Source organism: Streptomyces sp. NPDC046261, from assembly GCF_040646235.1.
Taxonomy (GTDB): Bacteria; Actinomycetota; Actinomycetes; order Streptomycetales; family Streptomycetaceae; genus Streptomyces.
Window position 1 is genome coordinate 1 of record NZ_JBEYZU010000005.1, and the last position, 57,671, is coordinate 57,671.

Here is a 57,671-nt window from a genome sequence, read left to right on the forward strand (position 1 = left end):
AGTGGCCGATGTCGGTGGGGGTGTGGTGGGGGTGGTTCTGGAGGTGGTGGTGCAGGCGTGCTGCCTGGTCCTGGAGGGCCTGGGGGGTCTTGGCGGTCAGGAGCCAGGGCGCCGGCAGCGCGGCGTCCGGCGCCGGGCCGGCATCGACAGCCGCGGACTCCTCGCTCTCCGCCGCTTCTTCGAGGATCAGGTGGGCGTTGGTACCGCTGATGCCGAAGGAGGACACGGCTGCGCGTCGCGGATGGTCGGTCTTCGGCCAGTCCTGGTCGTCGGTCAGCAGCTCGATGTCGCCCGCTTCCCAGTCGACCTTCGGCGAGGGCTCGTCCACGTGCAACGTCCGGGGCAGCTTCGCGTGGTGAAGCGCCATGACCATTTTGATGATGCCGGCGGCGCCCGCGGCGGCCTGGGTGTGGCCGATGTTGGACTTGATGGAGCCGAGGTAGGCGGGCGCCTCGGCGCTGCGGTCCTGACCGTAGGTGTTGAGGAGTGCGTGGGCTTCGATGGGGTCGCCGAGGGTGGTGCCGGTGCCGTGGGCTTCGATGGCGTCGACGTCGGTGGGTGCGAGGTTGGCGTCGGTCAGGGCGGCGCGGATGACGCGTTCCTGTGAGGGGCCGTGGGGTGCGGTGAGTCCGTTGCTGGCGCCGTCCTGGTTGACGGCGCTGCCGCGGATGACGGCCAGAACCGGGTGGTTGTTGGCGCGGGCCTGGGAGAGGGGTTCGAGGAGCAGCATGGCGCTGCCCTCGGCGAAGCCGGTGCCGTTGGCGGTGGCGGCGAACGCGCGGCACCGCCCGTCCGCCGACAAGCCGCGCCGGCGACTGAACTCCACCATCGTCTTCGGCGTCGCCATCACGGTGGCGCCACCGGCCAGGGCCATGCCGCACTCGCCGCGGCGCAGGGCCTGGACGGCGAGGTGGGTGGCCACGAGCGAGGAGGAGCAGGCGGTGTCGACCGTGATCGCCGGGCCCTCCAGGCCGAAGGTGTAGGCGATACGGCCCGAGGCGACACTGTTCTCGTTGCCGGTGAGAAGGTGCCCCTCGTACTCGACGGGAACCACGGGCGGCTCGTAGTGGTTGCGCATCACACCGGCGAACACGCCCGTGTCGCTGCCGCGCAGCGTGTCCGGGTCGATCCCGGCCCGCTCCATGGCCTCCCAGGCGTTCTCCAGCAGCAGGCGCTGCTGGGGGTCCATGGCGGCCGCCTCGACGGGGCTGATGCCGAAGAAGGCCGCGTCGAACCGGTCCGCCTCGTGCAGGAACCCGCCACCGGTCGCGTAGAGCTTCCCCGACGCGTACGGGTCGGGGTCCGGGTCGTAGAGCGCGTCCAGGTCCCAGCCGCGCCCGGTGGGGAACCCGGAGATCGCGTCGGTGCCCTCGGACACCAACCGCCACAGGTCTTCCGGCGAGTTCACACCGCCCGGATAACGGCAGGCCATGCCGATGATCGCGATCGGCTCCTGGTCGTCGACGGGGCCGCGCCGGGCCACGTCGGCACCGCGGTGCTCGCCCGTCGCCTCCGCGCGCAGCCTGTCGGCCAGCAGGGCGGGCGTGGGGAAGTTGAAGATCAGGGTGGGGGAGAGGGACAGCCCGGTCGCGGCGGTGAGCCGCTCCAGGAACTCCACCACGCCCACGGAGTCGAAGCCCAGGTCCTTGAACGTCCGTGTGGTGTCCACCGACGCGGGCCCGGCGTGGCCCAGGACGTCCGCCGCGGTGGACCGCACGAGGTCCACGAGCTCCTCCCGGCCGAGCGCCCGTACGCGCCCGCCGGGCCCGGCCACGGCCTCCTCCGGGGCAGCGGACGGCGCGCCCAGATGCGTACGCCGCCAGTCCGCCAGCGCGGGCAGGACCTCCCGCAGCGCCGGGTGCCGCTCCTCGTCCATGCCGAGCGCGTCGGCCAGCGCCGCCGCGTCCGCGCGCTCCACCGCCTGCCAGAACGGGCTCTCGGCCGCACCGATGCCGGCCGTGTCCTCCAGCCAGTGCCGCTGCCGCTGGAAGCGGTAGGTGGGCAGCGCGACCCTGCGGGCAGGACGCCCGCCCAGACCGGCACGCCAGTCGACGTCCACGCCCCGGACGTACAGCTGTGCCACGGACGTCAGCAGCCGGCGCCGGCCGCCCTCGCCGCGTCGCAGCGTTCCGACGACCGTCACCGGACCGGAGGGCTCCGCCCCCGCGCCGGCGGCCTCGTCCACGGTCGGCTGCAGGGCCGTCGTGAGCACAGGGTGGGCGCTGACCTCGACGAACGTCCGGTGACCGGCCGCCAGCAGGGCACGGGTGGCGTCCTCGAACCGTACGGGGCTGCGCAGATTGCCGTACCAGTAGTCCGCGGTCAGCTCCGCGGTGTCCAGGGCCTCACCGCTCACAGTGGAGTAGAAGGCGACCTCGCCGGAACGGGGCGTGACGCCGGCCAGGGCCGCCTGCAGTTCCTCACGCAGGACCTCGACATCGGCCGAGTGGGAGGCGTAGTCGACAGGGATCACACGGGCCCAGGAGCCCTCGGCCTCGCACTCGGCCACCAGCCGCTCGACGGCTTGCGCGGTGCCCGAGACCACGGTGGAGAACGGCCCGTTGACAGCCGCGACCTCCAGCCCGTCCCCGGCCGCGCGCAGCTTGTCGCGGACCCGCTCCACCGGCAGCGAAAGGGTGGCCATCGCACCGCTGCCCGCGAGCCGGGCCAGGGCCAGGCTGCGCAGGGCCACGATCTTCGCCGAGTCCTCCAGCGACAGCGCCCCGGCCACGTACGCGGCCGCGATCTCCCCCTGGGAGTGGCCGACCACGGCGTCCGGGCGCACCCCGAAGGAGCGCCAGACGTCGGTCAGCGCGATCATGACGGCCCACAGGGTGGGCTGCACGACGTCCACGCGCTCCAGCGGCGGCGCGCCCGGCACCTCGTGCAGCACGTCCGTCAACGACCAGTCCACGTACGGGCTCAGCGCCCGCTCGCAGGCGGCGATGCGGTCCCGGAACACGGGCGAGTCGGCCAGCAGCTCACGGGCCATGCCGGCCCACTGCGACCCCTGCCCGGGGTAGACGAACACCGTCCGGCCCGGGGCGCCGGCCGTGCCCCGCACCAGCGCGGCGTCGGTGTCGTCCGCCGCCACGGCCCCCAGCGCCCGCGTGAACTCCTCCCGAGCGGAGGCGATCACGACGGCGCGGTGCTCCCACGCGCCGCGCGTGGTGGCCAGCGAGAGCGCCACGTCGGCCGGGCGCGGCCCGGGGGCGTCGGCGAGGAACTCCCGCAGCTGCCCGGCCTGCGCGCACAGGGCCTCCGGGGTGCGCCCGGAGACCACCCACGGCACGACGCCGCCGGCGTCCTGTGCCGCGTCCACCGCGTACGCGTCGTCCTTCTCGTACTCCTCGTCGACGACCGACGGGGGTTCGCAGACGACCACATGGCAGTTGGTGCCGCCGATGCCGAACGAACTCACACCGGCGACGAAAGCACCGGCCGTGCTGTCCCATACGGCGGCGTCCGTCGTCGCGTCCGTCACCACGCGCAGGTTCAGTTCCGCGAGCGGGATGTCCGGGTGCGGCGTCGTGAAGTTGAGGCTGGGGGCAAGAGTGCGGTGCTTGATGCACAGGGCCGTCTTCACCAGGCCGACCACGCCGGCGGCCGCCTCCAGATGCCCCACATTGGTCTTGGCCGAGCCCACGAGCAACGGCGATCCGTCCGTGCGCGCGGCGCCGAGTACGGCGCCGAGCGCGGCGGCCTCGACGGGGTCGCCGACCTTGGTGCCGGTGCCGTGCAGTTCCACGTACCGCACCCGGTCCGGGCCGATGCCCGCCCGCTCGTAGGCGAGCCGCAGCACGTCTTCCTGCGCCGAGCGGTCCGGGACCGTCAGGCCCTCGCCGCCGCCGTCGTTGTTCACCGCGCTGCCGCGTATCACGCAGTAGACGGAATCGCCGTCGGCCAGGGCACGGGAGAGGGGCTTGAGCACCACGACCGCGCCGCCCTCGCCGCGGACGTAGCCGTTGGCCCGGGCGTCGAAGGTGTAGCAGCGGCCGTCGGGGGAGAGCGCGCCGAGTTTGGCCATGCCGAGCGCGGCGTCGGGCAGCAGGTTCAGGTGCACACCGCCGGCCAGCGCCAGCCGCGACTCGCCGCTGCGCAGGCTCTCGCACGCCAGGTGCACCGCCGCCAGCGACGACACCTGACCGGCGTCGACGGTCAGGCTCGGCCCGCGCAGGCCCAGGACGTAGGAGACACGGTTGGCGATGATGCCCCGCTGGACGCCGGTGACCGCGTGCGCGCTGCGCGTCGCGGTGCCGCTGCGGTCGAGGAGGGTGGCGTAGTCGTTCGACGCCGCGCCGACGAAGATGCCGGTGGGGCCGTCGCGCCACTCGGCGGCGACGATTCCCGCGTCCTCCAGCGCTTCCCAGCTCAGTTCCAGGGCGAGCCGCTGCTGCGGGTCCATGACGGCCGCCTCGCGGGGCGAGATGCCGAAGAACCCCGCGTCGAACTGGTCGACGTCGTCCAGGAAACCGCCCCAGCGCGTACGGTCCTTCTGCTCGTCGGAGAGTTCCGCGGCCGGCGCCACGTCCTGGGGCCAACGCCCCGGGGGCACCTCGCCGATGGCGCTCTCTCCCCGGCTGAGCAGGCGCCAGAACTCCGCGGGACCGGCCGCTCGCGGAAGCCGGCAGGCGAGGCCGACCACCGCGATGTGATCGTCCTGCGTCAGGTTCTCTTCCGGCGTGTTCGTTCCCGAGGTGTTCCGTTCCGAGGCAGAGTCGGAAAACACGTCGTGCAGGTCGGTCACTGCGCCCCTCATTCACCGTGGCGATGCGCGGGCGTCAACTGGTAACAGCCCAAGTCCGAATTGGAATATCAGCGCACGCGGCCCGATGGAGCCGCGGCTCGAATACACGTGAAACGGGACCCTGTCGCGTCCGCGAGTCCCCCGACTCCCCCTGTCAGTAACGCCTGGCGGTTTCCGTCGCGAGAGGACGTCATGCGGGGGTGCGACAAACAAGCCGTCAATCAGCTGTCCGCCCCCCGTGGCGTCGCGCCGCCGAACCGCGCGATTCAGACACTGTCATGAGGGGGCATGTCTTGGGCAAGGGTTGATCCAGAGTCAGCGATGAGATCGAGCCACCGTGTGTCCGGTGAGGGTGCGCGGAAAAATGCCCCATGAAGGAACGTTCCCCTCGGTGGCGCCGGCCCCCTACCTCCGGTGAGCGGCGGGAAAGGCCGTCGTGTCCCGTCAGGGCCGGGGGCGGGCCCGTCCCTCCGCCTTGGCGAAAAATCGATCACGAAGGTCTCAGTTGATCGAGCTCCCAGGTTGCCCAACGGCAGGAAAAACGCCAGGTCAACGCCCGGAGGCGGGATCGGATACGCACGGTTGTGCCCCCTGCGGCTGGCCTACACTGCTCGTGCGCCGCCAGGGTGCCCGGCGGCCGGACGGACGGTGTGCCACCACACAGCCCGAGGAACGTCATTGACCAGCGGACAGACCCACGGAGAACCCCATGACGACGAGTGAATCCACCGATGCCCTGCCGCGGCGGACGGGCCTCGTCGTCATCGTCGCGCTGGTGCCGCTGGTGCTGGACCTCGTCACCAAGCAGATCGCGCTCACGCACTTCACCGCCGACGAACCGGTGCGGGTGCTCGGCGGTCTGCTCCGGTTCAGCCTGGTGACCAACGCGGGCGCGGCCTTCTCCATCGGCGAGGGCGCGACGTGGCTGTTCAGCCTGGTCAAATTCGCCGTGATCTGCGGCATGCTGTGGTTCTCGCTGCGGATCCGCTCCCGCATCTGGGCGGTCACCTTCGGCCTGATAATGGGCGGCGCGGCCGGCAACCTGGTGGATCGCGTCTTCCGCGCGCCGGCCCCGCTGGAGGGCCGCGTCGTGGACTGGATCCAGCTGCCGAACTGGCCCGTCTTCAACGTCGCCGACATGGCCGTCGTCTGCGGCGGCGCCCTCGTGGTGTGGGCGTCCTTCCGCGGCATCAACATGGACGGCACCGTCGAGTCCTCCGGCTCCACCGAGCCCGCGCGCACGGACTGAACGTCCCCGCACCGCACGCGGCATGCCCCTCGAGGGCAGCCGACCTCCGGCCGTGACACGACGAGGTGTGCCGCCGGTCGCGCCCTGGCGCGCCTTTCCGTGACATCCCTCCGGCTTTCCGCGCCGCGCGTGCCGCGCATCCGACTACCGAGGAGTCCCCGTGACGCACACCCGTATTCCCTTCGGTGGGGAGGAGCTCGGGCCCCTGCTGGCCCGGCGCACCCACCGGGTCCGCTCCGACGCGATCCGCGACATCCTGGCCGCCGCGGCCGTGCCGGGGATGCTGTCCCTGGCGGGCGGCATCCCGGCGCCCGAGAGCTTCCCGGTGGAGCGGATCTCCGAAGTGACGGAACGGGTCATGGCCCGTTCCGGAACCAGCGCCTTGCAGTACGCGCCGACCGAGGGCCTGCGGCCGATGCGCGAGGCGCTCGCCCGGTACGCGAGCGCCACGGGCGCCGCCGTACCCGTGGACCGGGTCATGGTCACCAGCGGCAGCCAGCAGGGGCTGGACCTGGTCGCCCAGACGCTGCTGGACGAGGGCGACACGGTGGCGCTGGACGACCCCAGCTACCTGGGCGCGGTCCAGGTCTTCCAGCGCGCCGGAGCCCACCTGCTGGCCGTCCCCGGCGACCGCAACGGGATACGGACCGACATCCTCGAAGAGCGGCTCGCGGCGGGCGCCCGGTGCAAGCTCGTCTACGTCGTGCCGAACTTCCACAACCCCACCGGCGCGGTCCTCAGCGCCGGGCGCCGCGCGCACCTGGCCGCGCTCGCCGACCGCTACGGCTTCCTGATCGTGGAGGACGACCCGTACGCCGACCTGACGTTCACCGGCGAGCGCCTGCCCTCGGTGGACGTGCACAGCGACCGCGTGATCCGGCTGATGAGCCTGTCCAAGATGCTCTGCCCGGGCCTGCGCGTGGCCGGCCTCGTCGCCCCCGCCGCGCTGATCCCCGAACTGGTCGCCGCCAAACAGTGCGGCGACCTGCAGACCAACACCTTCGGCCAGTACGTCCTCGCCGACCTGCTGGGCGACGAGGACTTCCTGCCCCGGCACACCGAGCGGCTGCGCGGCCTGTACCGGGGCAAGGCCCAGGCGCTGGCGGCCCTGCTGCGCGAGCGTCTGCCCCAGCTGTCCTTCGGCGAGCCGCGCGGCGGCCTGTTCCTGTGGTGCGCGGTGGACGACGCCCGCGTCACCGCGGACGCCCTGTACGCCAAGGCGCTGGCCGAGCGCGTGACGTTCGTGCCCGGCGCCCACTTCTGCGTCGAGCGGGACGGCTCGCACCTGCTGCGGCTGTCCTACGCCACGCTCGACGACGCGCAACGACGGGAAGCCGTGGACCGGTTGTCCGTCGCCTTCGACAAGGTCCTGGCCGACGCCGGCTGACCTCGCCCGCCCGCAGTCGCACACACGAGAGAACGGGGACACCCATGACCACACCGCCCGCCGAGCGCTCCGCCGACGTCCTGGTCGGCGACCTCTTCCAGGTGATCGACAACCGCCGCTGGGCCGACCTCGCCTCGGTGTTCGCCGAGGACGCCGTCTACGAGCGGCCCGGGTACGAGCCGCTGGAGGGCCTGGCGCGCATCCGCCGGTTCTACGAGCACGAGCGCGTCATCGCCGCCGGCCGTCACCACGTGGAGCACGTGGCGGGCGGCGCCGAGGCGGTGGCCTGCTGGGGCCGCTTCCTGGGCAGCGACAAGGACGGCGGCGCCCTCGACGAGGCGTTCGCCGACACCTATGTGCTCCGGGACGGCAAGATCCTGCGCCGTAAGACGTTCTTCTTCCGGCCGGCCATCTGACACCGCGCGGCGCGGTCGTCCGGCGGGGCCGCTAGGCGGCCGTGCCGGACAACGCCGCCTTGTACGCCCGCAGGGACGGCGAGCCGTAGGCATCGGCGACCCGCAGCAGATGGCCGATCTCGTCCGAGAGGTCGTTCGCGGCGGGCCCGGCGAGGTTGACCGTCTGGGACCGCGGCGGCCGCCCGTCGCACCGGGCCTCCAGGGCGGCGGTGAGCCAGCAGGCCGTCACATGGGCGTTGACCAGATGCTCGGGGACGGCCTGCTCGGCGACGTGCCGGTGCACCGCGTCGAGAGCGTCCGGAGTGACGTAATCACGCAGCACGATCATCGCGTCCCGGATCTCGATCACCCGCCGGTACAGCCGCAGTTGCAGGGGCATCGCCGCGGCCCACAGACGGTTGCCCGGCTCGAGGACCACGTCGGGGCTGGCCGCGGTGAGGTCCCGCCACAGCGGGGCGAGCCTGCGGTAGGTGCGCCGGTACCGGCGGTGCGTACGCAGCTGGATCACGACCGGCGGCACGGCGCCGATCGCCATGAACCAGGCCTCCACACCGGCGACGGGGGAGAACCAGGGGCAGACGGCCGCCGAGCGCGTGTGCAGATAGACGAGCTTGAGCACCCACAACAGGGACGCCAGCAGGGTCCCGGTACCGAACAGCCGCAGCCCCAGGCGCAGCAGCCGGGGGGTGTCCTGCCGGCCGTAGCGCCAGCACACCACTCCGCAGGTGGTGTCCGCCACCAGATGGAAGACGAAGAAGAGCCACCAGTACGCGAGGGGGACGCCCGGCGTCGCCGCCGAACCGGCGATCTGGTTGCGGTCGTGGCCGGGCGCCCCCAGGTCCAGGAGCACCAGGGCGGCCATGACCGTCGCGGCGGTGCAGAAGAGCAGGGCGGTGTGACGGCGGCGGTCCGCGGCGCCGAAGATGAACCACAGCACCGCTGCCGCGTCGAGAATGCTGAACAAATGTTTGGTCAGGTCGATCCAGTGCTCGTCCGGCACCAGGTGCGCCAGCGCGGCGGTGACCGGTTCCAGGTGGAGCGACATCGCGAGCGCGATCATGCCGATGGCCAGCCACAGGGGCCGCTGGGACCGGTCGCGCAGGCCCTGCGGGGCACGGGCGATCGCCACGACCCACAGGGCGGCGATGCCCGTGGTCTCTAACCACGCGGGCATGACGCTCCCGTGGTGCGCAGGCCGCGCAGCCCCATGGCGGACTCCAGCCCGCCCAGCATCCCCGAGAGCCGGGCCGGCGCGGGCAGCCGGCCGGCGGCCTCCAGAATGAGGGTGGCGATCATCTCCGCTTCCTGTTCCTGCTCGTCGGAGTAGCGCAGCCGGGGCAGCACCTGCCGGATCGACTGCGGGTCGGCGATGTCGAGGTGCCGGTACAGCCGTTGCCCGTCACCCTGCGAGCGGTGGTCGCACACCATGTGGCCGATCTCGTGCATGATGATGTGCTCCTGGTGCAGGGGGCTGGTCTGCGCGTCGTAGAAGACATAGTCGCCGCGTTCGGTGACCAGCCACATGCCCGACGGCGTGCCCGGGACGGTCGGCGTCGGCAGCGGCAACAGGTGCAAGGGGCGGGCCCGTTCGGCCGCCAGCCGGGTGCAGAGCTCCTGGGCGGAGAAAGGTTCCGGCAGGGGGATGCCGCTGATCACCTTGCGGCATTGCCGACGCAGACGCCTCCAGTGCATCTCGGCCCGCTCCCCGTGGCTCGTCCGGACAGGAGGGCACACCACCTCGTACCCGCGTCGCATCATGCCACCGCCCTGGGCTCAGGTGGGCGGAGGGGACGTCGACTCCTTCGCACACTGCTCCAGATCGCGGAGCTGCCGGATCATGTCCGCGGCCATGCGCTTGCCTTCCGGCGACAACGCCGCGAGATTGCCGCGCAGATACAGCGCGCTCACCCCGGCCTCGGCCATGGACCGGTCCAGCTCACGGCTGGCCAGGAGCTCCTCGTCGATCATTCTCCGCGCGACGTCGTCGTCGGTGAAATAGGAGACGGGCACCTCGAAGTACCGGGCCATCGCCACCAGATGACGCAGGGTGGGGTTCGTGCGCTCGCCGCGGTGCAGCTGCCACAGATACGGGCCGGAGAACGTCTCGCCCGACTGGGCGGCGATGGCCGCGGCGAGCGCTTTGTAGGACGGTTTGCCGTCCTCGCTCAGCTCGGCACGCAAAGTGATCAGGTGGTCGAGCTTCTCCGCCACCGTCAGCTTGCGCCGGTCCTGTCCGTCCCTCTCGCCGTTCATGGGCTGCTGCCCCCCTTTTGCATGGCACCAGTGAATGCGCCGGTCGACCTCCGACGACTGTGGGGCCACCCACACTTTGCCAGATATCGGGCGCAACTGAAACTCGTTCGATGGGTGTTGGCTTGTTCATCCTGGCTGACGCGGGAGGGTGAGGTCACCCCATCAAGCGGACTCGGACGCTCCGAAACCCTGCCCGCAGCACCCGCGCACCCACCCCCATGTCCCGCGATCAGCCGACGACTTGACGTCGCCCGGCGCGCCGGCCGCACCGCCCCTCGTCATGGCTCCCGGAAGGCCGGCAGACCGGCACGGTAGACCGCCCGGACCGCACGGATCGCGCCGATGTCCCGCACGGGGTCGCCGGCCACCGCCAGGAGATCGGCGTCGTAGCCGGGGGCGACACGCCCCTTGCGGTCCGCAAGGCCACAGGACTGGGCCGCGAGTGAGGTGACCGAGACCAGCGCCTCGGTGTTGGTGGCCACCTGCGAGGCGAAATAGACCAGGTCGCCGGGGAGCACGTCATGAGGCTTGTGCGGGTTGATGCCGGCGTCGGTGCAGCAGACGACGCGCACGCCGTGCCGGTGCATGTACGCCTGGTTCTCCCAGTACGGCTCGATCGTCCGCAGCACCTCGGCGGGCATGCCCTCGCGGGGTTTGACGACCGTGCAGCCGACGAACGTGCCGGCGGCGGCCATGGCGTCGACGGTCGCGGGATCGAGCCGCACCCCGGACGGCGTCATGAACGTGCAGTGCTCGATGCCGTCGACACCGGCGGCCACGGCATCGGCTATGCCCGAGGCCGCGTGCGCGTGCGCGGTCACCGGCAGCCCCAGCCCGTGCGCGGCCCGCGTGACCGCCCGCAGCTCCGCCGGGCTGTACTGCGCCCCTCCCGGATCCGAGCCCCTGGTGGACATCCCCCCGGTCGCCATGATCTTGACGAGGTCCGTCCCCCGGCGGGCGCGGGCGGCGACGGCCGCCACCGCCTGCTCGGTGTCGTCGGCCTCACCACCGAGGTACCAGCAGTGCCCGCCGCCCCGGGTGATGGGCGGCCCGGCCGCGAGGATCTGCGGCCCCAGCGCCCCGGCGGCGTACTCCTCGCGCAGCCGCAGCGCGAGGTACCCGCGGTCGCCGAGGTCGCGCACCGTGGTGATCCCGGCCCGCAGGGCGCGCGCCGCGTGCTCCCGCATCCGGGCCAGCACGGTGGCGTCGTCGTCATGGACCATCTGCTGCTCGGTGGGGCCGGCGGGGTCGAAGACCAGGTGGCTGTGCGCGTCCACCAGCCCCGGAAGCAACGTCACGTCCCCCAGGTCCGTCACGGCCACGCCCTCCGGCGGGTTGGCGCCGCTGACATCGACGTCGGTGATCCGCCCGTCGTCGACCAGGACCATGACCGGGCCGCGGTGCGCGGTGACCCCGTCGAATAAACGGGCGGCGCGTATGGCCGAGCGGGAATCGTCCACGGACGTTGCTCCAAATGTCGTCGAGATGGCGGCAGGCCCGGCGGTGCGCCGCGCACGGCGTACAGGCAGGAAACCAGCAGGAAACGGCCCACGGCTATCAGATCGTTCCCCATGTGTCCACTGCGATGTACAGTTGAACAGCTGATCGGACAGGCGGGGGACTTGGGGGAGTCACCGGGTGGGGTACGGCGCGTCGGGAGATGATTCCGCGAGAGCCAGGACATGTCGTGCAACCCCATCGGAGAGTGATGAGTCGGCGATGCCCGCCTACGCAAGGAAGAGGTAAGCCCATGACTGGTAAGCATGTGCGGGCCGAAGCCGAAGAGCTCGTCATGAGACTCCCCGACCTTCCCCGCCCGTGGGACATCGAGGCGCTGTGCCGTTCCCTGGCGCAGTCGCGGGGCCGCCCCCTGACGCTGCATCCCATGGACCTGCCGGCCATGCCCTTCGGGCTGTGGTTCGACGACGGGTCCGGCGACCGCATCATCTACCGCTCGTCCGCCACCGGTTACTACCGTGACCACATCGTCCTGCACGAGATATGCCACATGCTGGCCGGCCACGGGAAACCGCCCGAGGAACTGCTGAGCGAGCCCGGCGCCGCGGACGCGACAGCCGCAGGAGAGCAGGGCGCGGGCGGCAAGGCGTGCAGCAACGCCGAGGAGGAGCTCGCCGAGACGTTCTCCACCATGGTCCTCAAGAAGGCCGGCCAGCTACGGCCGAAGAGCGTCAGCGCCGTCGAGCGCCGTGCCGAACAGCTGCTCGGAGCCGGCTTTGCATAATGTGCCGTCCTGGGTCGAGACCCTGCGCGGGGTCATCCTCTTCATCGTGTGGACCGTTCTGGTCCTGCGGATATCCGCTCTCTGGCGCTCACCCCAACGGCCCGTATGGGTCGTGCTGTTGGTCCTGGCGACCGGCTCGCTGATGATCCAGGCCCCGGTGGGGCGCTGGTTCGACGACACCACCGGCGTCGCCAAGGCCGGCGAACTGAGCGTCGCCCTGGTGGCGCTCACCGACTTCGCCGCCGTCTGGTGGTTCGCGGTAGCCCTGCACCGGGCCGGCCACGCCACCCCCGTATGGCTGCGCCGCGCCCCCGCGGTGAGCGCGGCCGTCATGGCCGCCCTCGCCCTGGCCTTCTTCGCCGTCACTCCCGCCCCCGACCGCTTCGGTGCCCAGGCCCACGGCTGGTGGGCCGGTTACGCCGTCGCCTGGATCACCTTCGGCCTGGTCACCGCGGTGGGGGCGGGCGCCCTCTTCTGGCGCCACGGCATCACCATGCGCAGCCCCGTGCTGCGCCTGAGCATGCTGGCGCTCGCCGTCGGCACCACCGCCGAGGTGCCCTATCTGGTGATCCGTGCCATCCGGTGGTTCACCGAGGCACCGCCCACGCTCGCCCTGGTCGGCTTCTGGTGCTCCTTCAGCCGCTTCGTCCTCGTCGCCCTCGGATGCTCGCTGGCCGCCCTCGAGCCGCTGCGGAAGGCGGCCCTGTACTGGTACCGCAGACAGCGTCTGTACGGCCTGTGGATGCTGCTGCGGCAGGCGACCCCCGAACTCGTCGTGATCACCCCGCGGTCCCGTACGGCGGACGTGCTGACGTTCACCAATGCCTGGGAACAGCTCCACCAGCGCGTCATCGACATCCGCGACAGCATCACCTTCCTGCACGACGGCTGGGCCTCGCCGCAACTGCTGCGGGAGGCGTCGCGGAAGGCCGCCGAGGCCGGTCACCGCGAACGCGAACGGCTGCTCGCCGCGGCGTGCTGGATCGAGGCCACCCGGCGCGACGCGCTGGCCGGATCGGCCAAGCTCCACCACGAGCTCGACAAGGACCTGCTGCCGGAAGTGCACGCCAGCGAGTCCACCGTGCACCGCGAGATCCGGCACCTGCTGCGACTGCACCGGGCCCTGCGCACCCGTACCGTGCACGCCTTCGCCGACAGCGTCCAGCACCGGCCCCCGGCCACCGCGACCTCATGAGGTTCGCTCGCTCCTTCGAGCGTGTCCCCCGTCGGGGAGCGGCGCGTGTCATTGGGCCTAACGGGGGTGTTTCCCCCTAAAATCGCGGGATGTACATAGCCAGCACGTTCCCCGGAAGGGTGTGATCCGGTGAACAGGTCCGAGGCCACCGACGAACAGTGGCAGGGACTGGCCGAGGTCGTCCCCTTGCGCGGACACCAGACATGGCCGTCCTGGCCCGACCACCGGGCCCTGCCCGAGGAGGAGCCCGAGCAGCACCAGCGGCGGCTCGTCGTGCTCCGCGTGCAGGTCTTCGCGGACGCGCGTGAGGTCGCCGAGTACCTGATCGCCCGGATCCCGGTGCTGCTGGACCTCACGAGCGCCGACTCCGACGTCGCCAAGCGGATCCTGGACTTCTCCAGCGGCGTCGTCTTCGGGCTGGGCAGCGGTATGCACCGTGTCGACACCAATGTCTTCCTGCTCGCGCCCGAAGGGACGGAGGTGGCCTCGGCGTACCCCGATCGTAGGAAGAATGATCAGCTGAAACGGTTTGGCTGAGCCGTCGCCGCATACGGTCCCGGCATGGACGCAGCCACCCAGCTTCAGCGCCCGGCCGTCACCGAACTGCGGCTTTCCGCCTTCAAATCGCACCGCAACGCCGTCTTCCCGCTCGGTCCGCTGACCTTGTTCCGGGGGCCGAGCGGCAGCGGCAAGTCCAGCGCCCTCCAGGCGTACGAGGCCCTCGCGCGGCTCGCGGGAGGCGACACCCTCGACGAGGCGCTCGCCCCCGTGGCGGGCGGCGCCGGCGCGTGCGTACCGCAGGGCGCCAGGCCCGACGGGCAGGGGCGGCGCGGCTTCCGCATCGGCTGCACGGTGGAGGGGCCGGCGGGGCCGGTCCGGCTGGACGTGGCCGTGCAGGCGGAGCCCGAAGTGCGCGTCGTCGGCGAACGGCTGACCGGTTCCGGGCGGACGCTGCTCTCCACCGCCCTGCGCGATCCGGGCCTGCCCAGGGTCGAGGCGGCCTGGCACACGGCGGGATCGGTGCCCGTCACCAGGGCCCCGCTGCCCGACGACCGGCTGGGCACCGCGCTGCTGCCGCTGCGCGTCGCGGGCAAGACGGCCGGACAGCGGATGGTCCTGGACGCGGCCGAACAGGTCGTGGTCGCCCTGCGCTCCGTCTTCCCCTGCGACCCGCGGCCGGAGCTGATGCGCGCCCCGGTGGCCGCACGTGACGGGCTGCTGCGCGGCGCGTGCGACAACGTTGCCGCGGTGCTGGCCCGCACCCGCAACGAATGCGTCACGCGTCACGCGGCCCTGGTCACGGCGGCCGGCGCCGGGTGCCGGGGCGAGGTCGAGGGGGTCACGGTGCAGGGCCTGGACGGCGGCTTCGTACGGGCGGTGCTGGCGCGGCGGTCGGGGTCGGCGACGCCCCTGGAACGGCTGGGGGACGGGGAGCTGCGGTATATGGCGCTGAGCCTGGTGCTGCTGACGGGGCCGGGGGTGCTGGCGATGGACCAGGCCGCCGAGGTGCTGCCGGCGCGGCAGGTGCTGACCGTCCTGGCGGACGGCCTCGACCGGTGCCTCGATCCGCGGCAGTCGCGGGAACTGCTGGGGCTGGCGGCGCGGATGTGCGAGCGGGGGCACATCAGGCTGGTGGGAACGGTGCGGGGTGCGACGGGGGAGGTGGCGGAGGAGGTGCCAGGGGCGTCGGTGGTAGACCTGGGGACGTGAGCGGACATCACCGGCATCAACTTCCCGAGCAGCCCCTCGATCTCCAGGCGCTCCAGCGGCGCCTGGCCGCGTTCGCGGCGGCGCGCGACTGGCAGCCCTTCCACACCCCCAAGAACCTGGCCTCGGCGCTGAGCGTCGAGGCGTCCGAACTGGTGGAGATCTTCCAGTGGCTGACGCCCGAGCAGTCGGCGCGGGTGATGGAGGCGCCCGAGACGGCGCACCGGGTCCAGGACGAGGTCGCGGACGTCCTGGCGTACCTGCTGCAGTTCTGCGAGGTGCTGGGGATCGACGCTCTGGCGGCGCTGTCGGCGAAGATCGACCGAAATGAGCGGCGATTTCCGGCACCTGGCCGACCGGGCGGCGGGGCCATGGATCAGGGGGATGGTCACTCTCCGGAGTGATGGGGATATCCACACCGCATCTGGTATCCACAGATTTCTGAATTCCCCTGGCTTTTCCGGCGGTTAGTCATCACTCTGGGTAGTGAGAGCGGGCGGACGGGAAATATGGGGGAACGGTCATGGAGGCAGCGCGGCTGATCGAGGCCACGAGGCACGCCCTGGCGCAGGCCAGGACGGTTCAGGACATCGTCGTCGAGGCGTGGCAGGCGCAGGCCCTGGCGGAAGCCGTCGGCAGTCGTCTCGCGGTCCAGGGGCCCTTCGAGGCGCGCGCGGCGGCCCGGGGTCTGAGCGAGGCCGGCTGCCGGGCCTCCGGCGGGCTGCGCCGGACGGCGTCGCGCGCCGGAGGCTTACGGGCGGCGCAGCTCACCGAAGTGCGCGACGCCTGGACGGTGCTGACCTGCCTCGCCGAGCTCCTCGGCGAGGTGGGCATAGCCCTGGTGGGCGTGGCCTGCGCCTGCGAGGAGGATGCCCTGTACTGGCAGTGCATCGAAGGGATCGACGCCGCCGACGAGACGACGGACCGGATAGGCGGACTGCTCAGACGGCTCGCCCTGCGTGAGCGGGGAGGTGCCGCATGAGGAAGGCGCTGAGCGCGGGCGCGTGCGCGCCCGTCAGGTGGAGGTCAGTGGGTGCCGGCGCCGCCCTGGTCCCCGGTCCGTTCGGCCGGGCCGGGCTGCCGGGCCGGCGTCGGCCGCTCCGACGACTGAAGGTCGGCGTCGAGCTGCGTCAGATCGGCGTTGAGCGCCGCCATCAGCTCCTCCATCTGCTGCAGCAGGCCCTTGGGTGCGCCCTGCTGCTGGGAAGCGGCCTGGGTGGGCACTGCCTCGTCGGGCACGGCTTCCTGGGTCATGGTGGCCTCCTCGGCCCTCGCCCTCCCGATGGGGGCGGGCGGCGTTGCGATCGTCGCCTCCGGCAGCGGACACCGGTGCGCGGGCCGGGCGGTCCGGCTCCGCCCGAGCCAACGATCACCGGGCGTGCCGGACACTGGCGGATCCCGTGCCGGCCCGTGGGGGCCAGGGAATTTCACCCGGCAGGAGTGAGCCGGACCGTGCGGGTGCGGGTGCGTTGACCGGGTGTTCGAAAGGGCGGAGCCGAGGGGGCAGGATGGGGGATCGACGGCCGCCGAGGCGACCGCCGGCCCGAACGAGGACACCGCGAAGGACCCCGATGGCCCCCACTACACGCCCCGCCACACCCCTCGCCGAGGCCCTCGCGCGCGGGCCGCTCGTCCTGGACGGCGGGTTGTCCAATCAACTCCAGGCGCAGGGCTGTGACCTGTCCGACGAGCTGTGGTCGGCCCGGCTGCTCGCCGACGCGCCCGAACAGATCGAGGCGGCGCACACGGCGTATCTCCGGGCCGGGGCACGCGTGCTCATCACCTCCAGCTACCAGGCCACCTTCGAGGGCTTCGCCCGGCGTGGGCTCGGGCACCGGGAGGCGGCGGTGCTGCTGGGGCGGAGCGTGGAGCTGGCGCGCCGGGCGGCCGGGCGGGCGGAGCGGGAGGTCTGGGTGGCCGCGTCCGTCGGGCCCTACGGGGCGATGCTCGCGGACGGCAGCGAGTACCGGGGGCGGTATGGCCTGAGCGTGGCGGAGCTGGAGCGGTTCCACCGGCCGCGGATCGAGGTGTTGGCCGAAGCCGGGCCGGATGTGCTCGCGCTGGAGACCGTCCCGGACGTGGACGAGGCCCGGGCGCTGCTCGCGGCGGTGCGCGGCTGCGGGGTGCCGGTCTGGCTGTCGTACAGCGTGGCCGGCGGTTCCACCCGGGCCGGGCAGCCGCTCGTGGAGGCCTTCGCGGTGGCCGAGGGGAACGACCAGGTCGTCGCCGTGGGCGTCAACTGCTGCGAGCCGGCCGAGGCGGATCGGGCCGTGCGGATCGCGGCCCGGGTGACGGGCAAGCCGGTGGTGGTCTATCCGAACAGTGGGGAGGGGTGGGATGCGCGGGCACGGGACTGGCGGGGGCGGCCCACGTTCGACCCCGCGCGCGTCGGCGGCTGGCGGGAGGCCGGGGCCCGGCTCGTCGGCGGCTGCTGTCGCGTCGGGCCGGAGCGGATCGCCGAACTCGCCGCGTACCTGGAAAACCCATAGGAGACGGGCCGGTCATGCCGGGATAATCGGCCGTGTGTTCCTGACGATCAGTACCTCCGGCGCTCCCGGTCGCCCCGCGACCGACCTCGGATTCCTGCTGCACAAGCACCCGGACAAGGCGCAGCGGTTCTCCACCTCCCATGGCACCGCTCACGTCCTCTACCCCGAGGCGAGCGCGGAGCGCTGCACGGTGGCGCTGCTGCTCGAGGTCGACGCCGTGGCGCTGGTCCGGCGTGGCAAGGACAAGGGGCGCGGTGGCGCACCCGACTCGGCCCTGGCGCAGTACGTCAACGACCGGCCCTACGCGGCGTCCTCGCTGCTGGCCGTGGCCATCGCGGGCGTCTTCTCCAGCGCCGTCAAGGGCCAGTGCGCGGCCCGGCCCGAACTCCCCGATCAGAGCTGGCCGTTGCGCATCGAGGTGCCCGTCCTGCCGGCCCGGGGTGGTGCGGCCCTGGTGGAGCGGCTCTTCGCACCGCTGGGCTGGACGGTCACCGCCCGGCCGGTGGAGCTCGACGAGCGGTTCCCCGAGTGGGGCGCCTCGCGCTATGTCTCCCTGGTGCTGGAGGGCGAGCTGCGCCTGGCCGACGCCCTGCGCCATCTGTATGTGCTGCTGCCCGTGCTCGACGACGGCAAGCACTACTGGGTGGCGCCGGACGAGGTCGAGAAGCTGCTGCGCTCCGGCGAGGGCTGGCTGGAGAGCCACCCCGAACAGCGCCTCATCACCAACCGCTACCTCGCCGGCCGCTGGTCCCTCACCCGTGACGCGCTGGAGCGTCTCGCCCTCGCCCGCCTCGCCGAAGCCGACGACACCGAGGCGGAGGAGCTCGACAACGCGGTGGACGAGAAGGACGAGAAGGACGAGAAGGAGGGGGCCGAGGGGGACGCGCTGGGCGCGCGGCCGTCCGTGCCGCTGGCCGTGCGGCGCCGCGAGGCGATCATCGGCGCGCTGCGCCGGGCCGGGGCGGCGCGCGTGCTCGACCTGGGGTGCGGCCAGGGGCAGCTGGTGGGGGAGCTGCTCAAGGACGTGCGCTTCACCGAGATCGTGGGCGTGGACGTGTCGGTGCGCGCGCTGAAGGAGGCTTCGCGGCGGCTGCGCCTGGACCAGATGCCGGAGCGGCTGGCCGCCCGGGTGACCCTGACGCAGGGCTCGCTCGCCTACACCGACCGGCGGCTCGCCGGCTACGACGCGGCCGTGCTCAGCGAGGTCGTCGAGCATGTCGACCCGCCCCGGCTGCCCGCGCTCGAGCACGCGGTCTTCGGCGCGGCCCGCCCGGCCACGGTCGTCGTGACCACCCCCAACGTGGAGTACAACGTCCGCTGGGAATCCCTGCCCGCCGGGCAGGCGCGCCACGCGGACCACCGCTTCGAGTGGAGCCGCGAGGAGTTCCGCGCCTGGGCGGCGAAGGTGGCGGAGCGGCACGGCTACGCGGTGGAGTTCGAACCGATAGGCCCGGACGACCCCGAGGTGGGGCCGCCCACACAGATGGCCGTCTTCCACAAGAACCCCGCTGACGCCGCCACGCACCGCGCCGGTGCCCCGCGTACCGCGCCGGCCCACGATCAGCACAGCAGCCCGACCGAGACCCCGAAGGAGGCGGAGGCCGTATGACCACGACGAGCATCCCCCTCGGCGTACCCGACCTGTCCCTCGTGGTCCTCGTCGGCGCCACCGGCTCCGGCAAGTCCACCTTCGCCGCACGCCACTTCAAGCCCACCGAGACCGTCTCCTCCGACGTCTGCCGCGGCCTGGTCAGCGACGACGAGAACGACCAGCGCGCCAGCAAGGACGCCTTCGACGTCCTGCACTACATCGTCGGCAAGCGGCTCGCGGCCGGGCGGCTGACCGTCGTCGACGCCACCAATGTCCAGTCCGAGCCCCGCAAGCAGCTCGTGCGGCTGGCCCGCGAGCACGACGTGCTGCCCGTCGCGATCGTCCTCGACGTGCCCGAGAACGTCTGCGCCGAGCGCAACGCGGCCCGCCCCGACCGGTCCGGCCTCGCCCGCCGCGTCATCCAGCGCCACCAGCGCGAACTGCGCCGCTCCCTGCGCCAGCTGGAGCGTGAGGGCTTCCGCAAGGTGCACGTCCTGCGCGGCGCCGAACAGGTGGCGGCGGCCGAGGTGGTCCGGGAGCGGCGGTTCAACGACCTGCGGCACCTCACCGGCCCCTTCGACATCGTCGGTGACATCCACGGCTGCCGCTCCGAACTGGAGAGCCTGCTCACCGCCCTGGGCTACGCCCTCGTCCGTGACGGGACCGGACGCCCGGTGGACGCGGCACACCCCGAGGGGCGCACCGCCGTCTTCGTCGGCGACCTCGTCGACCGTGGGCCCGACAGCCCCGGCGTGCTGCGCCTGGTCATGGGCATGGTCGCCGCCGGGCACGCCCTGTGCGTCCCCGGCAACCACGAGAACAAGCTGGGCCGCTTCCTGGGAGGACGGCAGGTCAACGTCGCGCACGGCCTCGCCGAGACCGTCGAGCAGCTGGAGCGCGAGGCGGAGCGGGATCCGGAGTTCCGTGAGAAGGCGCGGGAGTTCATCGCGTCGCTCGTCAGCCATTACGTCCTCGACGGCGGCTCCCTGGTCGTCTGCCACGCGGGGCTGCCGGAGAAGTACCACGGCCGCACCTCCGGCCGGGTCCGTTCGCACGCGCTGTACGGCGACACGACCGGCGAGACCGACGAGTTCGGGCTGCCCGTGCGCTACCCCTGGGCGGAGGACTACCGGGGCCGCGCCGCCGTGGTCTACGGCCACACCCCCACCCCGACGGCGACCTGGCTCAACAACACCATCTGCCTGGACACCGGCGCCGTCTTCGGCGGCAGGCTGACCGCCCTGCGCTGGCCCGAGCGCGAGCTCGTGGACGTACCCGCCGAGCGGGTCTGGTACGAGCCCGTCAAGCCGCTGGTGGCCGAGGCGCCCGGCGGGGCCGACGGCCGCCCGCTCGACCTCGCCGACGTCACCGGGCGCCGCGTCGTGGAAACCCGCCACCTGGGCCGGGTGGCGGTCAAGGAGGAGAACGCCGCGGCGGCCCTGGAGGTCATGAGCCGCTTCGCCGTCGACCCCCACCAGCTCCTCCACCTCCCGCCCACCATGGCCCCCTGCGCCACCTCGAAGGAGGAGGGCTATCTGGAGCACCCGGCGGAGGCCTTCGCCGCCTACCGCGCGGCGGGGGTGCGCCAGGTGATCTGCCAGGAGAAGCACATGGGCTCGCGCGCCGTGGTCCTGCTGTGCCGGGACGCGGAGGTGGCGCGCGAGCGCTTCCGCACCGGGGAGGGCCTGCCGGGGGCGGTGTACACCCGTACGGGCCGGCCGTTCTTCGAGGACGCCGGCCTGGCCGGGCGCGTGCTCGGCCGGCTGGGCGACGCCGTCACGGGCGCCGGCCTGTGGGCGGACCTCGACACGGACTGGCTGCTGCTGGACGCCGAGCTGATGCCCTGGTCGCTCAAGGCGGCCGGGCTGCTGCGCCACCAGTACGCGGCCGTCGGCGCCGCCTCCCGCACGGCCTTTCCCGGGGCCCTCGCCGCCCTGGAGGCGGCCGCCGCGCGTGGCGTGGACGTCTCCGGCCTGCTCGGCCGCCAGCGCGAGCGCGCCGAGGACGCCGCCGCCTTCACCCGGGCCTACGGGCGCTACTGCTGGCCGGTGGACACCGCGGGGGACGGGCTGGAGGGCATCCGGCTGGCACCGTTCCAGATCCTGGCCGCCCAGGGCCGCAGCCTCGCCACGCTCCCGCACGACGAGCAGCTGGCGCTGATCGACCGGCTCGTGGAGGCGGACCGCCCCCAGGACGGCTCCGCAGGGCTGATCACCCCCACCCGCCGCCTGGTCGTCGACACCGAGGACGAGGACTCGCTCGCCGCGGGCACCCGGTGGTGGCTGGAGCTGACCGGGGCGGGCGGCGAGGGCATGGTCGTCAAGCCGCTCGCGGCGTACGTCCGCGGGGCGGACGGCAGGCTCGTGCAGCCCGGCGTGAAATGCCGCGGCCGGGAGTACCTGCGCATCATCTACGGCCCCGAGTACACCCGCCCGGAGAACCTCGAACGGCTGCGCATACGCCACCTCGGCCACAAGCGCTCCCTGGCCCTGCGCGAGTACGCGCTCGGGCTGGAGGCGCTGGACCGGCTGGCGGCCGGGGAGCCGCTGTGGCGGGTCCACGAGGCGGTTTTCGCGGTGCTCGCCCTGGAGTCCGAGCCGGTGGACCCGCGCCTGTAGCGGGCCCCGTCCGGCGCCGGCACCCGGCACGCGGCGGCACTCCGTGCCCCGCGTGCCGAGTGATCACGGCACGTTCAGGTCAGGATGGGAAGATGGGATTCCATGTCGATTCCGAGGCCGGGCGGCTGCGCCGCGTCATCCTGCACCGCCCCGACCTGGAGCTGAAGCGGCTCACACCGTCCAACAAGGACGCCCTGCTCTTCGACGACGTGCTCTGGGTGCGCCGCGCCCGCGCCGAGCACGACGGCTTCGCCGACGTGCTGCGCGAGCGCGGGGTGGAGGTGCACCTCTTCCAGGACCTGCTGGAGGAGAGCCTGCGCGACCCCGTCGCCCGGGCGCTCGTCCTGGACCGGGTCTTCGACGAGAAGGAGTACGGCCCGCTGGCCACCGACCACCTGCGGGCCGCCTTCGACGGGATGCCGGTGCCGGAGCTGACGTCCTGGCTCGTCGGCGGGATGACCAAGCGCGAGTTCCTCGCCCGGCACGCCGAGCCGGTCTCCGTCCGCTTCCACGTCATGGAGCAGGACGACTTCCTGCTCAACCCGCTGCCCAACCATCTCTTCACCCGGGACACCTCCGCCTGGATCTACGACGGGGTGTCCATCAACGCCATGCGCTGGCCCGCCCGTTGGCACGAGACGGTGCACTACGAGGCCGTCTACCGCCATCACCCGCTCTTCGCGCAGGGCGGCTTCCACATCTGGTGCGAGGGCCAGGCGGCCTACCCGTCGACGATCGAGGGCGGCGACCTGCTCGTCATCGGCGAGGGCGCGGTGCTCATCGGGATGAGCGAGCGCACCACGCCGCAGGCGGTGGAGATGCTGGCCCGCGGGCTGTTCGCGGCGGGGTCGGCTCGTACGATCGTGGCGCTGGACATGCCCAAGGGGCGGGCGTTCATGCACCTGGACACCGTGATGACCATGGTCGACGGCGATACGTTCACCCAGTACGCGGGGCTGGGCATGCTCCGCTCGTACACCATCGAGCCCGGCGTCGGCGAGCGCGAGCTGAAGGTCACCGACCACCCGCCGGAGCACATGCACCGGGCGATAGCCGCCGCCCTGGGCCTGGACTCCATCCGGGTGCTGACCGCCCGGCAGGACGTTCACGCCGCGGAGCGGGAACAGTGGGACGACGGGTGCAATGTGCTGGCCATAGAGCCGGGTGTGGTGGTTGCCTACGAGCGGAACGCGACAACCAACACGTTCCTGCGCAAGCACGGCATCGAGGTCATCACCATCCCCGGCAGCGAGCTGGGCCGCGGCAGGGGTGGTCCGCGGTGCATGAGCTGTCCGGTCGAGCGGGACCCGGTACCCGGTGCCTGACCCACGAGGACCTATCTGCATACTGATGCAAGTTGTCGTATAGACTTCCATTTTTGGCGCACTGTTGATGACCTAGGAGCCCATCCCATGGCGACACACCTCAAGGGCCGGCACTTCCTCAAGGAGACGGACCTCACCGCCGAGGAGTTCCACAGCCTGATCGAGCTGGCTGCCGAGCTCAAGGCCGCCAAGCGCGCGGGCACCGAGGAGCGCCGCCTCCAGGGTCGCAACATCGCGCTCATCTTCGAGAAGACCTCCACCCGCACCCGCTGCGCCTTCGAGGTCGCCGCCGCGGACCAGGGGGCCCACACGACCTACCTCGACCCGAACGGCTCCCAGATCGGCCACAAGGAGTCCGTCCGGGACACCGCGCGGGTGCTCGGCCGGATGTACGACGCCATTCAGTACCGCGGGCACGGCCAGTACATCGTCGAGGAGCTCGCCGCCTACGCCGACGTGCCCGTCTACAACGGCCTGACCGACGAGTGGCACCCCACGCAGATGCTCGCCGACGTGCTCACCATGACCGAGCACACCGCCAAGTCGCTCGAACACGTCACCTACGCCTACCTCGGCGACGCCCGCTACAACATGGGCAACTCCTACCTCGTCACCGGCGCGCTCCTGGGCATGGACGTGCGCATCGTGGCCCCCGAGGAGCTCTGGCCGACCCCCGAGGTCGTGGCCCGCGCCCGCCGGCTCGCCGAGACCAGCGGCGCCCGGATCACCCTCACCCAGGACGTCGCCGAGGGCGTGCGCGGCGCGGACTTCGTCGCCACCGACGTATGGGTGTCGATGGGCGAGGCCAAGGAGGTCTGGGACGCCCGGATCGCCCTGCTCGCCCCGTACGCCGTCACCATGGACGTGCTGCGGGCCACCGGCAACCCGGCCGTGAAGTTCCTGCACTGCCTGCCCGCCTTCCACGACCTGGGCACCACGGTCGGCCGCGAGATCTACGAGCGTCACGGGCTGACCTCGCTGGAGGTCACCGACGAGGTCTTCGAGTCGGTGCACTCCCTCGTCTTCGACGAGGCCGAGAACCGGATGCACACCATCAAGGCGGTCCTGGTGGCCACCCTGGCCGACTGAGACGCCGGCCGCACGCCCGCCCCACGAGTGCGCGAGAGGGCCTCCGTCCCTATCGCGCACTCGTGACGACGGTCACGGAGCAGTGATAACTTCACCGGGCAGGCACCAGCCCCCCGGCTGAAGGAGGCCGTGCTCCATGAGTCCGTTCACCGGCTCCGCGTCCCGCACCGAGGAATGGCGGCACCTGCGCCTGACCCTCGACTCCGGCGTCGCCACCGTCACCCTCGCCCGCCCCGACAAGCTCAACGCCCTCACCTTCGGCGCCTACGCCGACCTGCGCGACCTCCTGCCCGAACTCGCCCGCGACGGCTCGGTGCGCGCCCTCGTGCTCGGCGGCGAAGGGCGCGGCTTCTGCTCCGGCGGCGACGTCGACGAGATCATCGGCGCGACCCTGGCCATGGACACCGGCCGCCTCCTCGACTTCAACCGCATGACCGGCCAGACCGTACGGGCCCTGCGGGAGTGCCCCTTCCCCGTGATCGCCGCCGTGCACGGGGCCGCGGCCGGCGCCGGCGCCGTGCTCGCGCTCGCCGCCGACTTCCGCGTCGCCGACCCGACCGCCCGCTTCGCCTTTCTCTTCACCAAGGTCGGCCTCTCCGGCGGCGACATGGGCGCCGCCTACCTCCTGCCCCGCGTCGTCGGCCTCGGCCACGCCACCCGGCTGCTGATGCTCGGCGAGCCCGTCCGCGCCCCCGAGGCCGAACGCATCGGCCTCATCAGCCAGTTGGCCGACGAGGGCGGGGCCCACGCCGCCGCCCAGGCCCTCGCCCGCCGTCTCGCCGACGGCCCCGCCCTCGCCCTCGCCCAGACCAAGGCCCTGCTCACCGCCGAACTCGACATGCCGCTCGCCGCCGCCGTCGAACTGGACGCCGCCACCCAGGCCCTGCTGATGAACAGCGGCGACTACGCCGAGTTCCACGCCGCCTTCACCGAGAAGCGGCCCCCCAAGTGGCAGGGGCGATGACGGCGGCCACCCGGATCGCCGTCATCGGCGGCGGACCCGGCGGGCTCTACGCCGCCGCCCTCCTCAAGCGCCTCGCCCCCCGGCGCGAGGTCACCCTCTGGGAACGCAACGCCCCCGACGACACCTTCGGCTTCGGCGTCGTCCTCTCCGCGGAGACCCTCGGCGGCATCGAGAGCGCCGACCCCGACGTCTACGCCGCCCTCCGCCGCGAGTTCGTGCACTGGGACGACATCGACGTCGCCCACCGGGGCACCGTGCTGCGCTCCGGGGGCCACGGCTTCGCCGCCCTCGGCCGCCACCGGTTGCTGGCGGTCCTCCACGACCGCTGCCGCGCACTCGGCGTCACCCTGAAGTTCGCCACCGAGGCGCCGCCCGCCGCCGCACTGGCCCGCTCCCACGACCTCGTCATCGCCGCCGACGGCGTCAACAGCCGCACCCGCGACAGCCACCGCGACCACTTCCGCCCCACCCTCACCCGGCACCGCTGCCGTTACATCTGGCTCGCCGCCGACTTCGCCCTCGACGCCTTCCGCTTCGAGATCGCCGAGACCGAACACGGCCTCATGCAGCTCCACGCCTACCCCTTCGGCCCCCGGGCCAGCACCGTCATCATCGAAATGCGCGAGGAGGTGTGGCGCCGCGCCGGCCTCGACCGCGGCGACGACAAGACCGCGGCGGACCGGTGCGGCACGTACTTCACCGGCCTCCTCGGCGACCGCCCGCTGCGCTCCAACCGCTCCACGTGGACCGCCTTCCGCACGGTCGTCAACGAGCGCTGGTCCCACGGCCGTACGGTCCTGATCGGCGACGCCGCCCACACCGCCCACTTCTCCATCGGCTCCGGCACCAAACTCGCCGTCGAGGACGCCCTCGCCCTCGCCGGCCACCTCCAGGACGCGCCCACGGTGCGCCAGGCCCTTCAGGCGTACGAGGCCGAGCGGCGGCCGGTCGTCGAGTCCACCCAGCGCGCGGCCCGCGCCAGCCTCGAGTGGTTCGAGAACCTCGCGCTCCACGTCGGCGGGCCGCCGCGCCGCTTCGCCTTCGACCTCCTCACCCGCAGCCGCCGCGTCACCCACGACAACCTCCGCCTGCGCGACGCGGACTTCGTCGCCGCGGTCGAGGCCGAGGCCGGCATCCCGCCCGGCACGCCGCCGATGTTCACCCCCTTCCGGCTGCGCGGCCTGACCCTGCGCAACCGCGTCGTCGTCTCCCCGATGGACATGTACACCGCCGTCGAGGGCACGCCCGGCGACTTCCACCTCGTCCACCTCGGCGCCCGCGCCCTCGGCGGCGCGGGCCTGGTCATGACGGAAATGGTCTGCGTCAGCGCGCGGGGCCGCATCACCCCCGGCTGCGCGGGCCTGTACGCCCCCGGGCACGAAAGGGCCTGGCGCCGGATCACCGACTTCGTCCACGAGCGGGCCCCCGGCACCGCCATCGGCATCCAGCTCGGCCACTCCGGCCGCAAGGGCGCCACCCGCCTGATGTGGGACGGCATGGACGAGCCGCTCCCCGAGGGCGGCTGGCCGCTGGTGGCCCCCTCGCCGCTGCCCTACCGGCCCGGCGTCAGCCGGACGCCGCACGCCCTGACCGTCCCCGAACTGACCGCCATACGCGGCCAGTTCGCGCGCTCCGCCGAAGCCGCCGCCCGCGCCGGGTTCGACCTCCTCGAACTGCACTGCGCACACGGCTACCTCCTCTCCAGCTTCCTCTCCCCGCTCACCAACCACCGCCAGGACGCCTACGGCGGCGACCTCGCGGCCCGGCTGGCCTACCCCCTGGAAGTCTTCGACGCCGTGCGGGCCGTGTGGCCCGCCGAGCGGCCGATGACGGTCCGCGTCTCCGCCACCGACTGGGCGCCGGGCGGCACCACCGCCGAGGACGCCGTCGTCATGGCCCGCGCCTTCGCGGAGCACGGGGCCGACGCCATCGACGTCTCCACCGGCCAGGTCGTCCCCGACGAGCGCCCCGAGCGCGGACGCTCGTACCAGACGCCCTTCGCGGACCGCATCCGCCACGAGGCGGGCGTGCCGGTCATCGCCGTGGGCGCCATCTCCTCGTGGGACGACGTCAACTCCCTGATCCTGGCGGGCCGCACCGACCTGTGCGCGCTGGGACGCCCCCACCTGTACGACCCGAACTGGACCCTCCACGCGGCGGCGGACCAGGGATACACCGGTCCGGGCGCGCCCTGGCCCGTCCAGTACCGGGCCGGCAGCCGCAAGCCGCCGACGGGGCGGAGCGCGTGACGATCAAGCCCTGTCCGGCGCCCCGGGCCCCGGCGCGCGCGGCCTACGCCAGCCCCTGCGCCACGAACCGCGCCCCCGCGTCCCGCAACCGCGTGTGCAGCGCCGCGAAGACCCGGGCCGCCCGCCCGCCCGGCCACTCCGGTGGCAGCAGCGCGGCCGGCAGGCCCGGATCGGCGTACGGCAGCCGCCGCCAGGAGTCCAGCGCGAGGAGGTAGTCGCGGTAGGCCGCCTCCGCCGGCACCGGCTTGCGGCGCGACCAGCGCCGCAGCACGGCCTCGTGGGTCTCCAGGAACATCCGGTGCTGGCGGGCCAGGGCCTCCAGGTCCCACCACCGGGCCACCGCCTCGGCGGTCGGCTCGAAGCCCAGGTGGCTGCCGCGGAAGAGGTCGACGTAGTCGGCCAGTCCGAGCCGCTGCAGGGTATGGCGCGTCTCCTCGTGCACATGGGACGGGGCGATCCACACGCCGGGCGCGGCGGTGCCGAAGCCCAGCCGGGCCAGCCGGGAGCGCAGCAGGTGCCGCTTGTGCCGCTCCTGTTCGGGGACGGAGAAGACGGCCAGCAGCCAGCCGTGGCCCGGGCGCGCCGACGGACGGCCGTAGATGCGCCGGTCGCCGTCGTCCAGCAGCTGCCGGGCGGCGTCCGACAGCCCGTACCCCGCGGCGCCGTCGGGCGTGCGGTCGGCGACGAGCAGGCCGCGCCGCTTGAGCCGGGAGACGGCCGACCGTACCGAGGGCGAGTCCACGCCCACCGCGCCCAGCAGCCGGATCAGGGCCGCGATCGGCACCGGGCCGGCCGGGGCGTCGACGCTACCGCGTCCGTACGCGCCGTAGAAGGTGACGATGAGGGACCGGGGGGTATGGAGCGGTTGCTGGTCAGTCACGGGGAAACTGTAAAGCGCCCGCGCGCAGCCGGAATCGCTGCAGTTTGCCGGTGGGCGTGCGGGGCAGGCCGTCGTGGAACACGATCTCGCGAGGGCACTTGTAGGGAACGATCTCCTTTTTGGTGAACTCCCGCAGCCGCCGCACCGTTTCCCCGGTGCGCGGCACCCCGGCCCGCAGCACCACGTGCGCGACGACGATCTCCCCGCGCCGCTCGTCGGGGCGGCCCACCACGGCCGCCTCCAGGACGTCGGGGTGGCGCAGCAGGGCCTCCTCGACCTCGGGCCCGGCGATGTTGCAGCCGGCCGAGACGATCATGTCGTCGGCGCGGGCCACGTAGCGGAAGTGGCCGTCGGGCTCGCGAACGTAGGTGTCGCCGGTCAGGTTCCAGCCGTCGCGCACGTACGCGCGTTGCCGGTCGTCGGCGAGGTAGCGGCAGCCGGTGGGGCCGCGCACGGCCAGCAGCCCCGGCTCGCCGTCGGGCACGGCCTGGCCGTCCGCGCCCACGACGCGCGCCTCGTAACCGGGGACGGGTACGCCGGTCGTGCCGGGGCGGATGGCGTCGTCCGCCGCGGCGATGAAGATGTGCAGCATCTCGGTGGCGCCTATGCCGTTGATGACGCGCAGCCCTGTGGCACGCCGCCAGTCGTGCCACAGGGCCGCGGGCAGGTGCTCGCCCGCCGAGACGCATCTGCGGAGCGAGGAGGTGTCGTACGCGCCGAGCTCCCCGAGCATGGCGCGGTAGGCGGTCGGCGCGGTGAACAGCACGCTGACGCGGTGGCGTTGGACCTGGGCGAGCAGCCGCGCCGGGCCGCCCCAGTCGGCCAGCAGCGTCGAGGCGCCCGCGCGCAGGGGGAAGACGAGGAGTCCGCCGAGCCCGAAGGTGAAGCCGAGCGGGGGGCTGCCGGCGAAGAGGTCGTCCGGGTGCGGCCGCAGGACGCACGCCGAGAAGGTGTCGGCGACGGCGAGGACGTCGCGGTGGAAGTGCAGGCAGCCCTTGGGGCGTCCGGTGGTGCCGGACGTGAAGGCGATGAGCGCGACGTCGTCGGCGGAGGTGTCCAACGCCACATAGGATGTGGGTTTTTTCGCCGAACGCCGCAGAAGGTCGTCGGGAGCGTCCCCGCCGTACAGCGTAATCCGTAAGTGTGGCACTGCCGCCTTGATCAAATCGTCGGCCGATCGGGTGTCGCACAGGGCGTGCCGTACCCGGGCGATCGCGCAGACGGCGGCCAGTTCGGTGGGGCGTTGCGCGGCCAGCACGGTCACGGCCACCGCGCCGGCCTTCATCACCGCGAGCCAACAGGCCGCCAGCCACGGCGTGGTGGGGCCACGCAGCAGCACCCGGTTGCCCGGTACGACACCCAGATCGGTGGTGAGGGTGTGCGCGATCCGGTCGACGTTGGCCTTGAGCTCGCCGTACGACCACACGTTCCCGGCGCCGTCCCGCACCGCCGGCCGGGCGGAGCCCAGACGCTCGATGGTCGCGTCCAGCAACTCGGCGCCGCAGTTGAGCCGGTCCGGGTAGCGCAGCCCCGGTGACCCCGGCAGGTCGAAGCGGAGATCCGGCCACTGTCCGGGGGCCGGGAGATGGTCACGCGAGAAGGTGTCGGCATGCGCCGACCGGTTGAGCTCCATCGCGGATGCGCCCCCTCGCCGGGAGGAATGGGAGAGGAATGGGAGAGGAATGGGAGGTGAACGGGGGTCTTGCCAGCGACACGGATCCACTGTCAGCGTAGCGAGTTGGTGACGGCAGTCAACAGAGCGCAATAGCTGGGGCGCGGGAAGGCGGGCCAGGTGACCACACCGTTCACACTGGATGGGGAGCAGCGCAAGTGGTGTGCCGAACTGCGCGCGCTCGCCGCGCGCGAACTGCGCCCCCTGGCCCGCGAGGGAGCCCCCGGCCGTGTCGACCGGCCGCTCGTCCAGGCGCTCGGAGAGCTGGGGCTGCTGGCCCGGGTACTGCCGTACCAGGGCCCGGAAGACGGCGGCCGCGTACGCGCCCTGGACCTGTGTCTGCTGCGCGAGTCGCTGGCCCAGGAGTGCACGGAAGCGGAGACGGCACTGGCCCTCCAGGGCCTGGGCGCCTATCCCGTCCTGCGGTACGGCACCGGGCCGCAGCGCGCGCGGTGGCTGCCGGAGGTCGTCGCCGGCCGCGCGGTCGCCGCCTTCGCGCTCAGTGAGCCGGGCGCGGGATCCGACGCGGCGGCGCTGGAACTGCGGGCCGAGCGCACGACAGGCGGCTGGCGCCTCACCGGCGAGAAGTGCTGGATCTCCAACGCCCCCGAAGCCGACCTCTACACCGTCTTCGCCCGTACGGGACCGGCCCCCGGAGCCGCCGGCGTCACCGCCTTCCTGGTGCCCGGCGACAGCCCCGGCCTCGGCGGCCGGCCGCTGGACATGCTCGCGCCGCACCCGGTCGGCACGCTCACTTTCGACGCCGTCCCGGTCGGCCCCGGCGACGTGATCGGCGAGGTGGGTGCCGGCTTCCGCGTCGCGATGCGCACGCTCGACCTCTTCCGCCCGAGCGTCGGCGCGTTCGCGGTCGGCATGGCCCGGGCGGCCCTCGACGCGGCCCTGACCCACGCCGGCGAACGCCGGGCCTTCGGCGGCCCGTTGAAGGACCTGCAGGCCGTCTCCCACCAGCTCGCCGAGATGGCCACCCGCACCGAGGCCGCCGCCCTGCTCGTGTACGCCGCGGCCGCCGCGTACGACGCGGGGGAGGCGGGGGAGGCGGGGGAGGGGGGCATCGCCCGGCGCTCGGCGATGGCCAAGCTCTTCGCCACCGAGACCGCGCACTACGTCGTCGACGCCGCCGTACAGATCCACGGGGCCCGCGCCCTCGAGCGCGGCCACCTCCTCGAACACCTCTACCGCGAGGTCCGCGCCCCGCGCGTCTACGAAGGCGCCACCGAGGTCCAGCGCACGATCATCGCGAAGGAGCTCTACCGGACGGGCGGTCCGCCCCGTACCGGTGAGCCGCACAGCGTCCCCGACCCTTCCGCGCCGAGGAGTCCCCGCTCATGACGTTGCGCCGCGTCAACCCCGCCGGCCTCAGCCCGCCCACCGGCTTCAGCCACGCCGTGACCGTCACCGGCGGCCGCCTGGTCTTCCTCGCCGGCCAGACCGCGCTCGACGCCGGCGGCAGGATCGTGCCCGGCACCCTCCCCGAACAGTTCGAGCGGGCCCTGGGCAACCTCCTGGCCGCCCTCCGCGCCGCCGGCGGCGAACCCCGTGACCTGGCCCGGGTCACCGTCTACGCCACGGACGTCGGCGCGTACCGCTCGCACGCCCCCGAACTGGGCCGGATCTGGCGCCGGCTGGCGGGCCGCCACTACCCGGCGATGGCGGTCGTCGGCACCACCCGGCTCTGGGACGAGGAGGCCCTGGTGGAGCTGGACGGGGTGGCCGTGCTGCCCTGACCGGGCGGTCCGGTGTACGGTTCCGACGGCAATATCAGTGGTCGCGTGCGGGCAACGCAGAGGTAAAGGGTGGCGTTTCGATGGCGTCTCGTCGGAGTGCCGACACCGGCAAACTGACCTTCACCGAGCGGGCCCGGCGGGAGCAGATCGTCGAGTGCACCATCGATCTGATCTCCACGCGCGGCTACCCGGCCACGTCCCTGTCGGCGATCGCCGAGAAGGCGGGCATATCCAAGGCCGCCGTCCTCTACCACTTCTCCTCCAAGGACAACCTCACCCAGGCCACGCTGACCCATGTGCTGGAGCGGTTCGGCGCGTACGTGGCGGAGCGCGTGGAGCGCGAGACGGACCCGTGTGCAGCGGTCGTCGCCTACGTGCGCGCGATGATCGGCTACCAGCAGGCCCACCGCCGCCACGTCCGCGTGATCACCGAGATGCTGCTCGACGACCAGGGCGGCACCCGGCTCAAGACCCCCGGTTCCCACGACACCTACGACCGCTGGCAGTCCCTTTCCCGCCTCCTCGCGGCAGGACAGGAGGCCGGGCAGCTACGCGCCTTCGACACCCGGACCATGGCCCTCGCCGTGGGCGGGGCGATCGACGGCGTCATCTCGCACTGGCTCGCCCACCCCGACCTCGACCTCGACGCGGCCGCGGAGGAACTGGTGACGTTCACCCTCGCGGGAATCCGGCGCCGGGACTGACCCCCGTACGGCCCCGGCGCCCCGCCTCACGCCCGCGCGAAGGCCGGCGCCCGCTCGGGGCGCACCCCGACCCCGCCGAGGTACCCGGTCACACACGCCAGCAGCGGCATCCGCCGCATCAACCGCAGCGACATCGGCAGCCGGTCCGGGTCGAGACCGCCGTCGAGGGCGGGACGCAAAAGGGTTTCGTGCTCGCCCAGTTGAGCCCTCTGGATCAGGCGCGACGGCAGTTCGCGGCGCCTTTGCACCGCCGCGAGGTCCCGGGTACGGACGGCGCCGCGGCGCAGCGGCCCGGCCAGGACGCGGGCGGCGGCGACGGCGTCCTGCACCGCGAGGTTGACCCCGACCCCGCCGGTCGGCGACATGATGTGCGCGCTGTCCCCGATGCACAGCAGACCAGGCCGGTACCAGCGCCGCAGCCGGCCCATCGTCACCTCCAGCAGCTTCACGTCGTCCCATGACCGGATCGCGCCGGTCATCTCCTCGTCCCAGCCGAAGAGTTCGCCGATGTCGTCGCGGAACCACTGGATGCCGTGGGCGCGCAGCTCCGCGTCCGTACCCTTCTTGATCAGGTAGGAGGTCTGGTAGTAGTCGCCCCTGTCCATCGTGACGGCGAACCGCCGGCCCTGGGCGCGCATGAAGACCCGGCCGTCGTGCGAACCGTCGCGCCGCGCCGGCACACGGACGTTCCATACGTCCATGGGCACGTCGACGTACTCGGGGCGCAGGCCCGCCGCCTCGCGGACCAGCGAGTCCCGCCCGTCGCAGGCGACCGTGAGGTCGGCCGCGAGCTCACCCGTCGTCCCGTCCTCGTCGACATGGCGCACGCCCGTCACCCGGCCCCCTTCGGTCCGCAGACCGGTGACCGCGGTGCGCATGCGCAGGGTGAAGGAGGGCTCCTCGGCGGCGGCGCCCGCGAGCAGATCGAGGAAGTCCCACTGCGGGACCATGGCGATGTACTTGTGCCGGCCCGGTATGCGCCGCAGGTCGGAGACGGTGACGACGGTGTCGCCGAGGTGCATCCGCACCTCGTCCAGCCGGCGGGTCGGCAGCCGTGCGAACCGTGGCCCGAGGCCGAGTTCGTCGAGCAGCCGCAGCGTCGAGGGATGCACGGTGTCCCCGCGGAAGTCCCGCAGGAAGTCCTTGTGCTTCTCGAGGACGGTCACCTCGATGCCCGCTCTGGCGAGCAGCAGCCCCAGCATCATCCCGGCCGGGCCCCCGCCCACCACGCAGCACGTCGTACGTTCCACCGCTTCCGCTCCCGTCCGTCGACTGACCGAGCGGTTACTTGTCTGACCGCTCGGTCAGGGGAGTGTATGTGGGGGTGGTGGGGAAGGGCAACGTCCGCTTGGGGTGGGTCATTTCGCGGTCTGGATGAGGCGGGGCCGCAGCCAACGCCTTGGCTGCGTATGGAGGGTGATGACATATCAGCTCGATAGCCGATCCAGTCGACCCCCGAGGTCGGTGCATTAACTGCCCTTTACCTGCGGCACGGTGATAACGCTCGTGGCCCACTTGATGTCCAAATGCGGAATCGCGGAGTTATGGCATTGCGGTCCGGAGCCGGCACGGCGAGCCCGTCGGGGCGCATTCCGACCGGCCTGGCAAGGTGTGGAAACCGCGCGACCGCGCCACCGGCGCCAATAGCAAATCGGTGCGCGGGTGAAAAGGGGGGCTGAATGTAGCTCATATCTCACTGGTCCGGTTTGACTCCTATCCAATGAATCTTCAAGACTTCGCCTTCGACCAACCCGCACGCATGGGGAACTGCCTGCGGGACGCAAGAGGGGTAACCAAAAACAGAATGAAGAAGAGTCAGGCCCACTCCGCACGCGTGCGGAGAGCCATCACGCGCGGAATCGTGACCACCACCGCGCTGGCCGCGGTCGCCGGCATCGCCGCACCGGGTGCCGCCGTGGCCCAGCCGTCGGACGCGGTCGCCCCCGCGGTCCAGATCGGCACCAGCGAGGAGGAGCGCGTCGCGGCGGCGTCCAAGGTCGACCTCGACCCCACCGCGGAGGTCCTCCTCCTCAGCGACCACGACTTCATCCACGCGCTGTGGCAGAAGGCCAGGGACAAGGGCCAGGACCGGGAGGCCGTGCGGCTCGCCGCCGAGGCCGCCATGATGAGCAGTGCCGCCGAGGACCACGTGCGGTTCATTACCACCGGCATCGGCGAGGCCTTCGAGACCGACAAGCAGCGGATGCAGGAGCGGGCCGACGCCGACCGTGCCGCCCGCCTCGCCAAGTCCCAGGCGCTGATCGTGGTGGGCATACCGGGCAACCCGGACCTGCTGGGGCTCAGCGACGACAACTTCATCCGCGCCGTCATGAAGCACGACGCTTCCGGCCCGGAGGTCAAGAACGCGGCCGCCCGCGCGCTGGCGGGGGACGCCTCCGCCTGGCAGGAGTTCATCACCAACGGTGTCCGTGAGGCCCACCAGCGGGACGTCACCAACGAGCTCGCCGAGCTCGAGAAGAAGAACCGTGAGGAGGCCGAGCGCCGCAAGGAGCTGGCCGCCCGCAAGAACACCGCCGCCCTGTTCGGCATCACGCCCTCCGAGGCCATGCTCGCCCTCAGCGACGACAACTTCATCCGCGAGCTGCTGCGCCTGACCACCGGTGAGGCCCAGAAGACCGAGCTCTACGCCGCGGGCCAGAAGGCGGTGCTGAGCGCGGACACGGCGCAGTGGAAGCTGTTCATCCACACCGGTGCCGAGCAGGCGTACAAGCGCGACGACGAGGCCCGCCGCAAGAAGATCGCCGACACCAACCGCCGACGGGCACTGGCGATCCAGGCCGCGGCGGAGAAGACGGGGATGAACCCCCACCTGGTGGCCACGGCGAAGAAGGCGCTCGCCGGCAGCGACGAGGACGTCGCGAACTTCCTCAAGGAAGACAGCCAGTACCACGCCAAGCGTCAGTCCTTCACGCCCAGCGGCGGCAAGCAGGCCGGCTGGTACATCCGCCAGTCCAGCGTGGACGGCGGGGAGGCCTTCGTCGCTCCCGTCGACGCCAAGGGCAAGCAGACCGACCGCGAGGACGCCACCTGGGTTGTCGTGCAGGCGCTCGCCAACAAGCCCGGCTGCTACTCCTTCGAGTCGGCCCGCAAGCCCGGCTACTACCTGACGCAGAAGGACCTCCGGGCGCGGATGTCTGCCAACGACGCCAGTGCGCAGTTCGCCAAGGACGCCACCTGGTGCCCCCGCAAGGGCCTGACCGGTTCCGGGACGTCCTTCGAGTCGGCGAGCCAGCCCGGGCGGTGGCTGCGCCACTTCTGGGGCGATCTCTACGCGGCCGACAAGAGCGGCAAGGGCGGTCGTTTCAACACCGCCGAGAACTTCGCCCAGGACGCCACCTGGAAGCTCGCAACCCCCCTGGCGCGCTGACGCTCCCCGCCGACTCCCCATTCCTTAAGAAGAACGGAAACCCCCCGATGTCTCGGATCATCCGAGCCACGCTGGCCATCGGCGCCAGTGTCGCCGCGCTGGCAGGCAGCGTCACCACCGCCCACGCGGACGAGAGCACCCCCCAGGCGGCTGCCGTGCAGCTGCAGGCCGAGCACAGCGGTCAGTGCCTCACCATCGCGAACGGCAGTCTCCGCAACGGCGCCAATGCCGTGCAGTCGAAGTGCGTCGACGGCGCGGACAACCAGCTCTTCGAGCCGGCCTCCGCCGGCTCCGCCACCTTCGAGCTGCAGGCCAAGCACAGCGGCAAGTGCCTCGAAGTGGAGGACGCCGCCACCAAGGCCGGAACGAACGCCCAGCAGTGGTGGTGCCTCGGCAAGCCGCAGCAGCGCTGGAAGCTGGTCATGGTCGACGTCGCCAAGGAGCTGTACGAGATCCGTCCCACGCACACCCCTGAGCGCTGCCTGGACATCAGCGGCGCCAGCGCCAAGGACGGGGCGAACGCCCAGCAGTGGTACTGCAACGGCACCACCGCCCAGCGCTGGCGCCTCCAGCCGGCCAAGGCCGCCTGACGCACCCGGACGCCGCTGAGCCGATCGCCGCCCGGCGACCGGCTCCGCGCCCGCATGCGTACCACCGTGCCCACCGCACCGGGCACCCCTGACTTTCGAGAAGAAACGGATCACACGATGTCTCGGATCGTCCGAGCCACGCTGGCCATCGGTGCCAGCCTCGCCGTGCTGGCGGGCGGCGCGAGCGCCGCCTACGCCGACGGCGACAGCTCCGCCGCCGACGCCGCAGCCCGCGCCGCTGCTGCGGCCGCCAAGGCCGCTGACGAGGCCCGCGCCAAGGAGGCGGCACGTGCCGCGGCGGCTGCCGCCGCCGACGCCGCCGAGACCGCGCGCGCGAACGCCGCGGAGGCCAAGGCCCGCGCGGAGATGCCGGAAACGGTCGTCACGCTCAAGGCCGCGCACAGCGGCAAGTGCCTGGAGATCGACAAGGGCAAGAAGGACAACGGCGCGAAGGCCCAGCAGGGGGAGTGCAACAGCGGCGACGCCCAGAAGTGGCGCGTGGTCCCCGTCGCGAACTCCTCCTTCGAGCTGCGCTCCGTGCCCAGCGGCAAGTGCCTGGAGGTGGCGGACAGCGGCACCAAGGCCGGCGCCGTCGTCCAGCAGTGGTCGTGCGTGGCCAACGCCAAGCAGATGCGCTGGCAGATCGTTCTCGTCGACCCCGTCAGGAAGCTCCACCAGCTGCGTCCCACCCACACCGAGGACCGCTGCCTGGACATCGCCGACGCCAAGAAGGACAACGGCGCCAAGGCCCAGCAGTGGTCCTGCAACGAGACCGACGCCCAGCTGTGGCAGATCCAGCCGGTCAAGTGACCGCCCGTTCATCTCTCGCACCGACGCGAGGGATGAACGCCGTCGAGGGACAGCGTCGTGACGTACGGCGCTGTCCTTCTGCGAGTGGGACCGCTGGAGCGAAGTTTTCTTTTTTCAAGGGGGCGTGAAGTGAATCGTCAGTGGTGGGTCGCGCAGGCGTTGACGGTCGGCATGCTGGCCGGCGGAGGCACACTTGTGGCGGGGGCCCCGGCTTTCGCCGACGCGCCGGCGCCGGCCGTCGTACCCGCCGTCGTCCCGGCAGCCGTCCCGGCGGATCAGCCGACGGGTCAGTCGGCCGACGATGCCGCGGCTATGAAGGCCAAGGCGGCCGAGGACGCCCGCAATTGGGTTCTCAGCCTGGCGAAGTCGCGGCTGCCCGCCGAGGTGCGCGCGTCGGCGTGGAACGCCCTGCGCAGCACGCGTGGCGACGAGGCGATCGCGGAATGGCTGGCGCCCGGTGGCGGCTATGACGCCGCCAAGCGGCGAACCCGGGAGACTCGGGCCCGGAACAAGGCTTTTTGCGAGCGGACGGTGGCCACGCACACCAAGGAGTTCTCTCCCGAGGTGCGCGCCGCGGCCGAGCGAGCGCTCAAGGGCACGGCCGCCGACCAGGCGGCGTTCGTCAAGACCGGTTACGCCGAGGCGCAGAAGCGGGACCGGGCCTCCCGGGAAGCCGACGCGCAGCGCAAGCGGGACGTCACGCAGCAGGAACGGGACTTCGTGCGTGCTCGCGCGGATCACGACCCGGGTGAGCAGGTACGGGTCGCGGCCCAGTGGGCGTTGCGGCCTGCCGCGACGGACGCGGACATCGCGGAGTTCTTCGGCTACGGCTGGGTGTCCGCCGGAACGCTGGACGTGGAGAGCTACCGGCTGCGGGTGGCGGACGCCGAGACGCTGCGGCGCCACACCCTGTCCCTCCTGATCCAGCAGGCCGTGGCGGCCGAGGAGGCCGTGAAGGGCGCCGCCGACGCCGCGAAGGCCCGGGCCGAGGCCGAGAACGCCTGGAAGGCGGTGTCCGAGCACTCCGCCGCCGCGCAGCGGGCATGGCAGGCCGAACAGGCCGCCACCACGGCCCAGATGGAGAACTGGCAGAACGTCGCCAAGGCGGCCAGGGAGTCCTCGGACGAGCTGTGGAAGAACATCGCCCAGCAGGCCGAGGCCAACGAGGACACCTGGTCCATGGAGCAGGCGCAGTCGCTCGAGGCGGCGACGTACTGGAAGACGATGTTCGACCGGGCCCGGGACGGCGAGAGCCGCGTCAAGGGCTGATCGACCTCGTACGTACGGCCGGCCCGCCTGACCTGCGGGCCGGCCGCAAGCGAGCACCCTGCCCCCGGTACGTGGGGCAGGGGCATTTTTCTGTTCGATTTCAAGGGGGGTTCTTCCCGTGATGGGTAGATTCCGGCCGAGGGCCGGACGGCTACGTGGTGACGTAGCCGGAGTGATGAGAACGGTCGTGTCCACGGCGGTGGCCGTGGCGATCCTGGGTGGTACGACCGGGGAAGCCACCGCCGCCACCGCGACGCGTGCCGAGGCGGCGTCGAAGACCCAGATGCTGGCCACGCTGGACCGTCTGGCCGCCTCGCTGCCGAAGCCGGCCCCCGCGCCTGCCGCCGCCGCTCCGCGGACCGAGCTGGACAAGGTCAGCGCGGAGCGCGACCGGCAATTGGTCGAGGACTACGCGGAGTTCGACGACGAGGAGGAAGTCCGCGCGGCCGCCAAGAAGGCCCTGGAGAGCAGCGACCCGAACGCGATCCGGGAATTCCTGGAGAAGGGCGAGGCCGAGGCCCGCAAGCGGGCCGCGGAGAAGCGCGACGGCACCGACGCCAAGAATCGCCAGCAGATCGAGGCGATGCGCGGCAAGGGCGGTGCGTTCTTCAACGCCGAGGTCGAGCGCGTTCTGAAGGGCACGCCCAAGGACCGGGCCGACTTCCTCGCCTTCGGCGCCGAGATCGCCAAGCAGCGGGACAACAAGGACAAGGAAAACGCCGAGAAGCGCGTCGCGGAGCTCCGTAAGCGCGTGGAGATGCTGGCGGCTTCCGGCGGTCCGGAGGTGAAGAAGGCCGCCCAGGCGGCGCTGGCCACGAACGACAACGCCAAGATCGAGGAGTTCCTCGAGAAGGGCTACCAGGTCGCCGCGCAGAAGGACGCCGACGCCCGGGCCGCTCACGAGAAGGCCCTGAAGGAAGCGCAGGAGGCCGCGGAGAAGCTGCGGCAGCTGGCCGAGAAGGCCGCCCGCGCGGCCGAGGCCCGGACCAAGCTGATCGCCGCCCACGGTGACGCGGTCAAGGCGCTGAAGAACGCCTCCAACGCGATGACGTCGGCGGCCGCGCAGTCGCGTGAGGCCGACCGGATGCTCGCGGCCGACCGGGCCGGCAAGCGCCTGTCCGACTACGCCAACGTCAAGGCCGAGGTCGCCCGCCAGGTCGAGAACGCCAACGTGGCGGCCAAGCAGGCCAAGGTCGCGGCGGCTCAGGCCAAGGTGCAGGCCGATGTGCTGGTGGAGACCGGCCTGACGTACGGCACCCAGTGGTCCGAGGTCGCCTCAGGCATCGCCGCGGCGGCGGAGGCGGCCGTCAAGGCCGGCGAGACCGCCCAGCACGCGGTCGACGCCACCGAGGCCGACGCCAAGGGCCTGAACGCCAAGAACGCGGCCGAGCTGCACGAGCAGCAGGCCAAGAAGTGGCGGGCCAACGCCGAGGAGCACGCCAAGGCCGCCGCCAAGCTGGCCGAGGCTGCGGACAAGCAGGCCAAGATCGCCGCGGACGCGGCCACCCGTGCCAAGGCGGCACGCGTCGCCGCCGAGCAGGCGGAGAAGGAGGCCTGGGAGCACGCCCGCAAGACCCGCGAGGCCCGCGTCGAGGCCCAGCGCCAGGCGGCGATAGCCGCCGAACAGCGCAAGATCGCCGAACGCGAGCGCGACCTCGCCGCGGCGGCCCGGGCACGCGCCGAGCGCGAGCGCGACATCGCCGCTGCCGCGCGTGCGCGTGCGGAGGCCGAGGCCCGTACGGCGTCGGCGGCACGGGCGGAGGCGCTGGCGGCCGCGGCTACGGCGGCTTCGGCGCGAGCGGACGCGGCGGAGCAGGAAGGTATCGCCGCCAAGGCGGACGAGAACGCCCGCGGGATGGAGACGAAGGCTCGCGAGGCCTGGTACGCGGGCCGCGTGGCCCGCATGGACGAGCAAGCCAAGGTCGCCAAGGCCCAGGCCACCGCATCGATGGCGGCCGCCGCCAAGGGCACCGCGTATTCCGTTCAGGCGCAGACCGCCGCGGCTGCCGCGCGAGCGGATGCCGACACGGCCAGCGCTGCGGCCAATCAGGCGCAGGGCGCCGCTGACACCGCCAGTGGTGCCGCCGTACGCGCGCGTGCCGCCGCGACAGAGGCGGCCGGTGCGGCTGCTCGTGCCCGTGCCGCTGCTGCTGAGGCGACCGCGCACGCCGCACGTGCCAACGCCGCCGCCAACAAGGCCGAAGCCGCTGCCGCTGCCGCGAATGCCGCAGCGAACCGGGCTGAGGCCGAGGCCCGAGCCACTCACGCCGCCGCCCTGCGGGCCAACGCGAAGGCCGCCGAGGCCACGGCTCAGGAAGCCCGTGCCGGCATCGCCGCCCACGAGGCCGCCCGCCTGGCCGGCCTGGCCGCGATCGAGGCCAACAACGCCCTGCAGGCCGCCAACCGCACCAAGGAAGAAGCCGAAGGCGCCGTCCGCGAAGCTGCCATGGCCCGCCTCCAGGCCGGTATCGCTGTTCAGGCATCCAACGCCGCCAAGGGCACCGCGGCCGGCATTGCCGATCCGGCCAACACCGCGATCGCACTGACCGCACCGTTCACCGGCAAGGACGTCGACGCCGACTTCGCCGCTGCCGTGGCCACCGCCGCGCAGGAGATGGGCGAGGAGCAGGTCGCCTCCGCCGAGGCCAAGGCCGCAGAAGCGGTCAAGGCCGCCGAGGCCGCCGAAGCGGCCGCGAAGCGGGCCAACGCCCAGGTCGCACCGGCCTTCAAGGCCGCCGCCGACGCCGCACGCTCCTCCGCCAACGCCACGCGTTCCATGGCCGCAGCCATGAGGTCCGCAGCCGACGCCGCGGTCGACGCCGCCAAGGCCCGCGCCGCGGCAGCCCGCGCCAACCAGGCCGACGCCCAGGCCCAGGCCGACGCCAAGCTCGCCCGCCAGGCCGCCAACCAGGCCTACGCGGACGCGGCAGCAGCACGCCAGGCCGCCAACCAGGCCGAAGCCGAAGCGGCCCGCGCCCGCGGCGCCGCAGCAGAAGCCGACCAGCACGCCGCAGCAGCCAACAGCGCCGCCGACCTCGCCGAAAGCGAAGCCGCAACCGCCCAGGGCGCAGCCGCCCAGGCCGCGAAGGACGCCGAGGCCGCCGGAAAGCTTGCCGAATCCGCCGAATCCCACGCCAAATCCGCCAAGGAAGCGGCCAACAACGCCCTCAAGTACGCCAAGGAAGCCGAAGAGGTAGCCAAGAAGGCACAGGAGGAGTACGAGGAGCGGCAGCGCAAGGCCCGCGAAGAAGCTACCAAGCAGGCCCGCGGCAAGGGGGACCTCCCCGAGCTGAATGATGAGGAAAAGGCGGCACTCAGGAAGGCTGGAATATCGCCGGAGGAGTACGAAAAGCTTCGCAAGCTTGCGAACATGAGCCTCACCGACCTGCTCAAGGAGGTCGGTGGCACGGTTCTCGAAGAATTTTTCGATCTGGACAACGTCGAGAAATGCTTCAGTGAAGGCAACGTTGAATCTTGCTTCTGGGCTGTGATCAACAACCTTCCCTGGAGTAAGGCTTGGCGGGCCATCGAGAAATTGCCGGAGATCACCAAGGCGATCAATCGCCTTGCTGGCATCGGCAAGTTCCTGGAAGAGTCCGATAAGGCGAAGAAGTTCATCAAAAAGGCCGAGGACGCTCTTGAGAACGTTCCCGTCTGTAAGGTGAAGAGAAAGCCGAACAGTTTCACTCCGGAAACTCCGGTGCTGATGAGTGACGGCGCCCGCGCCCCGATCGGGGATATCCGGATCGGGCAGCAGGTGTTGGCGACCGATCCGGAGACCGGCAGGACTGCGGCTCGTGCCGTCACTGACGTCATCATGGGCGACAAGGATGATCTCGTCGAGATCATCGTCGACACCGACGGCGCGGCCGGGAACGCCATCGGCACGCTGACGGCCACTTCCGGGCACCCCTTCTGGGTGGACAATCGGCACCGCTGGCTGGGCGCCACGGAACTCAAGGCGGGTGACCGCCTCCGTACCCCGCAAGGTGAGCTCAAGGAGGTCGTCGGCACGCATGTTTCGCCCGGAACCCGCACCGTCTACAACCTCACTGTCGACGACCTGCACACGTACTATGTGCTGGCAGGGTCTGCGCCCGTCCTCGTTCATAATTCGGAGAATCCATGCGCGGAGATTCCTGGTAAGGGCCAGAACTTCACGGACGCTCGAAACAAGGGCCGGGAGGCAGCAGGGCTGGGGGATGACGCTGTTCCGTACATGAGTGAGGTCGGTCCGATGAAGGACAAACTCTACGTCGGAATGCAGAGCCCCGACGGGAGGAGCGGCTGGCGTATCGACTTCGATCCGAAGGATCCGGAGAAGGCTCTCCACATCAACTGGTGGAAGAACTTCGACAGGTCGAAGAAGCGTGCTGAGATGGGTCCGGATTCCCAACGCGGCTACTTCACGGTGCCAGGGCCGCGGGGCGGTGCCGCCGATGAGGGCGACTACAGGGATATCATTCGCCACTTCCCCTGGAACTAGAATGACTGGCATCTGAATGACTCATGGCTGACACGGAGGATGTAATGTATGTTGAATCCGACCACCTGACTGATTGGATCAACTCGGGAAGGGTGGTCAGGATGCCGGTCGAAGCAAGCAAGGAATTCGATGATTACCTGTGCACGCTTCCGTGGATCCCCTCGCGGATCGATTGGCGCGAGATTCCATATTCTGTGTTCAGCTATGAGGATGCCGGATGGTCGGGCGACCTGGCTGTGGAGTGGGCGCGTGCGCATCACTTCATGGAATTCGAGAATGCCTTCATCATGTACTCGGCATCCGAACCCGGGATCCTTTGCAGTAGCAGGGATGCGTTTTTCGAGCTGGACCACCTGACCATGGGGCGAGTCCACCCTGCATATATCTGCGCCGCCAGCGCAGGTAAGGACGGACCTGTGTTCTCGTTCAGTAGATTCGCCGAGTGGGACGGTTTCGCCGTCCTTACGACCCCGTCCCACTGAGCTAACAGCCTTGATGCCCCGTCAGCAGGATTCTGGCGGGGCATCAAGGCGTTTGGTCGAACCGCTGGGGCGGGACGACGGTTCGCAGGCGGATCATGACTGCTGGCTGTCGGCCGCCCCAAGGTCCGGTCAGATATCCCGGAACGTCTCGATCTGCGCCCCCACCGAGTTCAGCCGCTCCGCCAGGTCCTCGTACCCCCGGTTGATGACGTACACGTTGCGCAGCACCGACGTGCCCTCCGCCGCCATCATCGCCAGCAGCACGACCACCGCCGGGCGCAGCGCCGGCGGGCACATCATCTCCGCCGAGCGCCAGCGGGTCGGGCCTTCGACCAGGACCCGGTGCGGGTCGAGGAGCTTGACGTCGGCGCCGAGGCGGTTGAGGTCGGTGAGGTAGATGGCGCGGTTGTCGTAGACCCAGTCGTGGATGAGGGTCTGGCCCTGGGCGAAGGCCGCGATCGCCGCGAAGAACGGGACGTTGTCGATGTTCAGGCCCGGGAACGGCATCGGGTGGATCTTGTCGATCGGCGCCCGGAGCTTGGACGGGCGCACCGTCAGGTCGAGCAGCCGGGTGCGGCCGTTGTCCGCGCGGTACTCGGCGCTGCGCTCGTGGTCCAGGCCCATCTCCTCCAGGACGGCGAGCTCGATCTCCATGAACTCGATCGGCACCCGGCGGATCGTCAGTTCCGACTCCGTCACCACGGCGGCGGCGAGCAGGCTCATGGCCTCGACCGGGTCCTCGGACGGGGCGTAGTCGACGTCGCGGTCGATGGTGGCCACGCCATGCACGGTGAGCGTGGTGGTGCCGATGCCCTCGACGCGTACGCCGAGCTCCTCCAGGAAGAAGCACAGGTCCTGGACCATGTAGTTGGAGCTGGCGTTGCGGATGACGGTCACGCCGGGGTGGCGGGCGGCGGCCAGCAGGGCGTTCTCGGTGACCGTGTCGCCGCGCTCGGTCAGCACGATCGCCCGGGTGGGTGCGACCGAACGGTCGACCTGGGCGTGGTACGTGCCGTCGGTGGCCGTGATCTCCAGGCCGAAGTGGCGAAGGGCCGTCATGTGCGGCTGGACCGTACGGGTGCCGAGGTCGCAGCCGCCGGCGTACGGAATCTTGAAGTGGTCCATGCGGTGCAGCAGCGGGCCCAGGAACATGATGACGCTGCGCGTGCGGCGGGCGGCCTCGGTGTCCATCGCGGCCAGGTCGAGCTCGGCGGGCGGGACGATCTCGAGGTCGTTGCCGTCGTTGATCCAGCGGTGCCGGACGCCGATGCTGGCGAGCACCTCGAGGATCCGGTAGACCTCCTCGATCCGCGCGACGCGACGCAGCGTCGTGCGGCCGGCGTTGAGCAGCGTGGCGCACAGCAGGGCCACGCACGCGTTCTTGCTGGTCTTGACGTCGATGGAGCCCGACAGCCGGCGGCCGCCGACGACGCGCAGATGCATCGGACCCGCGTAGCCGAGGGAGACGATCTCGCTGTCGAGCGCCTCTCCGATGCGGGCGATCATATCAAGGCTGATGTTCTGATTTCCCCGCTCGATGCGGTTGACCGCGCTCTGACTCGTGCCGAGAGCATCCGCGAGCTGGGACTGGGTCCAGCCGCGGTGCTGCCGGGCGTCACGGATGAGCTTGCCGATGCGGCCGAGGTAGGCGTCTGTCATGAGACAGACGGTATCTCAGATATGAGATTACCGCCTCTCCCGCCATGGTTCCCCACTTCTTCTACTACTATGCGAACAACTTGGAGGTGTCATGAACGTGTCCCCACCGCTCGCGAAGATCCGGCGCCCCGCGCCGCTCGTCGCGGCCCCCTATCTCCTCGCCTCTGCCGCCTTCCTGACGGCCTTTCTGCCGCACCGTGACCAGCTGCCCGACCCCATGGCCACCCACTTCTCCGGCGCCGGTCACGCCGACGGCTACACCACCCTGGGCTCGTTCCCGTATGCCGCTCTCGCACTCCTGCTCGTGCCGGCCGCCACGTTCGCGGGACTCGCCTACGGCATGAGGCGGGGGCGTACGAGAGCACTGGTCGCTCTCGGCTACGGTCTCGCCGGGCTCCTCGGCTACCTCCTCCGCGCGCTCGTGCTCGACAACGCGCGGGCCGGCCGATCCGGTGACGCCGCCCGGTTCCCCCTCTGGCAACTGGGCGCCGCCCTCGCCATCGGCGCGGCGGCCGCCGGCCTCGGGTGGCTGCTCGCCGGTCGGGACGCCCCAGCCGCCCGGGAGCCGGCGGCGTCCGGCCCCGCCGCGCCCCGCCTCGTACTCCGCCACGGCGAGGCCGCGACCTGGACCCGGTCCGCCGGCTCCCGCCCCCTGCGCCTGACCGGACTCGCACTCGCCCTGACAGGCGTGGCTCTCGGTCTCCTCGTCGACCGGGGTACCGGCGTCGGCCTGTTCATCGGCGGGCTCGTGACCGGCGCCTTCTCCGGCGCGCGCGTCACCGTCGACCGCCACGGCCTGAGCGCGCACCTGCCCTGGCTGCCCCGCCCGAGGCTGCGCGTCCCCCTCGCCCGCGTCGAATCCGCCACCAGCCGGCACATCGACGCCCTCGCCGACCTCGGCGGCTGGGGCTACCGCGTCGTGCCCGGCCGCAGCGGGCTCGTCCTGCGCTCCGGTGAGGCCATCGTCGCCAGGCTGACCACCGGCAGCGAATTCGTCGTCACCGTCGACGACGCGGCCACGGCCGCCGCGCTCCTCGACGCCCTCGCCACCCGCGCCCGCGCCCGCGTCGGCGCCGGGGACGGGGCCGGGGACGGGGCCTGACGTGCTCATTCGCCTCGACCCCAACTCCCCCCTCCCGCTCGGCGACCAGATCGCCGCCGCCCTCCGCGGCGCCATCGCCGACGGCTCCGTCCACCCCGGCGAACGCCTCCCCGCCGCCCGCGCCCTGGCCGACTCCCTCGGCGTCAACGTCCACACCGTCCTCCGCGGCTACCAGCGCCTGCGCGAGGAGGGCCTGATCGAACTGCGCCGCGGCCGGGGCGCGGTGGTGGCCACGGGCGCGGCTCCCCCCGTACGGGCCCGGCTGGTCGAGGGGCTGCGCGACCTGATCGCGGACGCGCGGGCGCTGGGCATGTCGGACGACGAGGTAGTGGCTCTGGTGCGGACGGGGCTGGGCGGGAGCTGACGTTTCCGGGTCTTCCGACTCGCTCGGCTGCCCCGTCCACAGCAATCCGCCCCGGCCGCACCGGTCTTGCCCGCCCCCGCCACTCGTACAGGTGAACCACCCCGGCCGAAACGCGGAACCACCCCCCTGCGAAGATCGGCTCACCGGCGCCTACGAGTGGGGCGCCTGAACGGGGAGGCAGGGCAATGGCCGACAAGATCAGTTCCTTCGCCGACGACGCAGCGCGCACGCGCGTACTCGCGGCCTACGACCGGGCCATGGCCCACTGGCCGCAGCCACGCGAGGAGCGCGACGTCGAGACCCGCTTCGGGACCACGCGCGTGTACGCCTACGGGACCGGCGACGGCATTCCGGTCGTCCTGCTGCACGGGCAGAGCGCGACCCCGGCCGAGTGGGCGCCGCACGTGGCGGCGCTCGCCGAGGGCCGCACGGTGCTGGCCGTCGACCGGGTGGGGGAGCCGGGGTACAGCACGCAGACCGCCCCGATCACGACGCAGGACGACACGGCCGCCTGGCTGGAGGAGGTCCTCGCCGGGCTCGGTCTGGAGCGGGCGCACCTCGTGGGGCACTCGTACGGCGGCTGGGTGGCGCTCAACCAGGCCGTACGGTTCCCCGGCCGCCTCGCCTCCGTGACCGCCTACGACCCGCCGCGTGCCCTGGCCCCGCTGCGGCTGGGCTTCGTCCTCGGGGCCATCGCGGGCCTCCTGCCCGGCGGGGAGAACTTCCAGCGCCGGTGGATCACCCGGCTCGTCGGCGGGACCGGCGCGGCCGCGGAGGTCGAGGAGGCCCAGACGGAGCTCACCCTGGCGGCGATACGCGGCCACCGCGTGCGGCTGATGCCGCCGCCCTCGATGAGCGACGAGGAACTGCGCTCCCTCACCGTCCCCGTCCTGATCATGCTCGGCTCCGAGAGCGCGGTCCACGACGCCTACCGCGCCGAGGCCCGGGCGAGCGCCCTGATACCGGACGTACGGACCGAGGTGGTGCCGGGGGCCGGGCACGGCATTCCGGTGAAGTTGCTGAACAGCCGGGTGCCGGCGTTCGTGCGCGAAGTGGAGCAGGACCTCGCGGGGCAGGCCTGACGGCCTCACCGCACGCTCGGCCCATCTGGGCATGACCGTTTCGCAGCGATGTACTAGAGTTATCTCGACATCGAGATATCTGCCGAGAGGCGTACCGCTGTCGCGCCAGTAAGGCGTACCTAACTTAGGCACACCTTAGCGGATGCGCGCGGTGTCGGGGCGGCAGGATTGCCGCAGTACGCGAATTCATGCATGAAGGAGACTGTCGTGTCGGCGAACAGCTTCGACGCCCGCAGCACGCTGCAGGTGGGCGACGAGTCGTACGAGATCTTCAAGCTGGACAAGGTCGAGGGCTCCGCCCGCCTGCCCTACAGCCTGAAGGTGCTGCTGGAGAACCTGCTCCGCACGGAGGACGGCGCGAACATCACCGCCGACCACATCCGCGCGCTGGGCAACTGGGACTCCCAGGCCCAGCCCAGCCAGGAGATCCAGTTCACGCCGGCCCGCGTGATCATGCAGGACTTCACCGGTGTGCCCTGCGTCGTCGACCTCGCCACCATGCGTGAGGCCGTCAAGGAGCTCGGCGGCGACCCGGCGAAGATCAACCCGCTGGCCCCGGCCGAGCTGGTCATCGACCACTCCGTCATCGCCGACAAGTTCGGCACCAAGGAGGCCTTCGGCCAGAACGTCGAGCTGGAGTACGGCCGCAACAAGGAGCGCTACCAGTTCCTGCGCTGGGGCCAGACCGCGTTCGACGAGTTCAAGGTCGTCCCCCCGGGCACCGGCATCGTCCACCAGGTGAACATCGAGCACCTGGCCCGCACGGTCATGGTCCGCAACGGTCAGGCCTACCCCGACACCCTCGTCGGCACCGACTCGCACACCACCATGGTCAACGGCCTCGGCGTGCTCGGCTGGGGCGTCGGCGGCATCGAGGCCGAGGCCGCGATGCTCGGCCAGCCGGTCTCCATGCTCATCCCGCGCGTCGTCGGCTTCAAGCTGACCGGTGAGCTCCCGGCCGGCACCACCGCCACCGACCTCGTCCTCACGATCACCGAGATGCTGCGCAAGCACGGCGTCGTCGGCAAGTTCGTCGAGTTCTACGGCGAGGGCGTGGCGGCCACCAGCCTCGCCAACCGCGCCACCATCGGCAACATGTCGCCGGAGTTCGGCTCCACCGCCGCGATCTTCCCGATCGACGGCGAGACCCTGAACTACCTCAAGCTCACCGGCCGCTCCGAGCAGCAGGTCGCGCTCGTCGAGGCGTACGCCAAGGAGCAGGGCCTGTGGCTGGACCCGGCCGCCGAGCCGGACTTCTCCGAGAAGCTCGAGCTGGACCTGTCGACGGTCGTCCCGTCGATCGCCGGCCCGAAGCGCCCGCAGGACCGCATCATCCTCGCCGACGCCGCCACGCAGTTCGAGCGTGACGTCCTCAACTACGTCTCCACCGCCGACGAGGCGGGCGAGGAGTCCTTCCCGGCCTCCGACTCCCCGGCCGCGTCCAACGGCGTGCCGTCCAACCCGGTCACCGTCACCGCCCCCGACGGCTCGACCTACCAGATCGACCACGGCGCCGTCACCGTCGCCGCGATCACCTCCTGCACCAACACCTCGAACCCCTACGTCATGGTCGCCGCGGCGCTCGTGGCCAAGAAGGCGGTCGAGAAGGGCCTGACCCGCAAGCCGTGGGTCAAGACCACCCTCGCCCCGGGCTCCAAGGTCGTCACCGACTACTTCGACAAGGCGGGCCTGACCCCCTACCTCGACAAGGTCGGCTTCAACCTCGTCGGCTACGGCTGCACCACCTGCATCGGCAACTCCGGCCCGCTGCCGGAGGAGGTCTCCAAGGCCGTCAACGACCACGACCTGGCCGTCACCTCGGTGCTCTCCGGCAACCGCAACTTCGAGGGCCGGATCAACCCCGACGTCAAGATGAACTACCTGGCGTCCCCGCCGCTGGTCGTCGCCTACGCCCTCGCCGGCTCCATGAAGGTCGACATCACGCGCGACGCCCTGGGCACGGACCAGGACGGCAACCCGGTCTTCCTCAAGGACATCTGGCCGTCCGAGGCCGAGGTCAACGACGTCGTGGCCAACGCCATCGGCGAGGACATGTTCAACAAGTCCTACAGCGACGTCTTCGCGGGCGACGCCCAGTGGCAGGCGCTGCCGATCCCGACCGGCAACACCTTCGAGTGGGACACCGAGTCCACCTACGTCCGTAAGCCCCCGTACTTCGAGGGCATGCAGATGGAGCCGGCTCCGGTCAGCGACATCGCCGGTGCGCGGGTGCTCGCCAAGCTGGGCGACTCGGTCACCACCGACCACATCTCCCCGGCCGGTGCCATCAAGGCCGACACCCCGGCCGGCAAGTACCTCACCGAGCACGGTGTGGAGCGCCGTGACTTCAACAGCTACGGCTCCCGCCGCGGCAACCACGAGGTCATGATCCGCGGTACGTTCGCCAACATCCGCCTGCGCAACCAGATCGCGCCGGGCACCGAGGGCGGCTTCACCCGCGACTTCACGCAGGCCGACGCCCCCGTCTCCTTCATCTACGACGCCTCGCGCAACTACATCGAGCAGGGCATCCCGCTGGTCGTCCTGGCCGGCAAGGAGTACGGCTCCGGCTCGTCCCGCGACTGGGCCGCCAAGGGCACCGCGCTGCTCGGCGTCAAGGCCGTCATCGCCGAGTCCTACGAGCGCATCCACCGCTCGAACCTCATCGGCATGGGCGTCCTGCCCCTGCAGTTCCCCGAGGGCGCCTCGGCGGAGTCCCTGGGCCTGACCGGCGAGGAGACCTTCACCTTCACCGGTGTGACCGAGCTCAACGAGGGCCGCACGCCCCGCACGGTCAAGGTCACCACCGACACGGGCGTGGAGTTCGACGCGGTCGTCCGCATCGACACCCCCGGTGAGGCGGACTACTACCGCAACGGCGGCATCATGCAGTACGTGCTGCGCAACCTGATCCGCAAGTAAGCGGTTCCGGTACCGCGGTTGAGCGGTCGAGGGCCGCACCCCGTTCCGTACGGGGTGCGGCCCTCGCGCGTTTCCGGCGTCCCCAACACCCCGCTACCGGGCGCCCGTTCGGCCCTGCACCCTCGCGGGGCATCCCCCTACCCGACCGGGTGATGAGGGGTGTGGCGAGGTGTCGCGCGTTCCTCCCGTGGTTAGGCTCCCACGCGGGATGGACGAGGCTCACGGCGGTTCCGTTTGCCGCGGTGGTGCGCCATCCCCGAGGGAGGGGAGTGTCGATGGGGTCCGCAGTCAGCTTCGGGGAGCTCGGCCGGCTGTCCGGCGAGGAGCTTCCGCCGCGGATCGCTCTGTCGACCCTTCTGCTGCCGACGGGCACCGATCAACCCGTCTACCCGACGCTGGTGAGAACAGAGCACGGGACCACAGTCGCCTACGCCTGCCACTACCGGCAGAACGCGGGGAGCCCCGGCCTCCTCGTCGCGCTGGGGCTCGCCCCCAGCTCTCCCGGCTACACCACGACCTGTATTCCCGCGGCCGTCTCCAGCCGCTGACGGCCGCACCGCAACTCTTCATTCCGCACGCTCCGTACGACCACGGGCGTGCCAGGTACGACCAAGGACCCGTCCTCGAACCGCGCTGCCCCCTGGGCGGATCCGGTTCCGGGACGATCCGCCCGGACCGCCGGCCCGGCGAACCGGGTGGGAAACCGCGGAAACCAGAGAAGGGGAATGGAATGGACAACGCCATCAGCTTCGAGGAACTCGACAACGTTGCCGGTGAGGTTCTGCCCGAGCGCACCGTCATGGGCATCGTCGCCACTCCGCTCGGCTTCGCCGACCCCGGCCCGGGCGGCGCCGGCGCGGGCGCCGGCAGCAGCAGCTCCGCGTCGGCCTCCGGCGGGGGCGTCTTCGCCCCCGCTCCCCACGACCACGGCACCACGATGCTGTCGTCCTGCCAGGCCGTGGACCGGCAGGGCACCCCGGGGCTGTTCGGCTCGCTCGGCCTGCCGTCCACCAACCCGACCACCACCATGACCTGCATCCCCGCGGCCGTCGCGAGCCACTGATCGCCTAGCGGCGCACCGTACGCGCTCGGGGAAGGGCCGGAAGCCACGCGGCCTTCGGCCCTTCCCCGCCGCCGCGCGGGCCGTCCGCCAGCCACCTCACGGAGAGCCCATGTCACTGCCATCCGCCCAGCGCAGCGACGAAGCCGGCCGGACGGACGAGCCCGCGCTGGTGGCCGGCATGGAACTGGTCGGCACGTTCGAGGGCTCCGGCTACCGCGAGCCTCCCCACCTGGTCTGCCGCCCCGACGGGCAGATGGTCCGGCTCCCGCCCCTGCTCTACCAGGTCGTCCGGGCGTTGGACGGCCGGTCCCGGGAACACCCCGCGCGGGAACCGGTCATGGCACGGGTGTCGGCCGAACTCAGCCGTGAGACGGGCCGGCAGTTCACCACGGAACACGTCGCCTTCCTCATCGACAAGAAGCTCGCACCTCTCGGACTCACCACCCACAGCGACGGCTCACCGCCGCCCCCCACACCCCGAAACGACCCGTTCCTCGCCTTCCGGTTCCGGCTGGCGGTGGTGCCCGAGCACGTCACCTGGTTCCTGTCCGGCCTCTTCGCCTGGCTGTTCCGGCCCGTGCTCGTAGCCGGCGCCCTCGCCGTGTTCGTGGCCGGCGAGGCATGGCTGTGGACCACACAGAACACCGGTGCCGCACTGCAGTCGGTGCTCTCCACCCCGGCCGACGCGCTCCTCGTCGTCCTTCTGGCCATCGCCTCCTGCGCCTTCCACGAACTGGGCCACGGCGCGGCGTGCCGCTACGGAGGCGCCCGCCCCGGTGCGATGGGCTGCGGCATCTACCTGGTGTGGCCGGCCTTCTACACCGACATCACCAACTCCTACCGGCTGGGCCGCGCCGGGCGCCTGAGGGCCGACCTGGGCGGCGTCTACTTCAACGCGCTCTCCGTGCTGGGCCTGCTGGCCCTCTACGCGGCGACCGGCTCCCCGCTCCTGCTGGTCGCGATCCTCTCCGTCCACCTGGAGATGATCCAGCAACTGCTGCCCACCCTGCGGTTCGACGGCTACTACATCGTCGCCGACCTGATCGGCATCCCCGACCTCTTCAAGTACATCGCGCCCATCCTCAAGCGCACCGTACTCCGCCGCCCGCCGGACGACCGGCTCCGGGCCCTCAAGCGATGGCCGCAGATCGTCGTCGCCGGCTGGGTCGTCTTCCTGATCCCGGCGCTCCTCCTCCCGCTCGGCCTGCTGATCGTCAACCTGCCCCAACTGCTCCGCGCGGACTGGCAGAAGATCACCCTCCTGACGCAGACCGCCACCACCACCGGCAACCCCGTCCTCGGCACCCTCTCGGCCTGCCTGCAGTCCCTGCTGCTCATCCTCCCCATCGCCGGACTGACTTTGGCGCTGGCACCGGCGGTGCGGTCGCTGGCGCGGTTCGTTGGGAGAGCGGTGCGGCGGTAGGGCCGCCGGGCAAGCGGAAGGGCCGCACCGTGGGGTGCGGCCCTTCGGTACTGACGTCATGCGGACGGGTCAGAACCCGGGTCAGAACATCGTGCTGTACTGGTCCCAGCCGCCGCCGATCTTCGTACGGTTGTCGAAGGGGTCGGTGGCGTTGCCGTTGCCCTTGTAGAGCCACAGGACGCCGGACTTGTCGCGGGCGAGCAGGTCGCTGCGGTTGTCGGAGTTCATGTCACCGATGGATACGAGGGTGTCGTAGATGTCCCAGCCGGGGCCGACCTTGACGCGGCTGGCGAAGGGGTCCTTGTAGTCACCGGTGCCCTTGTAGAACCACAGGACGCCGGACTTGTCCTTGGCGACCATGTCGGCCTTGCCGTCACCGTTGAGGTCGCCGCGGCCGGCGATGTCGGTGTAGATGTCCCAGCCGGGGCCGACGCGGTAGCGGTCGCTGAGGGTGCCGTCCGGGTGGGCGAGGTAGATCCACAGCACGCCCGACTTGTCGCGGGCGAGGATGTCGGACTCCTTGGCGCCGCCGAGGTTGCCGGGGGAGAGGAGCCGGTCGTAGATGTCCCAGCCACCGCCGATCCTCACCGTCGGCTGACCGACGCCCTTGGTGAAGTACAACGCGCCGGACTTCGCCTGGCTGTAGAGGCCGTCGGGAAGACCGTTCTGGTCGTGATCGACACGCGCCGCCCCGGCCATGACCTGCCAACCGGTGATGACACGGTCGCTGCGGTCGGTGAGAGCGCCCTTGCCGTCGGAGTTGTACATGTAGACGTCGCCGGACCGATCGGCGACCGTCAGAGGAAAGAGGGGAGCGTCGGCCCGAGCCGGGGTGACGCCCGTCCGTGGTGCGGCCTGTGGCGGGGTGGCGGCCTCGGCGGTCTTCTGGACGTCCGGGGTGTCGGCGACAGCCGTGCCGGCGGCGCCGCCGATCAGTGCGGCGGCTATCGCCGCGGTGGCGAGGCGGGACAGGGCGCGTCCGCGCTTGCGGCCTGGAAGATTCCCCACGTAGTTCTCCTATGCCGATGAGAAAGACGCGGCGCCCCTGGTCGGGGACGCCGCGAGATTCCTGGATCATTGCACAGGATCTTCACAAGGAGGCGGGCCCACCCCCTTCGGAGGTGCGGCCCGTCCGGCTCAGAAGAAGTTGTTGTACTGACCCCAGCCGCTGCCGATGCGCACGCGGCTCTCGAAGGGGTCGCTCTGGTTGCCGTTGCCCTTGTAGAGCCACAGGACGCCGGCGGTGTCGCGGGCGAGCATGTCGCTGCGGCCGTCGCCGTTCACGTCACCGCTGGAGACCAGGGTGTCGAAGATGTTCCAGCCGCTGCCGACCTTGACGCGGCTCTCGAACGGCCTGGTGGGGTCGCCGGTGCCCTTGTAGAACCACAGGACGCCGCTCTTGTCCTTGGCGACGATGTCGGTCCTGCCGTCGCCGTTGAGGTCGCCGCGGCCGGCGATGTGGGTGAACATGTCCCAGCCGGAGCCGACGCGGTAGCGGTCGCCGAGGGTGCCGTCCGGACGGCCCTGGTAGATCCACAGGACGCCGGACTTGTCGCGGGCGAGGACGTCGGGCTCCTTGGTGCCACCGAGATTGCCCGGCGAGAGGAGGTGGTTGTAGATGGTCCAGCCGCCGCCGACGTAGACGGGCTCCTTCTCGCCGGTCTCGTCATTGGTGTCGGCGAAGAACAGCATGCCGTCGGTCAGCCGGATGTAGGCGTGGTCCGCGGTGCCGTTCTGGTCCTGGTCGGTCTGCATGGCGGCCGTGATGCCGGTCCACTCGTCGTCGACCTGCTTGCGGGCGGCGAAGCCGCCCACGCCGTTGGGCTGGTACTCGTAGAGCTCGCCGGACGCCTTGGAGGCCATGAGCGGGAAGCTGGGCGCGGCGGCGGTAGGCGCCGCCACGGCGGTGCCAGCGGTGGTGCCGACGATTGCGGCGGCTATCGCCGCGGTGGCGAGACGGGACAGGGCACGTCTGCCCTTACGGCCACGAACATTGGCCATGTGGCTCTCCTGTGGAGGTGAGAAGTGGCGCCAGCCCCTGGAGAGGGCCCGGCGGTACTCCGCGGATCATTCCAGAGGATCTTTGCACGCCCATTACCTTTTTTACTCAACCGGGGGGTGGATTCCCGGTGGACGGCACCGGCCCCCGCCTCGGGGAGGCGGGGGCCGGTGCCGTGCGGGCGGGGAACGGCGCGAGGCCGTCGCCGGGTCAGAACATCAGGACGTACTTGTCCCAGCCACGACCGATCTTCGAGCGGTTGTCGAAGGGGTCGGTGGCGTTGCCGTTGCCCTTGTAGAACCACAGGACGCCGGACTTGTCGCGGGCGAGCATGTCGCTGCGGCCGTCGGCGTCCATGTCGCCCACGCTCACGAGCTTGTTGTACGCGTCCCAGCCGCCGCCGACCCTGACGCGGCTCTCGAAGGGGTCCTTGTAATCGCCGGTGCCCTTGTAGAACCACAGCACGCCGGACTTGTCCTTGGCGACGATGTCGGCCTTGCCGTCGCCGTTGAGGTCGCCGCGGCCCGCGAGGTCCGTGTACTGGTCCCAGCCGCGGCCGACGCGGAAGCGGTCGCTGAGAGTGCCGTCGGGGTGGGCCAGGTACACCCACATCACGCCGGACTTGTCGACGGCGATTAGGTCGGACTCGCTCGCGCCGCCGAGGTCACCCGGGGACAGGAAGCGGGTGTAAATGTTCCAGCCGCCGCCCAGCATCTTGTTCCCGGCATCGCCGGTGTACTCGAGCTGGCCGTCGCGGTGCCGCACGTACCAGCCGTCCGACGCGCCGTTCCGGTCGTGGTCGACCTGCGTCGCCTCGGTGAAGTTGTCCCAGCCGCCGTCCAGGAACCAGTCGTCGCCGAAGCCGCCGTGGCCGTTCGATTCGTACTTGTAGACCAGGCCGAGGTCGTCTGCCGCGATGAGCGGGAAGCGGGGGGCGTCGGCCGTGCCGTTCGCCGCGGACCGCAGCGCGGAGCGCGGTGCGGCCTGGAGGGCAGCACCCTTCTCCAGCGCCTTCGCTGCGGGGCCGCCCGCCGGGCTGTCAGCGGCTGCCGTGCCGGTGGTGGTGCCGGCCAGTGCGACGGCTATCGCGGTGGTGGCGAGGCCGGACAGCACACGTCCGCGCGTACGGCCGGAAAGAATGCCCACGTACTGCTCCTGTGTGAAGGGTTGGGATGCAATGCCCCACACCGGGGCATTGCGATATCTCCATGATTCTTCCACAGAAGCTGTGCGTATCAATCGATATAACGGGATGCGCACATGCCTCGCGTATCCCGGTCTACCCGACCAGCTGGACCTCGGCGTGGGTGCCGGTGGCGTCCACGTCCGCGTAGTAGCTGACGTTGCCGTCGGCCCAGCGGATGAGGACGTCGTTGGGAGTGGTGGTGCCGGCGAAGGCGCCGACGGTGATCAGCTGGGCGTTCTTCCAGGCGGACTTGGCGGGGCGGATCCTGATCTCGTCGTGGAGGCCGGCCGTGTCGATGCCCGAGTAGACGGTGGCCTCGCCGTCGCTCCAGCGGACCATCAGGTCACCGGTCTGCTTGCCGGTGAACTCGCCGGCGCCGATCTGCTCGGCGTGGGTCCAGGTCGCGCTGGCCCGGCGCAGCTGGGTCTCCTTGGCGACGCCGCCGGTGCCCAGGTCGGGGTAGAGCGAGATGGAGCCGTTGGCCCAGACGACGAGGAGGTCGTCGCGCAGGGCGTTGCCGGTGTAGCGGCCGGCGGTGATGAGCTTGGCGTTCTCCCAGATGCCGTTCTTGGGCTTGGCGAGCGTCTTCTCGTCGTGGACGCCGCCGGCGTCGACGTGGGTGTACTGCGTGAACTCGCCGTCGGTCCAGCGGACGGCGAGCCCGTCGGTGCCGTCGGCGGTGAAGCGGCCGCCGGTCAGGGCCCGGGCGTACTTCCAGACGCTCCCCGGGCCGGCGACGCGGTGCTCGCCGGAGAAGAGGGGCCCGCCGGGCTTGCCGTCCCGGGCGGCGGTGTGCAGCGTCGCGGACCCGTCGTTCCACACCACGAACAGGTCGCTGCGGCCGGTGCCGGTGAAGTCGCCGGAGGCCGTCAGCCTGGCCTGCTGCCACCTCTCCGCACCACCGAGCGAGTACGGCGGCTTGGGCTGCTGGTAGGGGCCGGCGTCGGTGTGGCGTCCGTTCTTGGCGTCGTCGTACAGCTGGAAGAAGCGGTCACCGTACATGGGGCTGTAGCTGATCCGGTTGTACATCGGGTCGCTGCCGGGTACGTCCGGGCCGCCGCCGTTGAAGCCGCCGACGTTGCCGACGATCGTGCCGGTGCCGGACTCGTCCAGCTTGGAGAACCAGGGGCCGCCCGAGACGCCGCCCCACATGCCGGCGCAGTCGATGCGCATCTGGTTGTAGCCGGCCAGCGGCCCCGTCCGGGTGGAGCAACGGACCGGCAGGTCCTGCGGGTTGTGTCCCACCGAGGGGTAGCCGATGACGGTGACGTCGTTGGTGAAGCCGGGGGTGCGGGCGAGCGCGTTGCCGCCGGCGATGTCCTGG

46 protein-coding genes (1 of these 46 running past the window's edge) are annotated in these 57,671 nt (G+C 71.6%); 32 read left to right on the plus strand and 14 right to left on the minus strand.

Translation table 11 applies throughout. The features are described from left to right. Positions 1-4,747: beta-ketoacyl synthase N-terminal-like domain-containing protein (locus tag ABZ956_RS11445; RefSeq protein WP_361890536.1), on the minus strand; the 4,747-nt coding region annotated here is incomplete at its 3' end. 709 nt (positions 4,748-5,456) lie between these two features. Here ABZ956_RS11445 and lspA point away from each other — a divergent pair. The 3 genes from lspA (at position 5,457) to ABZ956_RS11460 (ending at position 7,799) form a co-directional block, all read left to right on the plus strand. Then, complete coding sequence (lspA, locus tag ABZ956_RS11450; RefSeq protein WP_361890539.1) at positions 5,457-5,996, plus strand: signal peptidase II; 540 nt, start codon at positions 5,457-5,459, stop codon at positions 5,994-5,996. Between the two features lie 160 nt (positions 5,997-6,156). Then, positions 6,157-7,383 carry a PLP-dependent aminotransferase family protein gene (locus ABZ956_RS11455; protein WP_361890542.1) on the plus strand — a complete coding sequence of 409 codons (1,227 nt, stop codon included), beginning with the start codon at positions 6,157-6,159 and terminating at the stop codon, positions 7,381-7,383. Positions 7,384-7,427: 44 nt separating this feature from the next. Next, positions 7,428-7,799 carry a nuclear transport factor 2 family protein gene (locus ABZ956_RS11460; protein WP_361890545.1) on the plus strand — a complete coding sequence of 124 codons (372 nt, stop codon included), beginning with the start codon at positions 7,428-7,430 and terminating at the stop codon, positions 7,797-7,799. 31 nt (positions 7,800-7,830) lie between these two features. Here the strand turns inward: ABZ956_RS11460 and ABZ956_RS11465 are convergent, their stop codons facing one another. The 4 genes from ABZ956_RS11465 to ABZ956_RS11480 form a co-directional block, all read right to left on the minus strand. Then, complete coding sequence (locus tag ABZ956_RS11465; RefSeq protein WP_361890548.1) at positions 7,831-8,973, minus strand: MAB_1171c family putative transporter; 1,143 nt, start codon at positions 8,971-8,973, stop codon at positions 7,831-7,833. Further along, complete coding sequence (locus ABZ956_RS11470) at positions 8,958-9,491, minus strand: hypothetical protein (protein ID WP_361890550.1); 534 nt, start codon at positions 9,489-9,491, stop codon at positions 8,958-8,960. Before ABZ956_RS11470 ends, ABZ956_RS11465 begins: the two co-directional genes overlap by 16 nt. 81 nt (positions 9,492-9,572) lie before the next feature. Continuing rightward, a complete protein-coding gene (locus ABZ956_RS11475) occupies positions 9,573-10,052 on the minus strand; it encodes an XRE family transcriptional regulator (RefSeq protein ID WP_361890552.1) in 480 nt (159 codons plus the stop codon). A gap of 278 nt (positions 10,053-10,330) precedes the next feature. Next, a complete protein-coding gene (locus tag ABZ956_RS11480) occupies positions 10,331-11,512 on the minus strand; it encodes an amidohydrolase family protein (RefSeq protein ID WP_361890555.1) in 1,182 nt (393 codons plus the stop codon). Between the two features lie 290 nt (positions 11,513-11,802). Here ABZ956_RS11480 and ABZ956_RS11485 point away from each other — a divergent pair, with 290 nt between their 5' ends. The 6 genes from ABZ956_RS11485 to ABZ956_RS11510 all read left to right on the plus strand — a co-directional run bounded on the left by ABZ956_RS11485 (position 11,803) and on the right by ABZ956_RS11510 (position 16,178). Continuing rightward, the gene (locus ABZ956_RS11485; protein ID WP_361890557.1) at positions 11,803-12,294 is read left to right on the plus strand and encodes a hypothetical protein; all 492 of its coding nucleotides are present in this window, start codon (positions 11,803-11,805) and stop codon (positions 12,292-12,294) included. Between the two features lies 1 nt (position 12,295). Next, on the plus strand, positions 12,296-13,489 hold the full coding sequence (locus ABZ956_RS11490) for a DUF6545 domain-containing protein (RefSeq protein WP_361891424.1): 1,194 nt from the start codon (positions 12,296-12,298) through the stop codon (positions 13,487-13,489). 129 nt (positions 13,490-13,618) lie between these two features. Next, positions 13,619-14,026, plus strand: a complete 408-nt coding sequence (locus ABZ956_RS11495) for a cell division protein SepF (protein WP_361890560.1) — start codon at positions 13,619-13,621, stop codon at positions 14,024-14,026. Between the two features lie 24 nt (positions 14,027-14,050). Then, entirely contained in the window at positions 14,051-15,199 is a 1,149-nt protein-coding gene (locus ABZ956_RS11500; protein WP_361890562.1) for an ATP-binding protein, read from the plus strand. Further along, positions 15,196-15,600 carry a nucleotide pyrophosphohydrolase gene (locus ABZ956_RS11505; protein WP_361890564.1) on the plus strand — a complete coding sequence of 135 codons (405 nt, stop codon included), beginning with the start codon at positions 15,196-15,198 and terminating at the stop codon, positions 15,598-15,600. The genes ABZ956_RS11500 and ABZ956_RS11505 overlap by 4 nt, the downstream gene beginning before the upstream one ends. Positions 15,601-15,719: 119 nt before the next feature. Next, positions 15,720-16,178, plus strand: a complete 459-nt coding sequence (locus tag ABZ956_RS11510) for a DUF6099 family protein (protein ID WP_361890567.1) — start codon at positions 15,720-15,722, stop codon at positions 16,176-16,178. 44 nt (positions 16,179-16,222) lie between these two features. On the opposite strand, the gene ABZ956_RS11515 is transcribed toward ABZ956_RS11510, so the two are convergent. Continuing rightward, positions 16,223-16,450, minus strand: coding sequence for a hypothetical protein (locus ABZ956_RS11515; RefSeq protein WP_361890570.1), 228 nt, complete (start codon positions 16,448-16,450; stop codon positions 16,223-16,225). A gap of 317 nt (positions 16,451-16,767) precedes the next feature. Here ABZ956_RS11515 and mmuM point away from each other — a divergent pair, with 317 nt between their 5' ends. From mmuM to ABZ956_RS11550, 7 genes are all read left to right on the plus strand, one after another. After that, on the plus strand, positions 16,768-17,685 hold the full coding sequence (gene mmuM, locus ABZ956_RS11520) for a homocysteine S-methyltransferase (protein WP_361890573.1): 918 nt from the start codon (positions 16,768-16,770) through the stop codon (positions 17,683-17,685). A gap of 34 nt (positions 17,686-17,719) precedes the next feature. Beyond that, the gene (locus tag ABZ956_RS11525; RefSeq protein WP_361890576.1) at positions 17,720-19,294 is read left to right on the plus strand and encodes a 3' terminal RNA ribose 2'-O-methyltransferase Hen1; all 1,575 of its coding nucleotides are present in this window, start codon (positions 17,720-17,722) and stop codon (positions 19,292-19,294) included. Continuing rightward, positions 19,291-21,894, plus strand: a complete 2,604-nt coding sequence (locus tag ABZ956_RS11530) for a polynucleotide kinase-phosphatase (RefSeq protein WP_361890579.1) — start codon at positions 19,291-19,293, stop codon at positions 21,892-21,894. Before ABZ956_RS11525 ends, ABZ956_RS11530 begins: the two co-directional genes overlap by 4 nt. Before the next feature lie 92 nt (positions 21,895-21,986). Beyond that, positions 21,987-23,219 (plus strand): arginine deiminase, encoded by a 1,233-nt coding sequence (locus ABZ956_RS11535; RefSeq protein WP_361890581.1) that lies wholly within the window; start codon positions 21,987-21,989, stop codon positions 23,217-23,219. Positions 23,220-23,306: 87 nt separating this feature from the next. After that, positions 23,307-24,308, plus strand: coding sequence for an ornithine carbamoyltransferase (gene argF, locus ABZ956_RS11540; RefSeq protein WP_361890584.1), 1,002 nt, complete (start codon positions 23,307-23,309; stop codon positions 24,306-24,308). Positions 24,309-24,444: 136 nt separating this feature from the next. Beyond that, positions 24,445-25,272, plus strand: a complete 828-nt coding sequence (locus ABZ956_RS11545) for an enoyl-CoA hydratase family protein (protein ID WP_361890587.1) — start codon at positions 24,445-24,447, stop codon at positions 25,270-25,272. Next, positions 25,269-27,521 carry a bifunctional salicylyl-CoA 5-hydroxylase/oxidoreductase gene (locus ABZ956_RS11550; RefSeq protein ID WP_361891426.1) on the plus strand — a complete coding sequence of 751 codons (2,253 nt, stop codon included), beginning with the start codon at positions 25,269-25,271 and terminating at the stop codon, positions 27,519-27,521. The genes ABZ956_RS11545 and ABZ956_RS11550 overlap by 4 nt, the downstream gene beginning before the upstream one ends. Before the next feature lie 43 nt (positions 27,522-27,564). Here ABZ956_RS11550 and ABZ956_RS11555 read toward each other — a convergent pair whose 3' ends face one another. Together ABZ956_RS11555 and ABZ956_RS11560 are read right to left on the minus strand one after the other, a co-directional pair. Then, entirely contained in the window at positions 27,565-28,401 is an 837-nt protein-coding gene (locus ABZ956_RS11555; RefSeq protein WP_361890590.1) for a PaaX family transcriptional regulator C-terminal domain-containing protein, read from the minus strand. Then, positions 28,394-30,034, minus strand: a complete 1,641-nt coding sequence (locus ABZ956_RS11560; protein ID WP_361890592.1) for an AMP-binding protein — start codon at positions 30,032-30,034, stop codon at positions 28,394-28,396. Before ABZ956_RS11560 ends, ABZ956_RS11555 begins: the two co-directional genes overlap by 8 nt. A 159-nt stretch (positions 30,035-30,193) precedes the next feature. Between ABZ956_RS11560 and ABZ956_RS11565 the strand changes: the two genes are divergently transcribed. The 3 genes from ABZ956_RS11565 (at position 30,194) to ABZ956_RS11575 (ending at position 32,522) form a co-directional block, all read left to right on the plus strand. Beyond that, positions 30,194-31,423 (plus strand): acyl-CoA dehydrogenase family protein, encoded by a 1,230-nt coding sequence (locus tag ABZ956_RS11565; RefSeq protein ID WP_361890594.1) that lies wholly within the window; start codon positions 30,194-30,196, stop codon positions 31,421-31,423. After that, the gene (locus ABZ956_RS11570) at positions 31,420-31,818 is read left to right on the plus strand and encodes a RidA family protein (protein WP_361890597.1); all 399 of its coding nucleotides are present in this window, start codon (positions 31,420-31,422) and stop codon (positions 31,816-31,818) included. The genes ABZ956_RS11565 and ABZ956_RS11570 overlap by 4 nt, the downstream gene beginning before the upstream one ends. 80 nt (positions 31,819-31,898) lie before the next feature. Continuing rightward, the gene (locus tag ABZ956_RS11575) at positions 31,899-32,522 is read left to right on the plus strand and encodes a TetR/AcrR family transcriptional regulator (RefSeq protein WP_361890599.1); all 624 of its coding nucleotides are present in this window, start codon (positions 31,899-31,901) and stop codon (positions 32,520-32,522) included. Positions 32,523-32,548: 26 nt separating this feature from the next. Here the strand turns inward: ABZ956_RS11575 and ABZ956_RS11580 are convergent, their stop codons facing one another. Further along, entirely contained in the window at positions 32,549-33,772 is a 1,224-nt protein-coding gene (locus tag ABZ956_RS11580; protein WP_361890602.1) for an FAD-dependent oxidoreductase, read from the minus strand. A 554-nt stretch (positions 33,773-34,326) separates the two neighbouring features. Here ABZ956_RS11580 and ABZ956_RS11585 point away from each other — a divergent pair. The 6 genes from ABZ956_RS11585 (at position 34,327) to ABZ956_RS11610 (ending at position 43,547) form a co-directional block, all read left to right on the plus strand. After that, positions 34,327-35,910, plus strand: coding sequence for an AbfB domain-containing protein (locus ABZ956_RS11585; RefSeq protein WP_361890605.1), 1,584 nt, complete (start codon positions 34,327-34,329; stop codon positions 35,908-35,910). Between the two features lie 47 nt (positions 35,911-35,957). Further along, positions 35,958-36,500 (plus strand): RICIN domain-containing protein, encoded by a 543-nt coding sequence (locus ABZ956_RS11590; protein ID WP_361890608.1) that lies wholly within the window; start codon positions 35,958-35,960, stop codon positions 36,498-36,500. 117 nt (positions 36,501-36,617) lie between these two features. Next, on the plus strand, positions 36,618-37,310 hold the full coding sequence (locus ABZ956_RS11595; RefSeq protein WP_361890611.1) for an RICIN domain-containing protein: 693 nt from the start codon (positions 36,618-36,620) through the stop codon (positions 37,308-37,310). 129 nt (positions 37,311-37,439) lie between these two features. Then, positions 37,440-38,579, plus strand: coding sequence for a hypothetical protein (locus ABZ956_RS11600; RefSeq protein WP_361890614.1), 1,140 nt, complete (start codon positions 37,440-37,442; stop codon positions 38,577-38,579). Between the two features lie 187 nt (positions 38,580-38,766). After that, positions 38,767-43,065, plus strand: coding sequence for a polymorphic toxin-type HINT domain-containing protein (locus ABZ956_RS11605; protein WP_361890617.1), 4,299 nt, complete (start codon positions 38,767-38,769; stop codon positions 43,063-43,065). A gap of 23 nt (positions 43,066-43,088) precedes the next feature. After that, complete coding sequence (locus ABZ956_RS11610) at positions 43,089-43,547, plus strand: hypothetical protein (protein WP_361890620.1); 459 nt, start codon at positions 43,089-43,091, stop codon at positions 43,545-43,547. 129 nt (positions 43,548-43,676) lie between these two features. Here the strand turns inward: ABZ956_RS11610 and ABZ956_RS11615 are convergent, their stop codons facing one another. Then, positions 43,677-45,206, minus strand: coding sequence for a UDP-N-acetylglucosamine 1-carboxyvinyltransferase (locus tag ABZ956_RS11615; protein ID WP_361890623.1), 1,530 nt, complete (start codon positions 45,204-45,206; stop codon positions 43,677-43,679). A gap of 91 nt (positions 45,207-45,297) precedes the next feature. On the opposite strand from ABZ956_RS11615, the gene ABZ956_RS11620 reads away from it, so the two are divergent. The 7 genes from ABZ956_RS11620 to ABZ956_RS11650 all read left to right on the plus strand — a co-directional run bounded on the left by ABZ956_RS11620 (position 45,298) and on the right by ABZ956_RS11650 (position 53,162). Further along, positions 45,298-46,308, plus strand: coding sequence for a DUF1648 domain-containing protein (locus ABZ956_RS11620; protein ID WP_361890626.1), 1,011 nt, complete (start codon positions 45,298-45,300; stop codon positions 46,306-46,308). A 1-nt stretch (position 46,309) separates the two neighbouring features. Beyond that, entirely contained in the window at positions 46,310-46,672 is a 363-nt protein-coding gene (locus ABZ956_RS11625; RefSeq protein WP_361890628.1) for a GntR family transcriptional regulator, read from the plus strand. Positions 46,673-46,857: 185 nt separating this feature from the next. Further along, on the plus strand, positions 46,858-47,754 hold the full coding sequence (locus tag ABZ956_RS11630) for an alpha/beta fold hydrolase (RefSeq protein ID WP_361890631.1): 897 nt from the start codon (positions 46,858-46,860) through the stop codon (positions 47,752-47,754). A 207-nt stretch (positions 47,755-47,961) separates the two neighbouring features. Continuing rightward, a complete protein-coding gene (gene acnA / locus ABZ956_RS11635) occupies positions 47,962-50,676 on the plus strand; it encodes an aconitate hydratase AcnA (protein ID WP_361890634.1) in 2,715 nt (904 codons plus the stop codon). A 275-nt stretch (positions 50,677-50,951) separates the two neighbouring features. Continuing rightward, positions 50,952-51,224: a hypothetical protein gene (locus ABZ956_RS11640; RefSeq protein WP_361890637.1), complete on the plus strand. Its 273-nt coding sequence runs from the start codon at positions 50,952-50,954 to the stop codon at positions 51,222-51,224. A gap of 182 nt (positions 51,225-51,406) precedes the next feature. After that, a complete protein-coding gene (locus tag ABZ956_RS11645) occupies positions 51,407-51,739 on the plus strand; it encodes a hypothetical protein (RefSeq protein ID WP_361890639.1) in 333 nt (110 codons plus the stop codon). Between the two features lie 109 nt (positions 51,740-51,848). Next, positions 51,849-53,162 (plus strand): hypothetical protein, encoded by a 1,314-nt coding sequence (locus ABZ956_RS11650; RefSeq protein WP_361890641.1) that lies wholly within the window; start codon positions 51,849-51,851, stop codon positions 53,160-53,162. Positions 53,163-53,243: 81 nt separating this feature from the next. On the opposite strand, the gene ABZ956_RS11655 is transcribed toward ABZ956_RS11650, so the two are convergent. The 4 genes from ABZ956_RS11655 to ABZ956_RS11670 form a co-directional block, all read right to left on the minus strand. Continuing rightward, positions 53,244-54,170 (minus strand): VCBS repeat-containing protein, encoded by a 927-nt coding sequence (locus tag ABZ956_RS11655; protein WP_361890644.1) that lies wholly within the window; start codon positions 54,168-54,170, stop codon positions 53,244-53,246. A 129-nt stretch (positions 54,171-54,299) separates the two neighbouring features. Beyond that, positions 54,300-55,163 carry a VCBS repeat-containing protein gene (locus ABZ956_RS11660; RefSeq protein WP_361890647.1) on the minus strand — a complete coding sequence of 288 codons (864 nt, stop codon included), beginning with the start codon at positions 55,161-55,163 and terminating at the stop codon, positions 54,300-54,302. 208 nt (positions 55,164-55,371) lie between these two features. Further along, the gene (locus ABZ956_RS11665) at positions 55,372-56,307 is read right to left on the minus strand and encodes a VCBS repeat-containing protein (protein ID WP_361890650.1); all 936 of its coding nucleotides are present in this window, start codon (positions 56,305-56,307) and stop codon (positions 55,372-55,374) included. 133 nt (positions 56,308-56,440) lie between these two features. Next, on the minus strand, positions 56,441-57,671 hold the 3' portion of the coding sequence (locus ABZ956_RS11670) for a trypsin-like peptidase domain-containing protein (RefSeq protein ID WP_361890653.1). The gene runs 665 nt beyond the window's last position; 1,231 of the gene's 1,896 nt are visible here — the last part of the coding sequence; its start codon lies off the right edge, out of view — the gene reads right to left on this strand; it ends in the stop codon at positions 56,441-56,443.

Coding starts and splice junctions, on each gene's coding strand:
- ABZ956_RS11615 (WP_361890623.1), bottom strand. CDS start 45,206: ATGACAGACGCCTACCTCGGCCGCATCGGCAAGCTCATCCGTGACGCC.
- ABZ956_RS11590 (WP_361890608.1), top strand. CDS start 35,958: ATGTCTCGGATCATCCGAGCCACGCTGGCCATCGGCGCCAGTGTCGCC.
- ABZ956_RS11475 (WP_361890552.1), bottom strand. CDS start 10,052: ATGAACGGCGAGAGGGACGGACAGGACCGGCGCAAGCTGACGGTGGCG.
- argF (WP_361890584.1), top strand. CDS start 23,307: ATGGCGACACACCTCAAGGGCCGGCACTTCCTCAAGGAGACGGACCTC.
- ABZ956_RS11550 (WP_361891426.1), top strand. CDS start 25,269: ATGACGGCGGCCACCCGGATCGCCGTCATCGGCGGCGGACCCGGCGGG.
- ABZ956_RS11640 (WP_361890637.1), top strand. CDS start 50,952: ATGGGGTCCGCAGTCAGCTTCGGGGAGCTCGGCCGGCTGTCCGGCGAG.
- ABZ956_RS11610 (WP_361890620.1), top strand. CDS start 43,089: ATGGCTGACACGGAGGATGTAATGTATGTTGAATCCGACCACCTGACT.
- ABZ956_RS11515 (WP_361890570.1), bottom strand. CDS start 16,450: ATGACCCAGGAAGCCGTGCCCGACGAGGCAGTGCCCACCCAGGCCGCT.
- ABZ956_RS11500 (WP_361890562.1), top strand. CDS start 14,051: ATGGACGCAGCCACCCAGCTTCAGCGCCCGGCCGTCACCGAACTGCGG.
- ABZ956_RS11650 (WP_361890641.1), top strand. CDS start 51,849: ATGTCACTGCCATCCGCCCAGCGCAGCGACGAAGCCGGCCGGACGGAC.
- ABZ956_RS11575 (WP_361890599.1), top strand. CDS start 31,899: ATGGCGTCTCGTCGGAGTGCCGACACCGGCAAACTGACCTTCACCGAG.
- ABZ956_RS11560 (WP_361890592.1), bottom strand. CDS start 30,034: ATGGAGCTCAACCGGTCGGCGCATGCCGACACCTTCTCGCGTGACCAT.
- ABZ956_RS11645 (WP_361890639.1), top strand. CDS start 51,407: ATGGACAACGCCATCAGCTTCGAGGAACTCGACAACGTTGCCGGTGAG.
- ABZ956_RS11470 (WP_361890550.1), bottom strand. CDS start 9,491: ATGCACTGGAGGCGTCTGCGTCGGCAATGCCGCAAGGTGATCAGCGGC.
- ABZ956_RS11570 (WP_361890597.1), top strand. CDS start 31,420: ATGACGTTGCGCCGCGTCAACCCCGCCGGCCTCAGCCCGCCCACCGGC.
- ABZ956_RS11660 (WP_361890647.1), bottom strand. CDS start 55,163: ATGGCCAATGTTCGTGGCCGTAAGGGCAGACGTGCCCTGTCCCGTCTC.
- ABZ956_RS11595 (WP_361890611.1), top strand. CDS start 36,618: ATGTCTCGGATCGTCCGAGCCACGCTGGCCATCGGTGCCAGCCTCGCC.
- ABZ956_RS11485 (WP_361890557.1), top strand. CDS start 11,803: ATGACTGGTAAGCATGTGCGGGCCGAAGCCGAAGAGCTCGTCATGAGA.
- ABZ956_RS11620 (WP_361890626.1), top strand. CDS start 45,298: ATGAACGTGTCCCCACCGCTCGCGAAGATCCGGCGCCCCGCGCCGCTC.
- ABZ956_RS11630 (WP_361890631.1), top strand. CDS start 46,858: ATGGCCGACAAGATCAGTTCCTTCGCCGACGACGCAGCGCGCACGCGC.
- ABZ956_RS11545 (WP_361890587.1), top strand. CDS start 24,445: ATGAGTCCGTTCACCGGCTCCGCGTCCCGCACCGAGGAATGGCGGCAC.
- ABZ956_RS11465 (WP_361890548.1), bottom strand. CDS start 8,973: ATGCCCGCGTGGTTAGAGACCACGGGCATCGCCGCCCTGTGGGTCGTG.
- mmuM (WP_361890573.1), top strand. CDS start 16,768: ATGGCCCCCACTACACGCCCCGCCACACCCCTCGCCGAGGCCCTCGCG.
- ABZ956_RS11510 (WP_361890567.1), top strand. CDS start 15,720: ATGGAGGCAGCGCGGCTGATCGAGGCCACGAGGCACGCCCTGGCGCAG.
- ABZ956_RS11460 (WP_361890545.1), top strand. CDS start 7,428: ATGACCACACCGCCCGCCGAGCGCTCCGCCGACGTCCTGGTCGGCGAC.
- lspA (WP_361890539.1), top strand. CDS start 5,457: ATGACGACGAGTGAATCCACCGATGCCCTGCCGCGGCGGACGGGCCTC.
- ABZ956_RS11585 (WP_361890605.1), top strand. CDS start 34,327: ATGAAGAAGAGTCAGGCCCACTCCGCACGCGTGCGGAGAGCCATCACG.
- ABZ956_RS11535 (WP_361890581.1), top strand. CDS start 21,987: ATGGGATTCCATGTCGATTCCGAGGCCGGGCGGCTGCGCCGCGTCATC.
- ABZ956_RS11530 (WP_361890579.1), top strand. CDS start 19,291: ATGACCACGACGAGCATCCCCCTCGGCGTACCCGACCTGTCCCTCGTG.